At 71.8% G+C, this 55,992-nt stretch carries 50 protein-coding genes, 1 pseudogene and 1 riboswitch (2 of these 52 only partly in view); of the genes and pseudogenes, 13 read left to right on the top strand and 38 right to left on the bottom strand.

The window, feature by feature from the left end:
* Together ACFWPQ_RS30855 and ACFWPQ_RS30860 are read right to left on the bottom strand one after the other, a co-directional pair.
* Positions 1-1,088, bottom strand: the 5' portion of a protein-coding gene (locus tag ACFWPQ_RS30855; RefSeq protein ID WP_384042102.1) for a DUF4037 domain-containing protein. The gene continues 73 nt to the left of window position 1, outside the view; 1,088 of the gene's 1,161 nt are visible here — the first part of the coding sequence; the start codon lies at positions 1,086-1,088; its stop codon lies beyond the left edge, outside the window.
* 158 nt (positions 1,089-1,246) lie between these two features.
* The gene (locus tag ACFWPQ_RS30860) at positions 1,247-2,434 is read right to left on the bottom strand and encodes an MBL fold metallo-hydrolase (protein WP_384041840.1); all 1,188 of its coding nucleotides are present in this window, start codon (positions 2,432-2,434) and stop codon (positions 1,247-1,249) included.
* 141 nt (positions 2,435-2,575) lie between these two features.
* Between ACFWPQ_RS30860 and ACFWPQ_RS30865 the strand changes: the two genes are divergently transcribed.
* On the top strand, positions 2,576-3,754 hold the full coding sequence (locus tag ACFWPQ_RS30865) for a Glu/Leu/Phe/Val dehydrogenase dimerization domain-containing protein (RefSeq protein WP_384041842.1): 1,179 nt from the start codon (positions 2,576-2,578) through the stop codon (positions 3,752-3,754).
* Positions 3,755-3,758: 4 nt separating this feature from the next.
* Here the strand turns inward: ACFWPQ_RS30865 and ACFWPQ_RS30870 are convergent, their stop codons facing one another.
* Together ACFWPQ_RS30870 and ACFWPQ_RS30875 are read right to left on the bottom strand one after the other, a co-directional pair.
* Entirely contained in the window at positions 3,759-4,907 is a 1,149-nt protein-coding gene (locus ACFWPQ_RS30870; protein WP_384041845.1) for an MFS transporter, read from the bottom strand.
* Positions 4,904-5,506 carry a helix-turn-helix domain-containing protein gene (locus ACFWPQ_RS30875; RefSeq protein WP_384041848.1) on the bottom strand — a complete coding sequence of 201 codons (603 nt, stop codon included), beginning with the start codon at positions 5,504-5,506 and terminating at the stop codon, positions 4,904-4,906. Before ACFWPQ_RS30875 ends, ACFWPQ_RS30870 begins: the two co-directional genes overlap by 4 nt.
* Here ACFWPQ_RS30875 and ACFWPQ_RS30880 point away from each other — a divergent pair.
* Both ACFWPQ_RS30880 and ACFWPQ_RS30885 read left to right on the top strand, forming a co-directional pair.
* On the top strand, positions 5,505-6,026 hold the full coding sequence (locus tag ACFWPQ_RS30880; protein WP_384041851.1) for a GNAT family N-acetyltransferase: 522 nt from the start codon (positions 5,505-5,507) through the stop codon (positions 6,024-6,026). The two genes, ACFWPQ_RS30875 and ACFWPQ_RS30880, sit on opposite strands and share 2 nt — an antisense overlap.
* Positions 6,027-6,094: 68 nt before the next feature.
* Positions 6,095-6,697, top strand: coding sequence for a TetR/AcrR family transcriptional regulator (locus tag ACFWPQ_RS30885; protein WP_384041854.1), 603 nt, complete (start codon positions 6,095-6,097; stop codon positions 6,695-6,697).
* A 73-nt stretch (positions 6,698-6,770) separates the two neighbouring features.
* Here the strand turns inward: ACFWPQ_RS30885 and ACFWPQ_RS30890 are convergent, their stop codons facing one another.
* The 3 genes from ACFWPQ_RS30890 to ACFWPQ_RS30900 form a co-directional block, all read right to left on the bottom strand.
* Positions 6,771-7,556, bottom strand: coding sequence for an SGNH/GDSL hydrolase family protein (locus ACFWPQ_RS30890; RefSeq protein WP_361290628.1), 786 nt, complete (start codon positions 7,554-7,556; stop codon positions 6,771-6,773).
* 251 nt (positions 7,557-7,807) lie between these two features.
* The gene (locus ACFWPQ_RS30895; RefSeq protein ID WP_384041857.1) at positions 7,808-8,758 is read right to left on the bottom strand and encodes a peptidoglycan DD-metalloendopeptidase family protein; all 951 of its coding nucleotides are present in this window, start codon (positions 8,756-8,758) and stop codon (positions 7,808-7,810) included.
* Positions 8,759-8,762: 4 nt separating this feature from the next.
* Positions 8,763-8,923, bottom strand: a riboswitch (cyclic di-AMP (ydaO/yuaA leader).
* A 314-nt stretch (positions 8,924-9,237) separates the two neighbouring features.
* Positions 9,238-11,322: an alpha-galactosidase gene (locus ACFWPQ_RS30900; protein WP_384041860.1), complete on the bottom strand. Its 2,085-nt coding sequence runs from the start codon at positions 11,320-11,322 to the stop codon at positions 9,238-9,240.
* A gap of 205 nt (positions 11,323-11,527) precedes the next feature.
* Between ACFWPQ_RS30900 and ACFWPQ_RS30905 the strand changes: the two genes are divergently transcribed.
* Complete coding sequence (locus ACFWPQ_RS30905; protein ID WP_384041863.1) at positions 11,528-12,325, top strand: tyrosine-protein phosphatase; 798 nt, start codon at positions 11,528-11,530, stop codon at positions 12,323-12,325.
* 3 nt (positions 12,326-12,328) lie between these two features.
* On the opposite strand, the gene ACFWPQ_RS30910 is transcribed toward ACFWPQ_RS30905, so the two are convergent.
* The 20 genes from ACFWPQ_RS30910 to ACFWPQ_RS31005 form a co-directional block, all read right to left on the bottom strand.
* Complete coding sequence (locus ACFWPQ_RS30910; RefSeq protein WP_361290616.1) at positions 12,329-12,451, bottom strand: DUF6126 family protein; 123 nt, start codon at positions 12,449-12,451, stop codon at positions 12,329-12,331.
* Positions 12,448-13,071, bottom strand: coding sequence for a helix-turn-helix domain-containing protein (locus tag ACFWPQ_RS30915; protein WP_384041866.1), 624 nt, complete (start codon positions 13,069-13,071; stop codon positions 12,448-12,450). Before ACFWPQ_RS30915 ends, ACFWPQ_RS30910 begins: the two co-directional genes overlap by 4 nt.
* 59 nt (positions 13,072-13,130) lie before the next feature.
* Positions 13,131-14,516 (bottom strand): aspartate aminotransferase family protein, encoded by a 1,386-nt coding sequence (locus ACFWPQ_RS30920; RefSeq protein ID WP_384041869.1) that lies wholly within the window; start codon positions 14,514-14,516, stop codon positions 13,131-13,133.
* Positions 14,513-16,549, bottom strand: coding sequence for a 1-deoxy-D-xylulose-5-phosphate synthase (gene dxs, locus ACFWPQ_RS30925; RefSeq protein ID WP_384041872.1), 2,037 nt, complete (start codon positions 16,547-16,549; stop codon positions 14,513-14,515). Before dxs ends, ACFWPQ_RS30920 begins: the two co-directional genes overlap by 4 nt.
* 27 nt (positions 16,550-16,576) lie before the next feature.
* Complete coding sequence (gene ispG / locus ACFWPQ_RS30930) at positions 16,577-17,734, bottom strand: flavodoxin-dependent (E)-4-hydroxy-3-methylbut-2-enyl-diphosphate synthase (protein WP_384041874.1); 1,158 nt, start codon at positions 17,732-17,734, stop codon at positions 16,577-16,579.
* 4 nt (positions 17,735-17,738) lie between these two features.
* Positions 17,739-18,761: an adenosyl-hopene transferase HpnH gene (gene hpnH, locus ACFWPQ_RS30935; RefSeq protein ID WP_181803030.1), complete on the bottom strand. Its 1,023-nt coding sequence runs from the start codon at positions 18,759-18,761 to the stop codon at positions 17,739-17,741.
* Between the two features lie 5 nt (positions 18,762-18,766).
* Positions 18,767-19,408: a 1-hydroxy-2-methyl-2-butenyl 4-diphosphate reductase gene (locus ACFWPQ_RS30940; RefSeq protein ID WP_089107243.1), complete on the bottom strand. Its 642-nt coding sequence runs from the start codon at positions 19,406-19,408 to the stop codon at positions 18,767-18,769.
* Positions 19,408-21,399: a squalene--hopene cyclase gene (shc, locus tag ACFWPQ_RS30945; RefSeq protein WP_384041877.1), complete on the bottom strand. Its 1,992-nt coding sequence runs from the start codon at positions 21,397-21,399 to the stop codon at positions 19,408-19,410. The genes ACFWPQ_RS30940 and shc overlap by 1 nt, the downstream gene beginning before the upstream one ends.
* Before the next feature lie 117 nt (positions 21,400-21,516).
* The gene (locus tag ACFWPQ_RS30950; RefSeq protein ID WP_361290594.1) at positions 21,517-22,584 is read right to left on the bottom strand and encodes a polyprenyl synthetase family protein; all 1,068 of its coding nucleotides are present in this window, start codon (positions 22,582-22,584) and stop codon (positions 21,517-21,519) included.
* Positions 22,585-22,643: 59 nt separating this feature from the next.
* Positions 22,644-24,065, bottom strand: a complete 1,422-nt coding sequence (gene hpnE / locus ACFWPQ_RS30955) for a hydroxysqualene dehydroxylase HpnE (RefSeq protein WP_361290591.1) — start codon at positions 24,063-24,065, stop codon at positions 22,644-22,646.
* Entirely contained in the window at positions 24,062-24,202 is a 141-nt protein-coding gene (locus ACFWPQ_RS30960; protein ID WP_361290588.1) for a DUF6380 family protein, read from the bottom strand. Before ACFWPQ_RS30960 ends, hpnE begins: the two co-directional genes overlap by 4 nt.
* Positions 24,202-25,155: a presqualene diphosphate synthase HpnD gene (gene hpnD / locus ACFWPQ_RS30965; RefSeq protein ID WP_384041880.1), complete on the bottom strand. Its 954-nt coding sequence runs from the start codon at positions 25,153-25,155 to the stop codon at positions 24,202-24,204. Before hpnD ends, ACFWPQ_RS30960 begins: the two co-directional genes overlap by 1 nt.
* Positions 25,152-26,054 (bottom strand): squalene synthase HpnC, encoded by a 903-nt coding sequence (gene hpnC, locus ACFWPQ_RS30970; RefSeq protein WP_384041883.1) that lies wholly within the window; start codon positions 26,052-26,054, stop codon positions 25,152-25,154. The genes hpnD and hpnC overlap by 4 nt, the downstream gene beginning before the upstream one ends.
* Before the next feature lie 359 nt (positions 26,055-26,413).
* Complete coding sequence (locus ACFWPQ_RS30975; protein ID WP_384041885.1) at positions 26,414-27,208, bottom strand: ABC transporter ATP-binding protein; 795 nt, start codon at positions 27,206-27,208, stop codon at positions 26,414-26,416.
* The gene (locus ACFWPQ_RS30980) at positions 27,201-28,130 is read right to left on the bottom strand and encodes an ABC transporter permease (protein ID WP_384041887.1); all 930 of its coding nucleotides are present in this window, start codon (positions 28,128-28,130) and stop codon (positions 27,201-27,203) included. The genes ACFWPQ_RS30975 and ACFWPQ_RS30980 overlap by 8 nt, the downstream gene beginning before the upstream one ends.
* Positions 28,131-28,294: 164 nt before the next feature.
* Positions 28,295-29,167 carry a glycosyltransferase family 2 protein gene (locus ACFWPQ_RS30985; protein ID WP_384042105.1) on the bottom strand — a complete coding sequence of 291 codons (873 nt, stop codon included), beginning with the start codon at positions 29,165-29,167 and terminating at the stop codon, positions 28,295-28,297.
* 8 nt (positions 29,168-29,175) lie between these two features.
* Entirely contained in the window at positions 29,176-29,919 is a 744-nt protein-coding gene (locus tag ACFWPQ_RS30990) for a CDP-alcohol phosphatidyltransferase family protein (RefSeq protein WP_361290576.1), read from the bottom strand.
* 13 nt (positions 29,920-29,932) lie between these two features.
* Positions 29,933-30,994 carry an iron-containing alcohol dehydrogenase family protein gene (locus ACFWPQ_RS30995; RefSeq protein WP_384041888.1) on the bottom strand — a complete coding sequence of 354 codons (1,062 nt, stop codon included), beginning with the start codon at positions 30,992-30,994 and terminating at the stop codon, positions 29,933-29,935.
* Positions 30,982-31,734, bottom strand: coding sequence for a sugar phosphate nucleotidyltransferase (locus tag ACFWPQ_RS31000; RefSeq protein ID WP_384041891.1), 753 nt, complete (start codon positions 31,732-31,734; stop codon positions 30,982-30,984). Before ACFWPQ_RS31000 ends, ACFWPQ_RS30995 begins: the two co-directional genes overlap by 13 nt.
* Positions 31,731-33,497 (bottom strand): DUF5941 domain-containing protein, encoded by a 1,767-nt coding sequence (locus ACFWPQ_RS31005; protein ID WP_384041894.1) that lies wholly within the window; start codon positions 33,495-33,497, stop codon positions 31,731-31,733. Before ACFWPQ_RS31005 ends, ACFWPQ_RS31000 begins: the two co-directional genes overlap by 4 nt.
* A gap of 425 nt (positions 33,498-33,922) precedes the next feature.
* Between ACFWPQ_RS31005 and ACFWPQ_RS31010 the strand changes: the two genes are divergently transcribed.
* Positions 33,923-34,864 carry a cation diffusion facilitator family transporter gene (locus ACFWPQ_RS31010; RefSeq protein WP_384041896.1) on the top strand — a complete coding sequence of 314 codons (942 nt, stop codon included), beginning with the start codon at positions 33,923-33,925 and terminating at the stop codon, positions 34,862-34,864.
* Positions 34,865-35,080: 216 nt separating this feature from the next.
* Positions 35,081-35,674, top strand: a complete 594-nt coding sequence (gene idi, locus ACFWPQ_RS31015) for an isopentenyl-diphosphate Delta-isomerase (protein ID WP_384041899.1) — start codon at positions 35,081-35,083, stop codon at positions 35,672-35,674.
* A 6-nt stretch (positions 35,675-35,680) separates the two neighbouring features.
* Here idi and ACFWPQ_RS31020 read toward each other — a convergent pair whose 3' ends face one another.
* Positions 35,681-36,175 carry an ATP-binding protein gene (locus tag ACFWPQ_RS31020; RefSeq protein ID WP_361291040.1) on the bottom strand — a complete coding sequence of 165 codons (495 nt, stop codon included), beginning with the start codon at positions 36,173-36,175 and terminating at the stop codon, positions 35,681-35,683.
* A gap of 280 nt (positions 36,176-36,455) precedes the next feature.
* Here ACFWPQ_RS31020 and ACFWPQ_RS31025 point away from each other — a divergent pair, with 280 nt between their 5' ends.
* Positions 36,456-37,211: an enoyl-CoA hydratase/isomerase family protein gene (locus tag ACFWPQ_RS31025; protein ID WP_384041903.1), complete on the top strand. Its 756-nt coding sequence runs from the start codon at positions 36,456-36,458 to the stop codon at positions 37,209-37,211.
* On the opposite strand, the gene ACFWPQ_RS31030 is transcribed toward ACFWPQ_RS31025, so the two are convergent.
* Positions 37,183-37,833: a DJ-1/PfpI family protein gene (locus ACFWPQ_RS31030; RefSeq protein WP_384041906.1), complete on the bottom strand. Its 651-nt coding sequence runs from the start codon at positions 37,831-37,833 to the stop codon at positions 37,183-37,185. The two genes, ACFWPQ_RS31025 and ACFWPQ_RS31030, sit on opposite strands and share 29 nt — an antisense overlap.
* A gap of 7 nt (positions 37,834-37,840) precedes the next feature.
* Positions 37,841-38,809 carry a GlxA family transcriptional regulator gene (locus ACFWPQ_RS31035; protein WP_384041909.1) on the bottom strand — a complete coding sequence of 323 codons (969 nt, stop codon included), beginning with the start codon at positions 38,807-38,809 and terminating at the stop codon, positions 37,841-37,843.
* Positions 38,810-38,944: 135 nt separating this feature from the next.
* Here ACFWPQ_RS31035 and ACFWPQ_RS31040 point away from each other — a divergent pair, with 135 nt between their 5' ends.
* The 3 genes from ACFWPQ_RS31040 to ACFWPQ_RS31050 all read left to right on the top strand — a co-directional run bounded on the left by ACFWPQ_RS31040 (position 38,945) and on the right by ACFWPQ_RS31050 (position 43,360).
* A complete protein-coding gene (locus ACFWPQ_RS31040; protein ID WP_384041912.1) occupies positions 38,945-39,814 on the top strand; it encodes a hypothetical protein in 870 nt (289 codons plus the stop codon).
* A gap of 230 nt (positions 39,815-40,044) precedes the next feature.
* Positions 40,045-42,432 carry a Tex family protein gene (locus ACFWPQ_RS31045; protein ID WP_384041915.1) on the top strand — a complete coding sequence of 796 codons (2,388 nt, stop codon included), beginning with the start codon at positions 40,045-40,047 and terminating at the stop codon, positions 42,430-42,432.
* Positions 42,433-42,676: 244 nt separating this feature from the next.
* Entirely contained in the window at positions 42,677-43,360 is a 684-nt protein-coding gene (locus tag ACFWPQ_RS31050) for a DUF4232 domain-containing protein (RefSeq protein ID WP_384042109.1), read from the top strand.
* Positions 43,361-43,393: 33 nt separating this feature from the next.
* Here ACFWPQ_RS31050 and ACFWPQ_RS31055 read toward each other — a convergent pair whose 3' ends face one another.
* From ACFWPQ_RS31055 to ACFWPQ_RS31070, 4 genes are all read right to left on the bottom strand, one after another.
* Positions 43,394-45,910, bottom strand: coding sequence for a flippase-like domain-containing protein (locus ACFWPQ_RS31055; RefSeq protein ID WP_384041918.1), 2,517 nt, complete (start codon positions 45,908-45,910; stop codon positions 43,394-43,396).
* Between the two features lie 151 nt (positions 45,911-46,061).
* Positions 46,062-46,538, bottom strand: coding sequence for a DUF1003 domain-containing protein (locus ACFWPQ_RS31060; protein ID WP_384041921.1), 477 nt, complete (start codon positions 46,536-46,538; stop codon positions 46,062-46,064).
* Between the two features lie 158 nt (positions 46,539-46,696).
* Complete coding sequence (locus ACFWPQ_RS31065) at positions 46,697-48,337, bottom strand: ABC-F family ATP-binding cassette domain-containing protein (protein ID WP_384041924.1); 1,641 nt, start codon at positions 48,335-48,337, stop codon at positions 46,697-46,699.
* A gap of 54 nt (positions 48,338-48,391) precedes the next feature.
* Positions 48,392-49,414 (bottom strand): oxidoreductase, encoded by a 1,023-nt coding sequence (locus tag ACFWPQ_RS31070; protein WP_384041927.1) that lies wholly within the window; start codon positions 49,412-49,414, stop codon positions 48,392-48,394.
* A 65-nt stretch (positions 49,415-49,479) separates the two neighbouring features.
* Here ACFWPQ_RS31070 and ACFWPQ_RS31075 point away from each other — a divergent pair, with 65 nt between their 5' ends.
* Complete coding sequence (locus ACFWPQ_RS31075; RefSeq protein ID WP_384041930.1) at positions 49,480-50,424, top strand: FAD-dependent oxidoreductase; 945 nt, start codon at positions 49,480-49,482, stop codon at positions 50,422-50,424.
* A gap of 4 nt (positions 50,425-50,428) precedes the next feature.
* Here the strand turns inward: ACFWPQ_RS31075 and ACFWPQ_RS31080 are convergent, their stop codons facing one another.
* Positions 50,429-52,381: a Xaa-Pro dipeptidyl-peptidase gene (locus ACFWPQ_RS31080; protein WP_384041933.1), complete on the bottom strand. Its 1,953-nt coding sequence runs from the start codon at positions 52,379-52,381 to the stop codon at positions 50,429-50,431.
* A gap of 223 nt (positions 52,382-52,604) precedes the next feature.
* On the opposite strand from ACFWPQ_RS31080, the gene ACFWPQ_RS31085 reads away from it, so the two are divergent.
* Entirely contained in the window at positions 52,605-54,074 is a 1,470-nt protein-coding gene (locus ACFWPQ_RS31085) for a M1 family metallopeptidase (protein WP_384041936.1), read from the top strand.
* 103 nt (positions 54,075-54,177) lie between these two features.
* Here the strand turns inward: ACFWPQ_RS31085 and ACFWPQ_RS31090 are convergent, their stop codons facing one another.
* Together ACFWPQ_RS31090 and ACFWPQ_RS31095 are read right to left on the bottom strand one after the other, a co-directional pair.
* Positions 54,178-54,669, bottom strand: coding sequence for a macro domain-containing protein (locus ACFWPQ_RS31090; RefSeq protein WP_384041939.1), 492 nt, complete (start codon positions 54,667-54,669; stop codon positions 54,178-54,180).
* 119 nt (positions 54,670-54,788) lie between these two features.
* Positions 54,789-55,004, bottom strand: a pseudogene (locus ACFWPQ_RS31095) (L-asparagine permease); the annotation flags it as partial.
* 219 nt (positions 55,005-55,223) lie between these two features.
* On the opposite strand from ACFWPQ_RS31095, the gene ACFWPQ_RS31100 reads away from it, so the two are divergent.
* The gene (locus ACFWPQ_RS31100) at positions 55,224-55,943 is read left to right on the top strand and encodes a MerR family transcriptional regulator (RefSeq protein WP_384042112.1); all 720 of its coding nucleotides are present in this window, start codon (positions 55,224-55,226) and stop codon (positions 55,941-55,943) included.
* A 36-nt stretch (positions 55,944-55,979) separates the two neighbouring features.
* On the opposite strand, the gene ACFWPQ_RS31105 is transcribed toward ACFWPQ_RS31100, so the two are convergent.
* A protein-coding gene (locus ACFWPQ_RS31105) for a 3-hydroxyacyl-CoA dehydrogenase NAD-binding domain-containing protein (RefSeq protein WP_384041942.1) crosses the window boundary here: on the bottom strand, positions 55,980-55,992 show its final stretch. 2,183 nt of this gene lie beyond the right edge of the window; only the last 13 of its 2,196 coding nucleotides appear in the window; its start codon lies off the right edge, out of view — the gene reads right to left on this strand; its stop codon occupies positions 55,980-55,982.

A 55,992-nucleotide genomic window follows, 5' to 3' on the forward strand; every position in this document is an offset into this window, starting at 1 on the left:
CCCGTCACCGCGTCGGTCGCGGCCCGGGTCAGGTCCGGGCGACTCAGGACCTCCGTGCTGTCGATGAACTGGTCCACCGCACCGGCCCTGTGCAACGCCCGTATCTCCGGGTCCTTGATGCGGGCGGTGAGGGCCCGGGTGAAGCGGTCGGCGCGCAGCACCCGGAAGGGCCGGGCGTGGTAGGTGCGCGTGGCCGGGTCGACCCGGTCGGTGAGCTCCAGTTCGTTGTGCAGGTGGGCGACGATCTCGTACGCCTGGACCAGATGACGCTCGCGCAGGTGCCAGTCGGTGGCGGCGAGGACGGCGGTGAGTTCGGAGGTGAGCCGCGGGGCCGCGGGGGTGCGGGCGAAGGCGCTGCCGAGCCATTTGCCGTAGGGCGGGTAGCGCCGGTCCATCAGCAGGGAGAGCCGCATGAGGTCGCGGACCAGGCGGGAGGCCTCGACGGCGGAACCCAGTTCGTCGCCGACCTCGCCGCAGCGGCCGACGAAGGCCTCCTCCTGGGCGATGCGCTGCCACTGGCAGGCGAGGACGTGGAGCCACAGGTCGTGGGGGTACCAGCGCAGGGCGGTGCGGGCCGGGGTGAGCGTGTGCAGGCCGTCGTGGAACACGGCGCCGGCGGTGACCTCGGCGAGGAGCTGGGTGGGCAGGGCGAGCCAGTGCGCCGGGGTGACTCCGGAGGCGGGGTCGAAACCGAGGGTGGCACGGAACCAGGAGGAGACGCCGGTCACTTCGACGCGGTGGTGCACCGGCCCGTCGGTGGCCCGCATGACACGGACGTCCCGGTCCCCGGTGGCGGCGAAGTGGGTTGGCCAGCCGTGGAAGGTCTTCGGGAGGTGTTCGGCGAGCACATGTCTGATGCGTCCTGCGTGGCGGCTCACATTGTGGGAGTGGAGGAAGAGCTGGAGCCGGGGCCCCCACTCGTGGTCGGCGGAGCGCTCGGTGTCGTAACCGAGCACTTCGGAGCCCGCGCCGATGCGGGCCGCGGAATGGGGTATGCCGGGAGCGGCCTCCTCCAGCAGCGGGCGTACGGCCTCGGTGTAGAAGCGCCGGGAGAGCTCAAGTCCCGGTAAGAAAGTAGGACTTGGCATATGTGCAGGGCTCATGACGATGCCCCTGCCCAGGTTGTGCAGGGGCATGCACGCCATTTTCACGTCACCGCCACACCGGTGACGGCGTCACAGGCCCTTCGTCACACGTTCCTCGCCGCTCGCGCCCGTCGGCCCGCCGTCACCGGTCGCCCGCGAGGTCACGCCTCGCCGGCGAGGTCGAGATCCCCCTGCCCGGGCGCGCCCTCCGGCTGCTTCTCGCCGCGCCAGGGCCGGGCGATCGGCGCCGAGACCGTACGCCACCACGGGTCCGCGGGCAGCTTGCCGGACGGCTCGAAGGGCTCGCCGGGACGCGGCAGCGCGACCGCCTGGCCCGCCTCGTCGCCGGCGTCCTTGGTCCACTCCCCCGGCTCGGCCCAGGCGTGCGGGGCGAGGTTGAAGGTGCCCCAGTGGATCGGCAGCAGCACACCGTGCGGCTGCCCGCCCTGGAGGTCGAGGTGGGCGCGCATGCCCTCCTGCGGCGTCATGTGTATGTCGGGCCAGAACTCGCTGTACGCGCCGATCTGGATCATCGTCACGTCGAAGGGCCCGTGGTCGGCGCCGATGTCCTTGAAGCCGTCGAAGTAGCCGGTGTCACCGCTGTGGTAGATCCGGTGCTCCTCGCCGGCCACGACCCAGGACGCCCACAGGGTGTGCTGGGTGTTGCGCAGCCCGCGGCCGCAGAAGTGGCGGGCGGGGGTGGCCGTCAGGGTGAGTCCGCCGACCTTGGTCTCCTCGTGCCAGTCCAGCTCCCGCAGCCGGTCCGCGGAGACGCCCCACTGTTCGAGATGGGCACCGACGCCGAGCGGCACCGCGAACAGCGTGTCCGTGCCGGCCAGCGCCTTGATCGTGGGCAGGTCGAGATGGTCGTAGTGGTCGTGCGAGATGACCACCACGTCGACCGGGCCGAGCGCGGCGATCGGCAGCGGCGTCGGGTGCAGCCGCCTGGGACCGGCGAAGGGGAACGGGGAGCAGCGCTCGCCCCACACGGGGTCGAACAGGACGCGGTGCCCGTCGATCTCCGCGAGGACGCTGGAGTGGCCCATCCACGTCACCCGCAGGCCGGTGGCGGCGGGCCGGCCGAGGTCGGCGACGGTGGTGGGGTGCACCGGGACGGTGCCGCGGGGAGCCCTGCGGGCGCGCTGCTCCCTCTCGAAGTAGGTCTTCGCGAACTCCAGCATCGACCCCGAGGGCCGCATCCGGGTGGTACCGCCGGGGTTCTGGAAGACACCGTCCTTGAAGTGCGGGGAGCCCTGGATGCGGGCCAGGCGCTCGCCGCCGGGGTCCGCGCCGAAGGCAGCGGGCCGCAGCGGGCGGAGCCCGGAGCTCAGGGATCGCAAACCGGTCACGGTACCTCCAGTGGTGTAGCTGAGGTCCCCATTATGGTCGGCCCTTGTGACAGTCGGCGTTGACACCGCACCATCCGTCTCCCAATACTGACCCACTGTTCAGTAGCACTGTTTCTTCACACCGCTCCCGAGGAGCCCCCCGTGACCGCTCCCCTGATGTCCCTCGTCTGGACCGACCACGTCACCGGACGCCAGGGTTTCCTGGTCGTCGACCGGCTGGTACGGGGTGTGGCCAGTGGCGGTCTGCGGATGCGGCCGGGCTGCACCCTGGAGGAGGTCACCGGGCTCGCGCGCGGCATGACCATGAAGGAGGCCCTGCACTACAACCCCGAGGGCCGCTACATCCCGCTGGGCGGCGCCAAGGGCGGCATCGACTGCGATCCGCAGGACCCCGGGGCGTACGCCCTGCTGGTCCGCTACCTGCGCGCCATGCGGCCGCACGTGGAGAGCTTCTGGACCACCGGCGAGGATCTGGGGCTCACCCAGGACCTGGTGGACCGGGCGGCGGCCGAGGCGGGGCTGGTCTCCTCGGTCCAGGCCGTGTATCCGCTGCTGGACGACGAGGCCGCGGCCCGGCGGCGGCTCGCGGACGCCTTCGCCGTCGAGGTGGACGGGATCGGTCTCGACGAGCTGGCCGGTGGCTGCGGGGTCGCCGAGTCGGCGCTGACGGCCCTGGACCGGGCCGGGGTGCCGTACGCGGGGACGCGGGTCGCCGTGCAGGGCCTCGGCACGATGGGCGGGGCCACGGCACGGTTCCTCGCCCGCGCCGGGCTCACCGTGGTGGCGGTCGCCGACGTCAAGGGCACGATCGCCAACCCGGCGGGGCTGGACGTCGAGGCGCTGCTGCGCGCGCGGGACGCCTACGGCACCGTCGACCGCGCGGTCCTGCGCCCCGGGGACGGGGAACTGCCGGGTGACGCCTGGCTCTCCACCGACGCGGAGGTGCTGGTGCCGGCGGCGGTGTCGTACGCGATCGACACCGGCAACGAGCACCTGGTCCGCGCCCGCTGGATCGTGGAGGCGGCCAACATGCCCGTGCTGCCCGAGGCGGAGGATCGACTGACCGCGCGCGGGGTGACCGTACTGCCGGACGTGGTGGTGAACTCGGGCACCAACGCCTGGTGGTGGTGGACCCTGTTCGGCGACATCGGCCCCGACGCCGACGAGGCGTTCGCCCACACCCGCCGCTCGATGCGCGCCCTGGTGGAACTGATGCTGGACCGCGCGGAGTCCGACGGTACGACCCCGCGGGCCGCCGCCCACGCCCTGGTGACCGACCGGCTGCCGGTGATCGCGGAGCGGTTCGGCTGGTACCGGTGACGGATCAGCGGCGCCCGGAAGCGGCCGCGAGAAGCAGTGCGCTCAGGGCCGTGAGGGCGGTGCCCTGCCAGCCGAGGGTGTCGAGCAGGGGCGCGGCGACGGCCGTGCCCACGGCGCCGACCGTGAAGTACACCACGAGGTAGACGCTGCTGAGGCTGCCGGAACGGGCGGGGTCGAGGGCGATGACGCGGCTCTGGTTCGCGGCCTGGGCGGCGAAGCAGCCCGCGTCGAAGAGGGCGAGGCCGAGGGCGGTGCGCCAGGGGGTGTCCAGGCCAGTGGCCAGCAGGGCGGTACCGGCCGAGGCGACGGCCATGGAGCCGCCGATCACCGTGCGCGGGCCGTACCGGTCGATGAGGCGGCCGGTGAACGGGAGCGCGGCGAAGCCGAGCACCCCGGCCAGGCTGTAGAGGCCGATGGCGGTCGGGCCGAGGGAGCGCGGCGGCTGGGCCAGGTCCAGGGTGAGGGCGATCCAGACGAGGTTGAAGGCGAAGTACCAGAGCGCTCCGGTGGCCACCGCGCGGCGCAGCCGCGGCTCGTTCAGGAGCAGCGGCGGGAGGGCGGTCAGGATGGCGCGGTAGCCGCGGTCGGCGTGCGGCCGGTGCCGGGGAAGGAGCGTGGCGGCGGCGAGCGCGCCGAGCAGGGCGAGGGCGGCGAAGACGAGGAACATCCGCCGCCAGCCGAGGGCGTCGGTGAGGGCGCCGCCCGCCAGCCGGCTGAGCAGGATGCCGGCCGACATGCCGGCGGCCACCAGGGCGACGCCGGTGCCGCCGCGGCCCGGCCGGGCATGGCGGCCGGCGATGTTACTGGCCTGGGCGGCCACGCTCGCGGCGGCACCGACGAGCAGATAGGCGACCAGGAGCACGAACGCGTCGCGTGCGGTCGCGGCGAGCGCGAGGGCCGCGGCCAGGGTGGTGAGCTGCGCGGTGACCAGGCGGTTGGGGGCGAGGTGGTCGGTGAGCGGCAGCAGCAGGGCGAAGCCGGTCATGCAGCCGGCGAGCGCGGCGGTGGGCACCAGGCCGATCACCGAGAGCGGCACGTCGAGGTCGGTGGCGACCGCGGTGAGCGCGGGCTGCACGGCGTAGTTGTTCGCGATCGCCGTCCCGGCTATGCCGGCCAGCAGGAACGTGCCGCCGCGGGGCAGCGGACGGCTCACGGCCGCGCGTCGCGGGTGAGGACGACGGCGTAACGGCACTCGGCGCCGGTGGTGTTGGCGAAGACGCGCTCGGCGGGCGCGCCGAGTTCGATGGTGTCACCGGCGTCGAGTTCGTGGACCGTGTCGCCGTCGTGGAAGGTCAGCCGGCCGTCGAGGACCCAGACGAGCTGGCGCACGAAGGCGAAGGCCGCGGCCGGATACGGGACGCGGGCGCCGGCGGGCAGCCGGATCTCGGCGATCTCCGCCGGGAAGCGCGGGCCGGTGATCTGGCGGCGCCGGTAGCCGGTGCCGGGGTCGCGCCACTCGGCGGCGTCGGTGCCGCGCCGCACGCCCGGGGTGTCGGCCTCGGGCTCCGGCGCGCCCTCGGCGAGGGCCAGCAGCGAGGCGACGCCGAGCTGGAAGGCGGCGGACAGCTTGCCCAGCACGACCGCGGTGGGGCTGCTCTCGCCGCGCTCGATCCGGCTGATCATCGCCGGGGAGACGCCGGAGGCGTCCGCGAGCTGCGCCAGGGTCCAGCGGCGGCGCTCCCGTTCGGCGCGGACCCGGGCGGCGATCTGCCGTACCAAGGGATCCGCCGCTGGTTCTACTATGTTGGACATGAATCCAATATACGAGAGAAGCAAGGTGACGGTACGCCCGGCCCGTCCCGGTGACGGGGAGGCCGTCCGCGCGATCCGCAATCACGCGATCGAGCACTCGACGGCCCTGTGGACGGAGACCCCGCAGTCCCCCGCCGAGGGCGCGGCCTGGTTCGCCGCGCACCTGGAGCGCGGCTCGGCGCTCGTGGCCGAAGTCGCCGAGGCGCCGGGCGAGGTGGCCGGATTCGCCGTCTACGGCCCGTGGCGGGCGCTGGACGGCTACCGGCACACGGTGGAGAACTCCGTCTACGTCCGCGAGGGCAGCCACGGCCTCGGCATCGGCTCGGCACTGCTGGGCCCGCTCATCACCTCGGCGCGCGCGGCAGGCCACCACGTCATGATCGCCGGCATCGAGGCCCGGAACGCCGCGTCGGTCCGGCTGCACGACCGGTTCGGCTTCGAGCACGTCGGGACGGTCCGGGAGGTGGGCACCAAGTTCGGCCGCTGGCTCGACCTGACGATCATGCGGCTGCCGCTGTGACGGCCACCCGGCTGCCGCCGGCCCGGGACGCCGACGCGGGCGGTGCGACAACCGATTAGGGTGACCGCGTGGCGAGAGTGCGGTTGAGTGTGGCCGAGCGGCGGGAGGAACTGCTGCGGGCCGCCATCGAACAGATCGAGGCGCGGGGCGTGGCGGCGGTACGGATCGCCGATGTCGCCTCGACCCTCGGCGTGAGCAACGCGCTGGTGCTGTACCACTTCTCGACGAAGGAGAAGCTGGTCGCCGCCGCCTTCACCTACGCCGCCGAGGGCGACCTGACGCATCTGCGCAAGCTCCTGGGCCGGCGTACGTCGGCGCTGCGCCGGCTGCGGGCGGCGGTGCGCTGGTACGCGCCGACGGGGCAGGCGAAGGGCTGGCGGCTGTGGATCGAGGGCTGGGCGGTGGCGTTGCGGGAACCCGCGCTGCGGGACGTCACCAAGGGCCTGGACCAGCAGTGGAAGGCGGCGATCGCGGAGGTCATCGCCGAAGGGGTGGCCGCGGGCGAGTTCCGGTGCCCCGACCCGACGGCGGCTGCACTGCGACTGACCGCGCTGCTCGACGGTCTCGCCGTCCAGCTGACGTCGTACCCGGGTGCCGTACCTCGCGCCCGGGCGCAGGAGTGGGTCGACGAGGCCCTGGCGCGCGAACTGGGCCTGCCGGAGGAGAAGTAACCGGAGGAGAGGTAAGGGGGGAGAAGTAAGGGGCGGCCCGCACGGAGGCCACCCCTTACCCGCCGGTGCCGCCTCAAGCCACGGAAGCGATCCGCATCTTGATGTCGTCCGGGGAGAGCGCCCCCTTGGCCGTCACGTGGTCTCCGGAGGACTCGCCGCGCAGTCGGCGCCCGATCCAGGGGACCAGGTACTCGCGGGCCCAGTGCACGTCGTCGCGGCGGACCTCCAGGGTGCCGCGGGGCGGCAGCGGCGGCCACGGCTGGTCAGGGTCGGCCGGTACCTCGACGCCGAGCACCTGGCCGGCGCGCAGTGCCACGCGCGTGTGCCCGTCGGCCGAGAGATGCAGGCGGTCGCCGTCCCAGGCCCGGCGGTCCTGCACGGTCTTCAGGGACCACAGGTCCAGGACCGGGCAGCCGTACCGGTCGGCGATGGCCCGGACGTGCCCGTTGTACGTGGCGATCTTGCCGCGCAGATGCTTGAGGACGGGGACGCCCCGGGTGTCGAACCCGGTGGTCACCAGGACTGTGCCGATGGCCTCGGTCAGCTGGGCCACGGCCCGCTCGAACCGCTCGGCCACCTCGTCGGGGTCGGTGCCGGGGCGGATGATGTCGTTGCCGCCCGCGCAGAAGGAGACCAGATCCGGGGCGAGTGCCAGGGCCTGCGGCACCTGGTCCGCCACGATCTGGTCGAGAAGTTTCCCGCGCACGGCAAGGTTGGTGTACTCGAAGTCGCCTTCGGGCCGTCGGTCCGACAGCAGTACCGCGAACCGGTCGGCCCAGCCGACGAACGCCCCGTCGGGGCCGGGGTCGCCGACGCCCTCGGTGAAGCTGTCCCCCACCGCCGCGTACGACCCGATCACTGATGCATTGTCACTCTTCGAATCGTCTCCCACATCGGACCATGATTCACCTTCGACTGTGACCTACGCGACCGTAATAAGGGGTTGACGTTCGGTGAGATAAGACACTTTTAAATACTTTGCCAAGCTTGGAATAAGGCTCTGATCAGCGGCGTTGACGTGTCGATCACCGGACATGGAAACACCGAAGGCCGGACCCGGGGATCGGGGGTCCGGCCTTCGGAGTGTGTGTCAGACCGGTGCGCGCCGGGTCAGCCGACGGCGAGGCCCTTCGAGCGGAGATAGGCGACCGGGTCCACGTCCGAGCCGTAGTCGGGGGTGGTGCGGATCTCGAAGTGGAGGTGCGGACCGGTGACGTTGCCGGTCGCGCCGGAGAGGCCGATCTGCTGACCCGCGGTCACGGTCTGGCCGACCGAGACGGAGAGGGCGGAGAGGTGGCCGTACTGCGCGTAGTAGCCGTCGGCGAGCCGGACGACGACCTGGTTGCCGTAGGAGCCGCCCCAGCCTGCCGTGACGACCGTGCCCGTGCCGACGGCCTTGACCGGGGTGCCGGTCGGGACGACGAAGTCGACGCCCGTGTGGTAACCGCTGGACCACATGCTGCCGGCGACGTGGTAGCCGGTGCCGACGGTGGCACCGGTGACCGGAAGGGCGAAGCCGGAGGCATTCGTCACCGAGCCGTCCGACGCGGAGGCCGAGGAGGCCGAGGATGAGTTGGACGACGAGGTGGACGACGGCGAGGTGGACGACGGCGAGTTCGAGGGCGCCTCGGAACGGGAGCCGGAGTCCGCGGTGTCCGTCGTCGCGGCGTGCCGGCCGCCGAGCGTGAGCTTGAGGCCCGGGTGGATCAGCGAGGGGTTGTCGCCGACGGCCTCCCGGTTGTCGGCGTAGAGCCGGTGCCAGCCGCCGCGGACGTCGTGCTCGCGGGCGATCTTCGCAAGACAGTCGCCGGGCACCACGGTGTAGACGCGGTGCGCGGAATGCGCGGCGGAATTCTTCGCGGCCGCATTCTTCACCGCGGTCTTCTCGACCGTGGGAAGCGACTGCGTGGCCTTTTCGGAAACGGACTGCGAGGTGGCCGCGTGGGCGCCGGTGGCCCCCATGAGCGGCAGCGCCAGCGCGGCGCCACCGGTTCCGGCGACGGCCATCGAGCGGGTGAGACGCTGGGACTTGGGGCGGCGGTGCTTACCCTTCGCGGGCATGACGCATTCCTCTCCGGCGCCTGCGAGGTGAGCTGTCGGGTTCGGGCTGGAGCTGCCCGGCCACGCGGGAAGACGTGACTACACCCCTAGCCGTCCCGGGAACCGGAACAGGCGGTCGTACCTGGTGGGTCCCCCGCTCCTGCCGGGCACGGGTGAGTGTGTGGGGACTCCGGGCGGCGGCAGGATTCGGCGTTCCGACCGGATGTGTGGCGAACGTAAGCGAGTGAGACGGACGCGGACAAGCGGCCGGTTCCGCCTGTCCGGGTTTCACTTGATCCGTTACCGGAAATCCCCGTCACCCTCCGTGAATTCCGGCCCTTTCGGTTTTCCAACCTTCTTGCAAAGCACCGCAATTACGTGAACATGACGCGCGACGGACGGTCACGAATATGACGCTCCTCACGCACGTCACGCCACGTCACCTTATTCCAGAGCGAGTTGTAATGAAGGCGCCAATTCGGGCAGATGGGTTAGATGTGTCAGATCCGGCGGAGCCGGATGACCGACGCATCCAGGTCGCCCTTCAGCCCGGTGCGCAGCCCGTGATGCAACAGAACGGCACCTCGGTACACTTCGCCCGTTTCGCGGCATTCGTACGACGCCGTGGGGTCGAGGCCCTGCAGTCGCAGCGCCGGCGCCGGCTCGCCGTAGCTCTGGGCCTGCAGCCAGGCGAGGACGACGGTCTCGCCGCCGAGCGTGTACTGCACCGCGCTGAGCCCGCCGGCCGGCGGCCGCAGCCGGAACTGGTCGCCACGCTGCACGAGGGGGCGGATCTCCTTGTAGAGCTCCACCCAGCGCCCGGCCTCGGCCAGCTCCTCCTCGGTCCACCGCGAGAGGTCGCCGCCGACCCCGAGTGCCCCCGCCATCGAGCTGACGAAGCGGAAACGCAGACTGCTGACCCGGCCGTTGAGCTGGTGGTTCGGGCTGTCGGTGACCCAGGCGGACATCACCCGGGCGGGGTGGATCTGGCTGAAGCCGTGCTGGATGGCGAGCCGGTCCAGCGGGTCGGTGTTGTCGGAGGTCCACACCTCGTCGGTGCGGCTCATGATTCCGAGGTCGATCCGTCCGCCACCGCCGGAGCAGGACTCGATGGCGACGTCGGGGTGGGCCGCGCGGATCCGGTCGAGGAGGGCGTACAGCCCGCGGACGTGGTCGACCCACAGGCGCTGCGGATAGGGCTCACCGGGCCAGCCCGCGTCGGTGAAGCAGCGGTTGAAGTCCCATTTGACGTAGTCGATCGGGGCGCTGGACAGCAGGGTGTCGAGCTGCTCCCAGAGGTACTCCTGGACGTCCTCGCGGGCCAGGTTGAGGACGAGCTGGTTGCGCAGTTCTGTCCGCTTTCGCCCCTCCTGGTACTGCACCCAGTCGGGGTGCGCGCGGTACAGGTCGCTGTCCGGGTTCACCATCTCCGGCTCGACCCAGATGCCGAACTGCATGCCGAGGGCGTGCACGTAGTCGGCGAGGGGCTTGAGGCCCTTGGGGAAGCGGTCGAGGTTGGGCGTCCAGTCGCCGAGGCCGGCACGGTCGCTGGTGCGCTTGCCGAACCAGCCGTCGTCCACCACGAACAGCTCGATGCCGATCGCGGCCGCCCGCCGGGCGAGGGTGGCCTGCTGCTCCTCGGAGATGTCGAAGGTCGTGGCCTCCCAGGAGTTGAACAGCACGGGCCGGTCCCGGTCGGCGTCCGGGATGATGTACGCCCGCTGGTAGGCGTGCCAGGCACGGCTCGCCCCACCGAAGCCGCCGTCGGTCCACAGGCCCGCGAAGACCGGGCTGGTGTACGACTCGCCCTCGGCCAGCATCAGCAGGCCCGAGTCGTCGTAGCCGGCGCCGCCGGTGATCTGCACCCGCGCGTCCGGGAGTTGGGCGACGGCGATCCGCCAGGAGCCGGACCAGCCGAGGGCGCAGCCCCAGACCTCGCCGCGCTCCTCGGTGGCGTCGGTGTCGAGGGCGACCCAGGGCAGGTGCTGGTGGCTGGTGTGGCCGCGGCGGCTGCCGATGACCTTCTCGCCGTAGGTGAGCGGGGCGCTGGTGAGACGGGACTCGGCGGCCCAGCGGCCGTGCAGCTGGGAGAGCCGCCAGCCCTCGCGGTCGGGGAGTGTCCAGGCGGCGGGGTCGGCGCGCAGCAGCTCCACGCGCGCGTGCCCCTCGTTGCCGACGGTCACCCAGCGCTCGACGACGTCGCCGCGCATCCGGTAGTGCAGGGTGATCAGGATCCCGTCGTCCCGGAAGCGCAGCCGCAGCTCGTCGCCGTCCGCGCCGGCCTCCGTCTCGTAGGCCTCGAAGGCCCACTCGGTGCCGCGCCGCTCCTCGGTGCGCACGGACAGGGAGGGGCGGACGAACCGCGGCCCGCCCTCGACGGGGTATTCCTCCCGGCCGTCGAGCGGCGACTCGAAGGCCCAGTAGCCGGGCAGCGCCCGGGTGCTGAGCTCCTCGGCGTCCGCGAGCTGGATTCTGGCGCCCCAGTGCAGGTGGAGCAGTTCGTCGGCCTCCGTGAGATGCAGCGCATAGCTGCTGCCGGGGCCCGACAGGAGCCAGGTACGACCGTTTTCGGCGATGTCCACCATCGAGAAACCTCAGACCTCACACAGCTGCCAACAGATCCGCTCAAGCACCAACATCATCAAGGTCCGCGGGCTCCGGAATCAAGGGCCCCGGGCCCTCGACACGATGCCTGTGGACAACTCATTGCCCGTGGAAACCGATGTCGTATGGTCGATCCAGTGCCCGTCGACGAGCAGCGCCGACGGGGCCGACCGGGAGGAGCCCCCCGTGACGCAGCAGGTCCCGTCCACCGAGCCCGAGCTGGCCGGGGTGCGCAACTTCCGTGACGTGGGCGGCCTGCCGACCGTGGACGGGCGGCGGGTGCGGCCGGGCGTGCTGTTCCGCAGCGGGCACCTGGCGCACGCCACGGAGCAGGACGCGGAGTTCCTCGCCTCGCTCGGCCTGCACACGATCTTCGACTTCCGCAACGCGGCCGACCAGAAGCTGGAGGGCCCGGACGTCGAGCTGCCCGGCACGCGGAACGTGAACCTGCCGCTGACCGACCCGGCGCACGGCGCCGAGTTCTGGACGATGGTCCGCGAGGGTGACATCGAGCAGCTGCGCGGGCTCCTGGGGGACGGCAAGGCCGCGGCCCGGATGGTCAACTCCTACCGCACGATCGTCAAGGACCGCACCGACGAGCACTCGCGCGTGCTGCACGCGATCGCCGAGGACAGCGTCCCGGCGCTGATGCACTGCGCGGCCGGGAAGGACCGGGCGGGCATCTCCATAGCCGTGACGCTGCTCGCGGTGGGCGTGGAGCGGGACGCGATCCTCTCCGACTACCTGGAGTCCAACGCCAAGCACCGCCGCTACAAGGTGCGGCGCAGCGGAAGCGGCGAGAGCGTGTACGGCCCCGAGGTGATGGAGCTGCTGAGCCCGCTCTTCGACGCCCGCGCGGAGTACCTCGCGGCGGCCTTCGAGAGCATCGACGAGGCGTGGGGCGACGTCGACATCTACCTGGAGCAGGGCCTGAAGCTGGCTCCGGAGACCCGGGAGCGGCTGCGCGAGCGCCTGCTCGACTGAGGCTCAGCCCTTCGCGCCGAGGGAGAACAGCAGGAAGAGGAACGCTGCCAGGACGTGTCCGAGGGCGATGTAGATGATCAGCCGGACCCACAGGGCCCGGGGGAACTTGTCCTCGATGTCGGTCATGACAGCTCTCCGGTGATCGGGCCCAGGCACAACGCGGCCGTGGGGCTCTGCAGCAGGGTGTGGACGAACAGGAGCTCGACCCCGTCCTGGTCCTCGGCGGCCAGCCGGTGCGGGGTCAGCGAGTCGAAGTGCGCGCTGTCGCCGGGCGCGAGCACATGGGTGGTGTCACCGAGACGCAGCCGGAGCCGGCCGCGCACGACGTGCAGCCACTCCTCGCCGGGATGCACCCGCACGATGTCGCCCTGGGTGCCGTACGGCACCCGGACGCGCAGCGCCTGCATCCCGCGGCCGGAGGCCCCGGCCTGCCAGTACGTCCAGCCGCCGGCGTGGGTCGGTTCCATGTCGCCGGCGCGCACGATCGCGTCCCGGTCGGCGACGGTCTCCCCCAGCAGGTCCGAGACCGTCGTACCGTAGACACGGGCGAGCGCGAGCAGCATCGGCAGCGAGGGCTGCCGCTGCCCGGTCTCCAGCCGGGAGAGGTGGGCGGGCGACAGCCCCGCGTCCCGGGCCGCGGCCTCCAGGGTGAGACCGGCGCGGCGCCGCAGGGAGCGCAGCTGCGGGGCGACGGCCGGCAGGTCGCCCACCGGCTCGCCCGTATGCTCTTTCTCGGAGGAGCTCATGCCTCCATTCAGCCGCAGTTTTGTCTCTGCGGCAATTTTCTTGCCTCAGAGACAAAAAGCTAGCGGTTGGCCACCGCCTGCTTGATCAGCGTCTTGCCGAAGTCCCACATCAGACCGCCGCCGCTGTGGGCGTCGTCCATGACGTCCGTGAAGGCGTCCACGAAGCGGTCCACGTCCGTCTCGTCGACGATCAGCGGCGGGATGAGCTTGATCACCTCCAGGTGGTCGCCGGAGACCTGGGTGAGGATCCGGTGCCGCTGCAGCAGCGGTACGACGACCATCTGGGCGAACAGTCCCTTGCGGGCGGCCTGGAGCATGGTCCAGCGGCTGCGCAGCTTCAGCGAGCTGGGCCGGCCGAACTCGATGCCGATCATCAGGCCCCGGCCGCGCACGTCGGCGAGCAGCTCGTACTTGTCGGTCAGCGCGGCGAGCCGGGACCTGAGCTGCTCCCCCACGGCCCGGGAGTTGGCGACGATCTGGTCGTTCTCCATGACCGAGAGGACGGCGAGCCCGGCCGCCATGGCCTGGGCGTTGGCGCCGAAGCTCGCCGAGTGGACCAGGACGCGGTCCATGGACGAGTAGACCTTCTTGAAGATCCAGTCCTTGCCGAGGGTGGCGCCGACCGGGACGTACCCGCCGGACAGCGCCTTCGCCACGCACACCAGGTCCGGCTCGACGCCCTCCTCGTGCTGGTAGGCGTAGAAGTCGCCGGTGCGGCCGAGGCCGGTCTGCACCTCGTCGGCGATGAGCAGCGCCTTGTGCTTGTGCAGCAGCTCCTGCGCGGCGCGCAGATAGCCGGGCGGTGCCTCGTGCACGCCCTTGCCCTGGATCGGCTCGACGATCAGGGCGGCGACATCGCCCTTCTTCAGTTCGCGGGCGAGCGCGTCGAGGTCGCCGAGGGGTACGGCGGTGTCCGGCAGCAGCGGGGCGAAGCCGTCCCGGAAGCCGGTCTCGCCGTTGACCGACAGGGAGCCGGTGGTCAGGCCGTGGAAGGCGTGGTCGCAGTAGAGGACACGGGGTCTGCCGGTGGCGAAGCGGGCGAACTTCAGGGCCGTCTCGACCGACTCGGTGCCACTGTTGCCGAAGAACACCCGGTCCAGGTGCGGGCTGTGCGCGAGGAGCCGCTCGGCGAGCAGTCCGGGCAGCGGCTGGCAGTCGAAGCGGGTGAGGTCGGCGAGCTGGGCGTCCAGGACGTCGTGCAGGGCCTTGCGGACGACGGGGTGGTGGCGGCCGAGGCCCATCACCCCGAACCCGGCGAGCATGTCCAGGTAGTCGTTGCCGTCCGCGTCCCAGAAGTGGGCACCCTCGGCCCGCTCGTACACCTTGTCGAAGCCGATGGTGTGCAGCATGCGCGGGAGCTGGTGGTTGAGGTACTTGCCATGCAGCTCGTACCGCTCACCACCACGCTCGGCCAGCAGCGCACCGAGGTCGAACTCCGTGCTCATTCTTTCTCCTTGTAAGCGCCATCCATGACAGCGCCCTCGGCTTTCGCGCCCTGAAGGGGCGCGGGACGCATCGATTTGCGGCTGCCGCCGCGGGGCGCGACCAGCCCGGACGGCGCCGCACCCGCCATCTGGCCCCCCGTGGCACCCCGGTCGGCGCCTTCGGCTCCCCGCCCCGCGAGGCTCGCCCCGACGGCACCGGCGATCTCCACCGGCGTCAGCCCGATGTCGGCCAGCACCTCCCCCCGCTTCGCATGCGCCAGAAACTGCTCCGGGATCCCGAACCGCCGCACCGGCACGTCCACTTCGGCGTCGCCCAGCGCCAGCGCCACCGCCGCGCCCACCCCGGCCGCCCGGCTGTTGTCCTCGACGACGGCCACCAGCTCGTGCTGCGCCGCCAGACCGGGCAGCGCGGGATCCACCGGCTTGACCCACCGCGGGTCCACGACCGTGCAGCCGATGCCCCGGGCGGCCAGCAGCTCGGCCGCCTGGAGGCAGACCGGCGCCATGACGCCGACCGCGACCAGCAGCACCCGAGCGTCCTCCCCGCGGTGCAGGACGTCGATCCCTCCGACCCGGTCCACCGCCGGGATCTCCGGCCCCACCGACTCCTTCGGGAAGCGGACCAGCGTGGGCGCGTCGTCCACCGCGACCGCCTCCCGCAGCTGGAGCCGCAGCTGTTCGGCGTCGCGCGGGGCGGCGATCCTGAGGCCGGGTACGACCTGGAGGATCGACATGTCCCACATGCCGTTGTGCGACGCGCCGTCGACTCCGGTCACGCCCGCCCGGTCCAGGACGAACGTCACCCCGCAGCGGTGCAGTGCCACGTCCATCAGCAACTGGTCGAAGGCACGGTTCAGGAACGTGGCGTAGACGGCGACGACCGGGTGCAGTCCGCCGGTCGCGAGGCCGGCCGCCGAGACCGCCGCGTGCTGCTCGGCGATGCCGACGTCCCAGACCCGGTCGGGAAAGCGCTCGGCGAACTTGCCGAGGCCGACCGGGTGGAGCATGGCCGCGGTGATCGCCACGACGTCGTCCCGTTCCTCGCCGATCCGGACGATCTCGTCGCCGAACACCGAGGTCCAGGAAGGGCCGTTGGACGGCGCGAGCGGCTCGCAGGTGAGCGGGTCCATCACGCCGACGGTGTGGAAGTGGTCCTCCTCGTGGGCGAGCGCCGGTTCGTAGCCGCGCCCCTTCTCGGTGAGGCAGTGGACGAGCACCGGTCCGTGGAAGCGTTTCGCGCGCCGCAGCGCCGACTCGACGGCCTTGATGTCGTGGCCGTCGATCGGGCCGACGTACTTGAGGCCCAGGTCCTCGAACATGCCCTGCGGGGCGAAGGCGTCCTTGAAGCCCTTCTTGGCACCGTGCAGGGACTCGTAGATGGTGTTGCCGACCACCGGCGTGCGCAGGAGCACGTCCTTGCCCCAGGCCAGCACCTTCTCGTAGCCGTCGGTGGTGCGCAGCGTCGCCAGGTGGTTGGCGAGGCCGCCGATGGTGGGGGCGTACGACCGCTCGTTGTCGTTGACGACGATGATCAGCGGCCGGTCCTTCGCCGCCGCGATGTTGTTGAGCGCCTCCCAGGCCATCCCGCCGGTCAGCGCGCCGTCGCCGATCACCGCGACGACATGGCCCTTCTCCCCCTGCACCTGGCGGGCCTTGGCGAGGCCGTCGGCCCAGCCGAGCGCGGTGGAGGCGTGGCTGTTCTCGATGACGTCGTGCTCGGACTCCTCGCGCGAGGGGTATCCGGACAGGCCGCCCTTGCCGCGCAGCTTGGAGAAGTCCTGACGGCCCGTCAGCAGCTTGTGCACATAGCTCTGGTGGCCGGTGTCCCAGAGGATGCGGTCGACCGGGGACTCGAAGACCCGGTGCAGCGCGACGGTCAGCTCCACGACGCCCAGGTTGGGCCCGAGGTGGCCGCCCGTCCTGGCGACCGCGAGCACCAGGAACTCCCTTATTTCTTCGGACAGTTCACCGAGTTCCGCCTCGGACAGCGCCTTCAGGTCGCGTGGTCCCCGGATCTTCTCCAGAATGGTCACGCTCGGCCCCCTCTCGGTCCGTGCTGGTCAGCTCACCGTGACGGCGGGTGCTCCGGACCCGGCGCCGTCCTGCTCCATCTGTTCGGCGATCTTCATCGCTTCCTCGATGAGGGTCTCCACGATCTTCGACTCGGGCACGGTCTTGACGACCTCGCCCTTGACGAAGATCTGCCCCTTGCCGTTGCCGGAGGCGACCCCCAGATCGGCCTCCCGTGCCTCGCCGGGGCCGTTGACCACACATCCCATGACGGCGACGCGCAAGGGCACTTCCATGCCCTCCAGCCCTGCCGTCACCTCGTCCGCCAGCTTGTAGACGTCGACCTGGGCGCGCCCGCAGGACGGGCAGGAGACGATCTCAAGACGCCGCTGCCGGAGTCCGAGGGATTCCAGGATCTGGATGCCGACCTTGACCTCCTCGGCCGGCGGCGCGGACAGCGAGACGCGGATCGTGTCACCGATGCCCTGCGAGAGCAACGCCCCGAAGGCGACCGCCGACTTGATGGTTCCCTGGAACGCCGGGCCCGCCTCCGTGACCCCGAGGTGCAGCGGGTAGTCGCACTGGGCGGCCAGCTGGCGGTACGCCTCGATCATCACGACCGGGTCGTTGTGCTTGACGGAGATCTTGATGTCCCGGAAGTCGTGCTCCTCGAAGAGCGAGGCCTCCCAGAGCGCACTCTCCACGAGGGCCTCCGGGGTGGCCTTGCCGTGCTTCTCGAGGAGCCGGCGGTCGAGCGAGCCGGCGTTGACGCCGATCCGGATCGGCGTGCCGTGGTCCTTCGCGACCCGCGCGATCTCCCGCACCTGGTCGTCGAACTTCTTGATGTTGCCGGGGTTCACCCGGACCGCCGCACAGCCGGCCTCGATGGCCGCGAACACGTACTTGGGCTGGAAGTGGATGTCCGCGATCACCGGGATCTGGGACTTCCTCGCGATCGTCGCCAGGGCGTCCGCGTCGTCCTGCGTGGGGCAGGCGACGCGGACGATCTGGCAGCCGGACGCGGTGAGTTCGGCGATCTGCTGAAGGGTGGCGCCGATGTCCGAGGTGCGGGTCGTGGTCATCGACTGCACCGACACCGGGGCGCCGCCGCCGACCGCCACCGGCCCGACATGGATCTGCCGGGACGCGCGGCGCTCGGCGACCGGCCGGGCCGGGACCTCGGGGACGCCCAGGGAGATGGCGGTCATGCCGTCACTCCCGGTTCCCGGAGACCGTCTCGCGCATGGCGCGGAGCGACTCCTTGAGGGATCCCATGGTGGCGAGGACGGCGGTGGGCTCGTAGCCGCAGTGCGCCATGCAGTTGGCGCAGCGCGGGTCCTTGCCGCGGCCGTACTTGTCCCAGTCGGTCTTCTCGATGAGTTCGCGGTACGTCGGGACGTATCCGTCGCTCATCAGGTAGCAGGGGCGCTGCCAGCCGAAGAGCGAGTAGTTCGGGATCGCCCAGGCCGTGCACGGGAAGTCGACCTTGCCCTCCAGGAAGTCCAGGAAGAGCGGGGAGTGGTTGAGCCGCCACTTCTTGCGGTTGCCGCCCGCGAAGGCCTTCTTGAAGAGTTCGCGGGTCTGCTCCACGCCGAGGAAGTGCTCCTGGTCGGGTGCCTTCTCGTAGGCGTAGGCGGGCGAGATCATCATCTCGTCGACCTTGAGGTCGTCGTTGAGGAAGTTGAGCACCTCGATGATGGTCTGCGGGGTGTCCGTGTTGAAGAAGGTCGAGTTGGTGGTCACCCGGAAGCCGCGCCGCTTGGCCTCCTTGATGGCCTCCACCGCCTCGTCGAACACGCCTTCCTTCGCGACGGACTCGTCGTGCCGCTCGCGCAGCCCGTCGATGTGCACCGCGAAGGCGAAGTAGGGCGAGGGCGTGAACTTGTCCATCTTCTTGCGCAGCAGCATCGCGTTGGTGCACAGGAAGACGTACTTCCGCTTCGCCACCAACTGCCGCACGATCTCGTCGATCTGGGGGTGCATCAGGGGTTCGCCGCCCGCGATGGACACCATCGGCGCACCGGACTCCAGCACCGCCCCGACCGCCTGCGCGACCGGCATGCGCTGCTTCAACACCCCCGCCGGGTGCTGGATCTTGCCGCAGCCCTCACATTTCAGGTTGCACGCGAAGAGCGGTTCCAGCTCCACGATCAGCGGGAACTTGTCCCGCTTGCGGAGCTTCTGTTCTGCCAAGTAGGTAGCGACCTTGATCGACTGGCGCAGCGGCATGGCCATCTGGCTCACCTCCGGGGGAGCAGCAAAGAACGGTGCCATTCGAAGAAAGCTGGAAGAACGGATCGAAGAACGCGGAAAGCCGATATTCCACCGCGCACCGTGCCGATCCGGACGAGTTCATGTTCAGGAGCGTCCACGACCACCCTGACGGCCGCAACAGGGCGTTCACCCGCGCGCACGGCGCTCAGGAGCGTGGCTGCCGACTCCATGTCGACCGCGATTGCGCCGGTCGCGAGCAGATCTGATCGCTCGTGACCGCGGACGACGTGATCGGAGCCGGTGACGGGGCCGGTGTGGACGGTGCGGCCGGGCAGGGTCCGCACGAGCTCCTTCACCAGGAGTTCGGTGCCGACGCACGGGACGCTGCCGCGGGGGTCCCGGGTCTCCTCGGCGACGACCAGGTCGCCGGGGTGCATCCCGGGGGCGAGTCCCGCGCAGAAGCCCGTCGCCAGGACCGCGGCGCCGGCCAGCGCGGGATCGGCCAGGACCCGGGTGACGGACCGTTCCGCCGCCTTGGGACCCATGCCGGTGCGCAGCACGGTGACGGGTCCGCCCGCGCCCCCGCGTTCGCCGGCGCGCAGGGCGAGGTGCTCGATGCCGAGTGCGCAGGCGATCAGCAGCGGGGCCGGCGCGGGCGTGGGGTTCATCAGTCCCCCTCGGCCTCGGGGGTGGGCTCGCCGTGCACGTAGCGGCCGAGCGCGGTGAGCGGGAAGACCTGCCGGTAGAGGTGGTAGTTGATGGAGAAGTCCCAGGGGAAGCCGGTGCCGGTGAAGTACGGCTCGTCCCAGGAGCCGTCCTCGCGCTGGGTCTCGGCGAGCCACCGGACGCCCCGCTCGACGGCCTTGGCGTCCTTCTCCCCCGCCGCGAGCAGCGCCATCAGCGCCCACGCGGTCTGGGAGGCGGTGGAGGCACCGCGCCCGCTCCAGTCGTCGGCGTACTTGTAGGAGCGCAGGTCCTCGCCCCACCCTCCGTCCTCGTTCTGGACCTGCTCCAGCCAGGTCACCGCGCGCCGGACGGCCGGGTGCGAGACGGGCAGCCCGGCCGCGGTCAGCGCGGGCACCACCGAGCCGGTGCCGTAGACGTAGTTGACGCCCCAGCGCCCGAACCAGGCGCCGTTCGGCTCCTGTTCGGCGAGCAGCCACTCGATGCCGCGCCGGGTGCGCGGGTCGTGGGACATGCCCTCGAAGGCGAGCATCTCCACGACGTGCGCGGTGACGTCGGCCGACGGCGGGTCGATGACCTCGCCGAAGTCGCAGAACGGCAGCCGGTTGGGGAACGGGCTGGTGTTGTCGACGTCGAAGGCGCCCCAGGCGCCGTTCTTCGACTGCATGCCGAGGTTCCAGCGCACCCCGCGCCCGATGGCCTTCTCCATCCGCTCGGGGTCGTGGTGCCGGACCCGGCGCAGGGCGAGGACGACCTCGGCGGTGTCGTCGATGTCGGGGTAGTTGTCGTTGTGGAACTCGAACGCCCAGCCGCCCGGCGGCAGCTGGGGTCGCTTCACCGCCCAGTCGCCGGGCCGCACGATCTGCTCGCCGAGCATCCAGTCGGCGGCCTTGACGAGTTGCGGGTGGTCGGATGGCAGGCCGGCGTCGGCGAGGGCGATGGTCGCCAGACAGGTGTCCCACACCGGCGACTGGCAGGCCTCGATCATCCGGCCGCCGTCCTCGCGCCAGATGGCGTAACGATCCAGCGACTCGAGTCCCGCGCGCACCACGGGGTGTTCGAGGTCGTAGCCGAGCAGGTACAGGGCGATCACCGAGTACACGGCCGGGGGCTGGATGCCGCCCCAGGCGCCGTCGTTCTCCTGGCGCTCGACGATCCAGCGGCCGGCGGACTTCAGGGCGGAGCCGCGCAGCCGGCCCAGCGCGACCTTGCGGTAGCCGCGGACAACCTTGTCGAGCCGCTGGAAGACGCCCTCCCAGCTCGCCACCGGAGCCAGCGGCCGGGGCGGGTTCGGGTTGGCCGGGTCGGTGTGGAGTTCGTCGAGGGGGAAGGGGGCGGGGCGCACCGGGCGCTTGGCCGAGACCACGGTGAGCGGCACGATGGTCTGCCGGGCCCACTGGCCGAAGTTGTAGATGCTGAGCGGAAACCACTTGGGGAAGTACAGGAGTTCCGGGGGGAGTTCGGGCAGGTCCTCCCATTTCCACCAGCCGAACAGTGCCAGCCAGATCCGGGTGAAGACCCGGGCGGCGGCGATCCCGCCGCGCTCGCGGATCCAGGCCGACGCCTTCGCCATGTGGGGCGCGTCCGGCGCGTCCCCGGCCAGCCGCAGGGCGACGTACGCCTCGATGGTGGTGGAGAGTTCGCCGGGGCCGCCGTAGAAGGTGGCCCAGGTGCCGTCCTCGCGCTGCTCGCCGCGGATGAAGAGCGCGGCGGCTGCGGTCGTGGACTCGTCGCGGATGCCCAGGAACTGACGGAGCAGCAGGTCCTCGGCGTCCATGGTGACGTTGGTCTCCAGGTCGCCCTTCCACCAGCCCTGCGCGTCCTGCTGGGCGAGCAGATGGTCGGTGGCGCGTCGGACGGCGCGTTCGGCGACCTCTTGTACCCCGGCCGCCACGGGGGTGGTGAGTTCGGTGCTGGCCGAGTCGGCCCGGGGCGGCAGGGTGGCCCCGGTGCTTCCGTCGGTCGTCGCTGTCATGGCTTCCCCTTCGTGCAGTCGTGCGAAATCGTTCTGCTGTGGGTCCGCCGTCGGCCGGTGCTGGCTGCGCGCTCGCACCGGCCGGCGACTACGCGAGGGCTATTCGACCGATAATGATCATCTCTTTCGTACGACGACGAAGTCCGCGAGCGCCGTGAAACGTGCCCGTACCCGGTCGGGCATGTCGATGGCGTGCAGGGCCTCGATGGCGATGGTGTGCTGGCGGCGCGCCTCCTCGGCGGTCCACTCGCGGCCGCCGGCCTCCTCGATGAGGGCGGCACGGGCGGCGAACTCCTCCTCGGAGAAGTTCTCGAAGTCGCTGCTCTTGGCGTCGGCGGCGAGGATCTCGCCGAGCCGCTCGGAGGCGGGCCCGCCCGCTGCGAGCGCGGCGACGACCGGCAGGGACTTCTTGCGCTGGCGCAGGTCGCTCCAGGTCTGCTTGCCGGTGGCGTCCGGGTCGCCCCAGATGCCGAGCAGGTCGTCGACGGCCTGGAAGGCGAGGCCGAGGTGGTAGCCGTACTTCTCCAGGGTGTCGGCGGTGCGGTCGTCGGCGCCGCCGAGCACCGCGCCGATGGAGCTGGAGGCGGCGAGCAGGGCGCCGGTCTTGTTGCCCTCCATCTCCAGGCACTCCTCGACGCTGACCCGGTCGCGGTGCTCGTAGGAGATGTCCTGGGCCTGCCCGTCGATCAGGGCGCGGGTGGCGGTGGTGAGCCGGCGGGTGGCGCGGCCGGCCTCGACGGTGCCGAGTTCGAGGAGGACCTCGTTGGCGAGGGCGAACAGGGCGTCGCCGACCAGGATCGCCTGGGCGGGGCCGTGCACCTTCCAGACGGTGTCACGGTGGCGGCGCTGTTCGTCGCCGTCCATCAGGTCGTCGTGCAGCAGGGAGAAGTTGTGGACGAGTTCGACGGCGACGGCTCCGGGGATGCCGACCTCGGGGGCGGCGCCGGTGACCTCGGCGGAGAGCACGGCGAGCGCGGGCCGTACGGCCTTTCCGCCGTCGCCGTCGGCGGGGTTGCCCTCGGCGTCGATCCAGCCGAAGTGGTAGGCGGCCACGGTGTCCATGGGGGAGGCCAGGCGGTCGACGGCCGCCCGCAGTACCGGTGTGGCAAGGGTCCGGCCGCGCTCCAGGAGCGCGGTCACGTCCACCGCGTCGGCAGCCGTCTCGGCCGGGGGCACAGTGGGCACAGTTTCTCCTCTTGTTGCGGTACCGGGGGTGCGGGGGCCTGCCGCCTGCTGATCGAGCGTCACGCCGCCTCCTCGAACGCGAAGAGGTGACGGGGGCGGGGCCGGCCCAGGGTGCCCAACGCGGCGTCGGCCGCGTTCACACCGCTGCGGACCGCACTCTCCATGGTCGCGGGCCACCCGGTGGCGGTCCACGCTCCGGCCAGGTAGAGGCCGGGTGCCTTGGTGCGGGCGCCGGGCCGCAGCCGCCCGACGCCGGGGGTGGGGGCGAACGTCGCGGTGCGCTCCCGGGTCACGAAGAAGTCCTGCACCCCGGCGCCGCGCGCACCGGGCAACAGCCGTTCCAGCTCGGGCAGATAGCGCTCGCGCAGGTCGGCCACGGGGGTGTCGATCTCGTCCTGGGCCGCCGACTGCGACAGTGCCAGGTACTGGCCCTCGCGCAGCCCGGAGGCGTGGGTGCGGTCGAACACCCACTGGACCGGGGTGCCGAGGGCCGCGAAGAACGGCTTGGTGAGCACCGTGCGGTCGTAGACCACATGGACGTTGAGGATGGGAGCGGTGCCGATCTCCAGCAGGTTCTCCGGGGCGTCGAGGGCACCGGCGGGCAGCAGGTCGTGCGCCTCGCGCGGGGCGACGGCGAGCACGACGGCGTCGGCGGTGAGCGTCTCGCCGGGAACCTGAACGCTCCAGGTTCCGTTCTCGTTAGTGGAGACGGAGGTGACGCGTGTACGGACCTCGGTACGCACGCCCGCGGAGTCGAGCGCCTTGCGGGCCAGCCGGTCGTGCAGTTCGCCCAGCGGCACATGGGCCCAGCCGATGTCGGCCGCGCCCGGGTCGGACAGCAGACCGGTCTTGAACACCATCGCGGCGAGCCCCAGTGAGGCGTCGCCCGCGACCGCGTTGAGGGTGGCGACCCCGACCAGGTCCCACAGGGCCTCGACGGCACGCGCCGACTGGCCGTGGGCGGCCAGCCAGCTGCCGAAGTCCTGTGCGTCCAGGCTCGGATCGGCGAGGTCGAGCCCCTTGAGCGCGAGCGCGGCACGCCCGACCCTGGCCCGCTCGGCGAGCGAGAGGTGCGGATAGGCGGCCAGGCTGCGCCCCAGATGCAGGGGCACCGGCAGCGGGTCGCGCCGCAGCCTGCCCAGGCGCCGCCCCTCCGGCTTGGCGAGGTCGAGGACGGGCACGTCGAGGCGGTCCTGCAGCGGTGCCAGCGCCGTGCCCTCGATGCGGTCGAGGAACCAGCGGTAGGCGGTGCAGCAACGCAGGTACACGTGCTGGCCGTTGTCCACGGTCAGGTCGCCGCGCTGGAAGGAGAAGGCGAGCCCGCCGAGCCTCGGCCTGCCTTCGAGAAGGGTGACGCGCACCCCTGCGTCGGCCAGCGCGAGCGCGGCCGTGATGCCCGCGAGACCGCCGCCGATCACGACGGCGGTGCGCCCGGACGGAATGTCGTCCTGCGTCCGCTCGGATCGCGAGCCGTCGGTCATCGTGCCGCCTCTCCTGGCCGTCCGCCGTGCCGGTGGAACGGGGCAGGGCGGGCCGTCGCAGTCAGGGACGCCACGCCGCGCCGGAGGGTTGCCTGCCGTTTTCCTCCGGTGGAGTCACCTTGGCCCACTTTGTCCATCAGGCGCGCCTCCTGACGGTCAGACGGGAGGTGTGGCGCCGGGTGTCGAGCCCGGACAGGCCACGCACGGCGACGTACGCCTTCTCGCGTCCGGGCAGCGAGACCCGGCCGCGCAGCACCGCCTCCGGTTCGCGCTCGATGCGGTCGAGCAGGCGGCGGTAGATGCCGGCCATGGCGGCGACACAGGCGCCGCTGCGCCGGTCGAGCATGGGCAGCAGCCGGTAGCCCTCGGCGAAAAGGGCCCGGGCGCGCCGTACTTCGAAGTGCACGAGACCCGCGAAGTCGGAGCCCTCCGGCGGGGTCGGCCCGTGGAACCCGGCCGAGCAGCCGAACTTGGCGAGGTCGTCGGCGGGCAGATAGGTACGGCCGTTGCCGTCGTCCTCGCGGATGTCCCTGAGGATGTTGGTCAACTGGAGCGCGAGCCCGAGCGTGTCGGCATACTCCGGCGCGCGCTCGGCACCGCGCGCCCCCGGTTCCGTGCCGAACACGCCGAGCGAGAGCCGGCCGATGGCGCCGGCCACGCAGCGGCAGTAGACCTTGAGGTCGTCCCAGGTCTCGTAGTGCTCGCCGCGTACGTCCATCAGGACGCCGTCGATCAGCTCGTCCAGGCCGCCGAGCGGGATCGGGAAGGCCTGGGCGGCGTGCGCGAGGGCGACCGCGACCGGGTCGGTGTCGTCCTCGGCGACCGCGCCGTCCTGGACCCGGGCGAGCAGTGCCCGGGTGTCCTCGAGCCGGGCCGCCTTCACGTCGTCCGCCAGCTCGCCGTCGCCGATGTCGTCGACGCGCCGGGAGAAGGCGTAGAGCGCCGACATGGCGCGCCGCTTCGGCGCCGGGAGCAGCCTGATGCCGTAGGCGAAGTTCCGTGCCTGCTGTCCGGTGACGGTCTCGCAGTAGCTGTAGGCGGCGAGTACCGGTGCGGACACATGTGTGGGAGAGTCCACGGTCCGGATCACCCCTCTCCTCGCAGAGTCACGCCCACCTCACGCAGCAACCGGCCCTTGCCGGGCTTGGGCGGGCCTGGAAGTACGTCGTATTCGGCGGCGGCGATCGCGTGGACCGCCGCCCTTCCCCCCGCCACGAACCCCGCGAGCAGCAGCTTCAACCTGCCGTGGACGCTACCCACAAGGGGGGCGCCTTCATTCAGGAGATCGCGGGCGCGTTGTGCTTCGTATGCAACCAGTGCACGCACCGATGCGCCTGCGGTTTTCCTGGCGAGATCCGCCTCCTGGACGTGAAAGCGCTTCATGTCCTCGGCGGGCAGATAGATCCGGTCGCGGCCGAGGTCCTCGGCCACGTCCTGGAGGTGTTCGACGATCTGGAGTGCGGTGCAGATCGCGTCGGAGAGCCGGATCCGCTCGGGGGTCGAGGTGCCGGTGACGGCGAGGACCAGGCGGCCGACGGGGTTGGCGGACAGCTCGCAGTAGGCGAGGAGGTCGTCGTAGGTCTCGTACCGCTTGACGAGCTGGTCCTGGCGGTTGGCGGCGACCAGGCCGAGGAACGGCTCGGGGGTGAGGGAACGGCGGCGGACCGTCACCTGGAGGCGGCGCAGCAGGGGGTGGTGCGGAGTGGCGTCGAAGACGCGGCGCAGGTCGGCCTCGAAGGCGTCGAGCAGGACCAGGCGGTCCTCGGCCTGCTCCGGGGAGACCCCGAGGAGGCGGGCGTCGGCGCCGCCGGGGGCCAGGTCGCCGTCGCCGATGTCGTCGACGAGGCGGGCGAATCCGTACACCGCCATCAGGTCGTCGCGCCAGGCTTTCGGCAGGAAAAAGGGGGCCACGGGGAAGTTCTCGTCCGCGGCCTTGGCCAGGGTGCCGCGCTCCGGGTCTCCGGTGCGCACCGGGCCGGCTGCCGTCACCGTTCGCTGCCCGGGGCGAGGACGGCGCGGCCTGCGTTGAGCTGGGGAGTTTCCGTAGCCATTGCCGTCACATCTCCCGTTCTACACTGCCGACCCAATACACACTATTTCGGACACGCCGCCCAGCAGTCCGCGGGGCGGCCCGGCGGAGGGTGTCGTGCATTATCGCCCCACTTGCCGCTTTCCGGGACCGGTACAGCTTACGTTGTACAACGCATCGAGGTTCGTCGGGGTGTCCCGCAGATCACAACAACACACCGATTGGCGTCAAGATTCCTAAGGCGAGCCGGAGTTGACGTTTCCTTTGCAGACGCCGGGCCCCACCGGAAAGGTTCCGGCGGGGCCCGGGGCGTGGCGGGCTACTTGCCCGTGAACTTCTCGTACTCCTGGAGCACCTCTTCGGTCGGGCCGTCCATGCGCAGCTCACCGCGCTCCAGCCACAGGACGCGGTCGCAGGTGTCGCGGATCGACTTGTTGTTGTGACTGACCAGAAACACCGTTCCGGCGTGCTCGCGGAGTTCGCGGATCCGGTCCTCGGAGCGCTTGCGGAAGGCCGCGTCACCGGTGGCCAGCGCCTCGTCGATCATGAGGACGTCGTGGTCCTTGGCGGCGGCGATGGAGAAGCGGAGCCGGGCCGCCATGCCGGAGGAGTAGGTCCGCATGGGCAGCGTGATGAAGTCGCCCTTGTCGTTGATGCCGGAGAACTCGACGATCTCCTGGTAGCGGTCCTTGATCTCCTCGCGGGACATGCCCATCGCGAGGCCGCCCAGGATGACGTTGCGCTCACCCGTGAGGTCGTTCATCAGGGCCGCGTTGACGCCGAGCAGCGAGGGCTGGCCGTTGGTGTAGACCCGGCCCTTCTCGGCGGGCAGCAGGCCGGCGATGGCGCGCAGCAGGGTGGACTTCCCGGAGCCGTTGGAGCCGATCAGGCCGATGGCCTCGCCGCGGTAGGCGACGAAGGAGACCCCGCGGACCGCGTGCACCTTGCGCACCCCCCGGTCGTCGCCGCGCTTGAAGATGCGGCTGAGCGCGGCCGTCGCGCTGCCCTTGCCGGTCTTGGCGCCGTTGACCCGGTAGACGATGTGCACGTCCTCCGCGATCACGGTGGGGATCCGCTCCCCCTGGTCCTGCTCCACGTCGTTGAGGTCAGCCACGGCCGTACCGCTCCTCCGCCTTCCAGAAGTACACGAAACCGCCGGCGAACACGACCACGGCCCAGGACAGCGCGACGGCCCAGACGTGCGGCGGCAGGTTCGAGGCGCCGTAGCCGTCGATGAGGGCGAAGCGCATCAGGTCCATGTAGACGGTGGCGGGGTTCACCTGGAGGAGCGTGCGCGCCCACTCCGGCCGGCCCTCCATCATCTTGGTGATCGAGAACATCACACCGGACATGTACATCCAGGTGCGCAGGACGAACGGCAGCAGCTGGGCGAGGTCCGGGGTCTTGGCTCCCAGCCGGGCCACGATCAGGGCCAGTCCCGTGTTGAAGAGGAAGAGCAGGAACAGGATCGGGACGACCAGCACCCAGGACAGGCCCGGGCGGCTGCCGAACCCGACCACCACGGCGACCATGACGATCATCGAGAAGAGCAGCTGCTGGAGCTGCTGGAGCGCGAAGGAGATCGGCAGCGAGGCGCGCGGGAAGTGCAGCGCCCGGACCAGGCCGAGGTTGCCGGCGATCGCCCGCACGCCCGTCATGATCGAGCTCTGGGTGAACGTGAAGGTGAACACGCCGGTGACCAGGAACGGGATGTAGATGTCCTGCGACATGCCACGGCTGGCGTGCAGGATGACGCCGAAGATGAAGTAGTACACGGCCGCGTTCAGCAGCGGCGTGGCCACCTGCCAGAGCTGGCCGAGCTTGGCCTGGCTGTACTGGGCGGTGAGCTTGGCCTGTGAGAAGGCCAGGATGAAGTGGCGCCGTCCCCAGAGCTGGCGTACGTACTCGACGAGCGAGGGGCGTGCGCCGCTCACCGCGAGTCCGTACCTGGCGGCGAGCTGCGCCGCCGTGAGGCCTTCGTCGGGCGACGGCACCGCGCTCACCGCGATCCCGCCGTCATGCGTTGTCTCACTCAAGGGTGGAAGCCTTCGTCTCCGGATCCGTCCGCGGATGCGCCGTCGGATTCGTCTTACGTTCGTCTTACGCAATTGTGCTATTGGACGCGACACGTCTCCGCCATCGGAGACGCCTTCAGGGGGGTGTCCGCGCACCGTCGCGCGGACCCGCACCTTCGAGCTTGTCAGATCACCGGGGGACGGCCCAGTCGCGTGAGCTTCCACACGGTCCGCCAGCGCATCGGTCGGCGGGGGCCGCACGGGGTGGTCCAGCCCTCCCGGAAGCCGGCGAACCAGGCGTGCAGGGCCGGGCGGGAGGGGCGGCGCACCAGGGTCAGCAGCAGCCACACCCCGAGGTAGACCGGGACCAGGGGGGCGGGCAGGTTGCGGCGGGCCAGCCAGACCCGGTTGCGTGCGACCATCCGGTGGTAGACCGCGTGCCGGGAGGGAGCGGTGGTGGGGTGGTTGAGGACCATGTCGGACCGGTAGTCGATCATCCAGCCGGCGTCCAGGGCCCGCCAGGCCAGGTCGGTCTCCTCGTGGGCGTAGAAGAACTCGTCCGGCAGGCCGCCGACCTCGGCGAGGACCTGGGTGCGGACGGCGTTGGCGCCGCCCAGGAAGGTGGTGACCCGGGAGGAGCGCATCGGGTCGGAGGCCCGCAGCCGCGGCACGTGCCGGCGCTGGGTCTGCCCGGTGTCCGGGTCGGCGATGCGGAAGCTGATGATGCCGAGCCGCTGGTCGGCGGCGAAGGCCTGGCGGCACAGCTCGGCGGTGTCGTGCTCGGCGAGCAGTCCGTCGTCGTCCAGGAAGAGCAGTATGTCGACGTCACGGCCGCTGGGGCCGAAGGCCTCTATGCCGACGTTGCGCCCGCCCGGGATCCCGAGGTTCTCGGGCAGCTCCAGGGTACGGACGCCGTCCGGGACGTCCGGGACGGGCGAGCCGTTGCCGACGACGACCACCTCGACCCGCTCGCCGTCCTGCTTGGCGACCGAGTCGAGGAGGGCGCGCAGTTCGTCCGGGCGGTTGCCCATGGTGATGACGACCGCGCCGACCTTCAGCCCGGCGCTCACCGCAGCCTGCTCGACGCGAGGACCGAGACCAGGTGCAGCAGGGTCTGGAGCAGCGCGATGCCGGCGAGCACGGCGGTGCCGAGCCGGGTGAAGAAGAGGTCGCCGCGGACCTGGTCGACGATCGCGAGGACCAGGATCAGCAGGGACGCCTCGATGCCGAGGATCAGCCGGTGGAACCGGAGCAGGGCGGCGGCCCGGCGGGCCAGCGCCATCCCGGAGGAGCGCATCTCGGCGGCGGCCTCCTTGACCACCGGCAGGCCGGCCTGGTGGCGGGCGACGCCGACCAGGTCGGTCTCGGCCTTGATCAGGATCGCGCCGAGCGCGGCCAGGGTGCCGAGGAAGGCCCACAGCCAGTCGATACGGCCGCTGCCGAACAGGTCGGCGGCGCGCAGCCCGAGGCCCACGAGGACGGCGGCGTCGGTGAGGTAGGCGCCCACCCGGTCGAGGTAGACCCCGCCCAGCGAGTACTGCTGCTTCCAGCGGGCGACCTCGCCGTCGACGCAGTCGAGCAGCAGGTACATCTGGACGCACACCACACCGAGGACGGCGCCCGTGATCCCGGGCACCAGCAGGGCCGGGGCCGCGAGCACGCCGAAGACGGTCATCAGGTACGTGAGCTGGTTGGGCGTGACCCTGGTGTTCACCAGGTAGCGGTCCACCCGCAGGGACACCTCGCGCATGTAGAGGCGTCCCATCCAGTGCTCACCGCTGCGCCGGTCCTTGACCCCAGCGGGGTGCACGACCGGACGGAGTTCAGCTACCGATGGCCTTGACATAGTCGACGTAGATGTCCTTGATCTGGTGGGTCTTGAGGTCGAGGTGTTCGAGGATGGTGTAGCGGCCGGGCCGGGTCTCCGGAGCGAACTCCACGACCCGGACGAACTCGTCCACGGTGAAGCCGATCTCCTCCGGCAGCACCGGCAGTCCGTGCCGGCGCAGCACACCGGCCATGTACACGGACTCCTCGTGGGCTCCGCGCAGGTACATCGCGAAGGCCGCGCCGAGCCCGCACTGCTCGCCGTGGCTGGCGGCACGCCTCGGGAACAGCAGGTCGAAGGCGTGGTTGATCTCGTGGCAGGCGCCGGAGGACGGGCGGGAGTCGCCCGACACCGACATGGCGATACCGCTGAGCACCAGCGCCTCGGCGAGGACCTGGAGGAAGTCGTTCTCGCCGATGCCGCCGGGGTGGCGCAGCACCGCCTCGCCGGCCTGCCGGGCCATGGCGGCCGCCAGACCGTCGATCTTCTCGCCATTGACGCGGTGGGACAGCTCCCAGTCCGCGATCGCCGAGATGTTGGAGACGGCGTCGCCGATGCCCGAGCGCACGAAGCGCGCCGGGGCCTCCCGGATGACGTCGAGATCGATGACGACCGCGATCGGGTTCGGCACGCCGTAGGAGCCGCGGCCCGCGTCGTTGTCGAGGGTGGCGACCGGCGAGCAGAGTCCGTCGTGCGCGAGGTTCGTCGGCACCGCGACCAGCGGCAGGCCCACCCGGGCCGCGGCGAACTTGGCGCAGTCGATGATCTTGCCGCCGCCGAGGCCGACGACCGCGTCGTAGTGGCCGGCCTTGATCTCGCCGGCCAGCCGGATCGCGTCGTCGAGGGTGCCGCCGCCGACCTCGTACCAGGTGGCGCCGGGCAGGCTCGGCGCGACGCGCTCGCGCAGCTTCGAGCCGGAGCCGCCGCTGACGGCGACCGCGAGCCGCCCGGAGTGCGAGATGCGTTCGTCGGCGAGCACGCCCGCAAGGTCGTCGAGGGCACCCGGGCGGATGTCCACGACGACCGGCGAGGGGATCAGCCGGGTCAGTACTGGCACGCGATCTCCCGTCCCCTGGCGAGATCGTCGTGGTTGTCGATCTCGACCCACCGGACGTCGCCGATCGGCGCCACGTCGATCCGGAAGCCGCGGTTGACCAGCTCCTGGTAGCCGTGCTCGTAGAACTGCTGCGGGTCGGTCTCCCAGACCGCCTTCAGCGCGTCGGCGAGCTCGGGGGCCGCGTCGCCCTCGATGAGGGTGACGCCGATGTACTCGCCGGTGGCCTCGGCGGGATCCATCAGCTTGGTGATCTTCGTCATGCCCTTGTCGGCGCCGACGACGACCTTCATCTCCTCGTCGGCGAGGTCCTTGACCGTGTCCAGCGCGAGGATGATCTTCTTGCCGTCGCCGCGGGAGGCGAGCAGCGTCCGCTCGACGGAGACCGGGTGCACGGTGTCGCCGTTGGCGAGGATCACGCCGTCCTTGAGGGCGTCACGGCCGCACCACAGGGAGTAGGCGTTGTTCCACTCCTCGGCCTTGTCGTTGTCGATGAGGGTGAGCTTGAGGCCGTACTTCGCCTCCAGAGCCGCCTTGCGCTCGTAGACGGCCTCCTTGCGGTAGCCGACGATGATCGCGACCTCGGTCAGGCCGATCTCGGCGAAGTTGCCGAGGGTCAGGTCGAGCACCGTGATCGAGTCCTCTATCCCGGCAGGCCCCACCGGCACCAGCGCCTTGGGCAGGCTGTCGGTGTAGGGGCGCAGACGCCGTCCGGCGCCGGCCGCCAGCACGAGGCCGATCATGCGGGTTCTCCTTCGTCGTGTACGGCGGGCGCCCCTGCGGACACCCAGAAGCGGATGCTCTCGACGAGCACCAGCCCGGCCACGATCACGGCGAGGACCGTGAGCGCGACCTTGAACTGCGCGCCGGTGAGCACCGCGGCCAGGACGGTGACCAGCAGCACTCGCCCTTCCTGTCCCCCGATGGCGCGGACCAGCCAGGCCGGTGGCGCCCCGGCGTTCCCGCGGATGCGGTACACCGTGTCGTAGTGATGGTAGGCGACGGCGGCCACCAGGCCGAAAGCCGCAGGAAGGGCTCCGTTTACCCCAGCTTTACCTGCGAGGACGAGCACGGTGCCGTACTCGGCGGCGCGGAAGAGGGGCGGGACCAGCCAGTCGAGGGCGCCCTTGAGGGGGCGGGCCAGGGCCTGGCCGGAGGCGAGGGCGTAGACGACGGCTCCCGCGACCGGGGCCCAGGTCACACCGGAGAAGAGGGAGACGGTGAGAACCGCCACGCCGGCGAGGGCCACCAGGAACGGGGATCCGAGCGGGGCGCGCAGGGCGCGGGACACGAACCCGGCGAGCGGACCGTTGTCCGCCAGGTCCGCCAGCGCCTGTGCCGCCCGGTCGGTCCGCTTCGCCTTCCGGGTCAGCGATCGCAGCACCCGCCCGGCCGTGGTGTAGGTCGCCGCGAAGGCGCAGCCGACCAGCAGGACGTAGAAGGTGATCCGCGGGGTCGTCGTCGCCGTGAGGACGGCTATCAGTGCCCATCGTTCGCCGATGGGCAGGACTATCATCCGGCGCACCCAGACCGTCCAGCCGACGCTGTCGAGGCGCCCGGAGAGGGCCGCGGTGGGGCTGGTGTTGGCGGTGGCGTCGTGGTTGGCCTCGTTGAAGGAGAAGTCGACCACGTGCCGGCAGGTCTGCAGGACCATGGCGCCGAGGGCGAGGGCCCACACGTCGTCGCCGCCGCGGGCGGCGCCCAGCGCGAGGCCCGCGTAGTAGGCGTACTCCTTGGCCCGGTCGAAGGTGGCGTCCAGCCAGGCGCCGAGCGTGGAGTACTGCAGGGAGTAGCGGGCGAGCTGGCCGTCGGTGCAGTCCAGGACGAAGGAGGCGATGAGCAGCACGCCCGCCGCGACGAATCCGATGCGGGTGCCGGTGGCCGCGCAGCTCGCCGCGATCAGGGCGGTGAGCAGGGAGGCGGTGGTGACCTGGTTGGGGGTCAGGCCGCGGCGGGCGCACCAGCGGGCGATGTAGCGGGAGTACGGGCTGATGAAGAAGGTGGTGAAGAAGCCGTCGCGGGACTTCACGGCCGACTTCAGGCGTACGGCCTCGTCGTCGACGGCGGCGACGGCCTGCCGTGCCTCGTTGCGGGCCTGCGGATCGGCGGGGACGGCCGCGACCAGGCTGCCCAGCTCGGGATGGTGGACGTCGGCGTCGAGGGCGGTGACGAGACCGTCGACGGCGAGGGCGGTGCCGCCGCCCGCGGCGGCTTCCCCGGCCAGCGCGCGGCTCAGGGCCTGACGGCCGGCCGGCCGGGCGGTGACGGCGCCGGGGATCGCGGCGAGCGGGAAGCGGGGGTCGGTGAGGCCGAGCCGCAGGGCGTGCACATGGCCGACGAAGCGGGAGTCGACGACGGCGACGCGCCGGTCGGCGGGTACGGCGGCGAGCAGGGCCTCGGTCTCGACGGTGTCCGACGCCGTCCGCACCTCGAAGCCGAGCGCCCGCAGATCGCTCTCCAGTGACGATCCGGGGACCGGCGGACCGGTGACGATGGCGGTCGACAACCGAACTCACTCCCTGGGTGCCGGCGAACGGACGCCGGTCTGCTGCATGGTCGGGCGGGGTGTACCTGGCGGCCCCCGGGCGGCATTCGGCAGAGGTTATCGGATGGTGAGGACTGCTTGTTCACCGGCCGTTCACGGCACGGTCCACCCACTCTGCCCCGGCCTTTGCCGAGATCATCATCCGCGATCCGGGCCCCGGCCCACAAACCGCGCTCACAGAACGGACATTGAAGACACCCGCCCACGGCTCCGCGACCGTCCGTCCGCACCACCCAGCCCTTCACGGAAGGTAACTGAGGCTGCCCTGACCTGGTCTTTGTTTTCGCAGGTCAGGGCAGATGACAACGGTCTTCAGTGCCGCGTTGCCGGATACCCCCCACCCGTAGTTCACTGTGATCCCGGGCGGAACACAGGAGGCGTATCCCATGGGGGCAGGGCACGACCACGGTCACGGCCACAGTCACGCGCCGGCCACCGGCACGGCCGCGGCGGCGTACCGGGGACGGCTCCGGGTGGCGCTCGCCATCACCCTCGGGGTGATGGTGGTCGAGATCGCCGGCGGCCTGGTGGCCGACTCGCTCGCGCTGATCGCGGACGCGGCCCACATGGCGACCGACGCGCTGGGCCTCGGCATGGCCCTGCTGGCGATCCACTTCGCCAACCGCCCGCCGAGCACCAACCGCACCTTCGGCCTCGCCCGCGCCGAGATCCTCGCCGCCCTGGCGAACTGTCTGCTGCTGCTCGTGGTCGGCGGCTATGTGCTGTACGAGGCGGTCCAGCGGTTCCTCACGCCGGCGGACACCCACGGCGGCCAGATGATCGTGTTCGGCCTCATCGGCCTGGTCGCCAACATGATCTCGCTCACGCTGCTGGTGCGCGGCCGGCAGGAGAGCCTGAACGTGCGCGGGGCGTTCCTGGAGGTGGCCGCCGACGCGCTGGGCTCGCTGGCGGTGCTGATCTCGGCCGTGGTGATCCTGACCACCGGCCGGCAGGCGGCTGACCCGATCGCCTCGCTGGTCATCGGCCTGATGATCGTGCCGAGGACGCTGAAACTGCTGCGCGAGACCCTGGACGTCCTGCTGGAGGCGGCGCCGCGGGGCGTCGACATGACGGAGGTACGGACGCACATCCTGGCCCTTGACGGCGTGGCGGACGTCCACGACCTGCACGCCTGGACGATCACCTCGGGGATGCCGGTGCTGTCGGCGCACGTGGTGGTCCGCTCGGACGTGCTCAGCGCCATCGGCCACGAGAAGCTGCTGCACGAGCTGCAGGGCTGCCTGGGCCACCACTTCGACGTGGAGCACTGCACCTTCCAGCTGGAACCGGTCGGGCACGCGGAGCACGAGGCCCGGCTCTGCCACTGACCCCGGCACGGCCGGACACTGCGGCCGGATACCGGAACGCAGCGCTCCGCGCTCCCCCGGCGTCCTTGTGTTCGAGACCCCCGGACGGTTCCCTCGGGCACCCGTAGGGCACGATCAACTACCGGGTCCCTCTTCCGGCGTGCCCGTGCCGGGAAGTGCCGGGAGTGTCGGATTCGTACGGCAGACTTGGTGCGAGGACCGAGGCGAAGGATGGGTATGCCGATCACACCTGCCACCGCGACGCACAGCACGTCGGAAGGGACCGCAGACGCGATTTTCCTTGAACTCGTCGACGAGAAGGGTGTGACCATCGGCACCGCGGAGAAGCTGGCCGCGCACCAGCCGCCCGGGCAGCTGCACCGGGCGTTCTCCGTCTTCCTCTTCGACGAGCACGGCAGGCTGCTGCTCCAGCAGCGGGCACTGGGCAAGTACCACTCCCCCGGCGTGTGGTCCAACACCTGCTGCGGCCACCCCTACCCCGGAGAGGCCCCCTTCGCGGCGGCCGCCCGGCGGACCTTCGAGGAGCTGGGGGTCTCCCCGTCGCTGCTCGCCGAGGCGGGCACGGTCCGCTACAACCACCCGGACCCGGCCTCCGGCCTGGTCGAGCAGGAGTTCAACCACCTGTTCGTCGGCATGGTCCAGGCGCCGCTCGCGCCGGACCCGGAGGAGGTCGAGGCGACCGTCTTCGTGACGGCCGCCGAGCTGACCGAGCGGCACGCCCAGGCCCCCTTCTCGTCCTGGTTCATGACCGTGCTGGACGCGGCCCGCCCGGCGATCAGGGAGCTGACGGGCCCGTCCGCCGGCTGGTGAACCCCCTCAGGGCAGTGTCGCGGGTTTGAGCGGCAGGGCGGCCCAGATCACCTTGCCGCCGTTCGACGTGTGCTCCACGTCCACGACTCCGCCGGCCTCCCGGGCCACCTCCCGGACCAGCAGCAGCCCCCGGCCGCCGAGCTGGCCATGGTCGGCCTCCAGGGCGGTCGGGCGGTAGGGGTGGTTGTCCTCCACCGACACCCGCACCCACTCGGCGCCGACGGCGACCTCCACGGCGAGCATCGGCGACAGCAGCGCCGCGTGCTTGACCGCGTTGGTGACCAGCTCGGAGACGATCAGCAACAGCCCGTACACCAGGTCCTCCGAGACCGGGACGCCCTGGCGCTGGAGCAGGTCCCGTACGGCGCGCCGCGCCTGCGGGACCGAGGCGTCCACAGCGGCGGCGGTGAACCGCCAGACTCCTTCGTACGGCAGCGGATCCGGCGGCGGAGCGCCGCCTCCCTCTGGACGCGGGTCGTGCCCGCGCCCGTGGTTCTCCATCGTCCGGTCGCCACCCTCGCGCTCGATTGTCACCACACGTCGAGTGTTGGTAACGACCCGCTCCGCTCCGGATGACTGAACACAAGTCAGCAACTATCGAGCGGATCCGACCGTTGGCGTATGACAAGGTCAGTTGTGGGACGACTCTTGCCCTCTTGAATGCCGACTTCGCGAACTATTCGGGTTGTACGGGTATGAGAACTTTCCCGGGAGACGGGATGCGGCTCCCCTGTCACCACCGGAATTCCACTCCTCCCGGGCGCGGATACCATCCCGCACTATGGAGCCCCGCCTCGACCACCAGGTCGGAAACGCCGTTGCCACGGTCGTCATCGGCAACCCTGCCAAACGCAACGCGATGACCGCGGAGATGTGGCGCGCCCTCCCGCCCCTTCTCGACGCCCTCGCGGCGGACCCCGCCGTGCGGGCTCTCGTCCTCACCGGCGAGGGGGGCACCTTCTGTGCCGGCGCCGACATCTCCACCCTCCGGGGCTCCTCCGCCGAGGCACAGACACTCGCCGTCGCCGCCGAGGAGGCCCTCGCCGCGTTCCCCAAGCCGACCCTCGCCGCGGTGCGCGGCCACTGCGTCGGCGGCGGCTCGCAGCTCGCCGCCGCCTGCGATCTGCGGTTCGCCGAGGAGGGCGCGCTGTTCGGGGTGACACCGGCCAAGCTCGGCATCGTCTACCCGGCCGCCTCCACCCGCCGCCTGGTGTCCCTCGTCGGCCCGGCCACCACCAAGTACCTCCTCTTCTCCGGCGAGCTGATCGACGCGGACCGGGCGCTGCGCACCGGTCTGGTCGACGAGGTGCTGCCGGAGGGCGAACTGGACAAGCGGGTGGCCGAGTTCACCCGGACCCTGGGCGCCCGCTCGCAGCTGACGCAGGCCGCCGCGAAGGAGTTCGCGGACGGCCGCACGGACCGGGACGCGCACTGGGCGGAGCAGGCACGCGGCAGCGGCGACACCGCCGAGGGCGTCGCCGCGTTCCTGGAGCGCCGTCAGCCGCGGTTCACGTGGGCAGTTCCGCGCCGAGGATGAACCGGCTCATCGAGCGGAGCAGGGCGACGACCTCGGCGGGCGCCTTCTGCGGGGAGCCCGCGTCGTAGGGCGGCTGCGGGTCGTACTCGATCCCGAGCTGTACGGCCTGGGCGACATCGTCCCCGGAGATCCGGCCGAGGAGGGCGAGGCCCATGTCGATGCCGGCGGAGACACCGGCCGCGGTCACGTACTTTCCGTCGGTGACGACCCGCTCCCCCGTCGGCTCGGCGCCGAACTTCCGCAGCTCGTCCAGGGCCAGCCAGTGCGAGGTGGCCCGGCGGCCTTCGAGGAGGCCCGCGGCGGCGAGCAGCAGGGAACCGGTGCACACGGACGTCGTCCAGGTGCTGGTGGCGTCGGCGGTGCGGATCCAGTCGAGGAGGGCCTGGTTCGTCATCTGCGGGGTCTGGCCGGGGCCGCCGGGGACGACCACGACATCGGGGTGCGGCACCTCGGCGAGGGGCCGGTCGGCGGTCAGGGCGAGATACCCGTTGTCGGTGCGGACGGGGCCGGCCTCCTCGGCGACGAAGACGACCTCGGAGTCCGGGAGCCGCCCCAGGGTCTCGTACGGCCCCACGGCGTCGAGGGCGGTGAATCGGTCGTAGAGCACGATCGCGAACTGCATGGCTCTCCTAACGGGTCGGGTCGGCGGGGGCCGGGCTGAACCTGCGCCGGTATTCGGCGGGAGTGGTGCCGAGGGCCTTGAGGAAGGCACGGCGCATCGCTTCGGGCGTGCCGTAGCCGCTGGCCCGGGAGACCTCCCCGACGCCGTCGCCGGTGTCCTCCAGGAGCCGGCGGGCGTGTTCCAGCCGGACCCGGTCGACGTAGCGGCCGGGCGTCGTCCCGGTCTCGGCCTGGAAGGCGCGGGCGAAGTGGCGGGGCGAGAGCGCGGCGCGGGCGGCCAGCGCCTCGACGCTCAGGTCGTCGTCCGGGTGCTCGGTGATCCACTGCTGGACCTCCCGCAGTGGTGCGCGCTGTGCGGTCTGGGCGGCGAGCTGGGCGCTGAACTGGGCCTGGTTGCCGGGTCTGCGCAGGAACACCACCAGGTGCCGGGCGACGGCGAGCGCGACGGCCCGGCCGAGGTCCTCCTCGACGAGCGCGAGGGCGAGGTCGATGCCGGAGGTGACACCGGCCGAGGTGGCGACGCGGCCGTCCCGGACGTAGATCGGGTCGGGGTCGACGCAGACGGCGGGATGGTCGCGGGCCAGCGTCTCGCAGTACGCCCAGTGGGTGGTCGCCCGGTGGCCGTCCAGGAGCCCGGCGGCGGCGAGCAGGACGGCACCGGTGCAGACGGAGACGAGCCGCTCGGCGAGCGGCCCGTGCGCCCGCAGCCACGCCACCAGCTCCGGGTCGGACCGCCGGGTGCCCTGGCCACCGGGGACGAGGAGGGTGTGCGGGTCGGGCGCGTCGGCCAGGGCCCCGTCCGGTACGACGGTCAGCCCGCTGGAGGTGCGCACGGGAGCGCCGTCCAGGGAGGCGGTGCGGACACGGTAGCTGCCCGGGGTGTGGGTCTCGGCGCCCGTGAACACCTCCACGGGGCCGGTGACGTCGAGGCTCTGGACGCCGTCGAAGAGGACGACGAGAACGGTTCGCTGCGCCATGTCATCGATTGTTGGCCCGTCCGGTGATGGCTGCAATGACGAGTAGCCCACCTTTCCTGCCATCCCGGACGGAGTCCCGGGCCCGCATCGCCCCGGACACTGGAGTCCGTACCAACCAGTCAGTAGCGTGCGCCCATGACAACCGCCGCACTGGAGCCGCGCGCCGGCCGCCGCTGCCACACCCTGCTCAACTCCCTGCACGCGACCCACTTCTTCAGCCCCGAGCTGGCCGAGGAACTGGCCGCGCTCGGGGTCACCCATCCGCGGGCCGTCAACTTCGCGGTGCGGGCGGCCGCGTTGGGGGCGGTCGGGGCCGGCACGGTGACGGCGACGTTCTACAACTACAAGCACGAGCTGGTGGCCCGGCATGTGCCGGCCGTCTGGGAGACCGCCGCCCCGAAGGACGTCCTCGCCGCACGCGTGCGTGCCGTCGACGCGTCGATGCGGCGGCTGCTCGGTGCGGACACGGTGGTCTCCGACGGGATGGCCGAGGCCGCGAGGCTCGCGCTGCGCGCCACCGAGGCCTGCTCGCGCTCCGGCCGCCCGCTGTACGCCGCCCACGCGGACCTGCCGGTTCCCCAGGAGCCCCATCTCGCCTACTGGTACGCGAGCACGCTGCTGCGCGAGCACCGCGGCGACGGGCACCTCGCGGCACTGCTGGCGGCCGGTCTCGACGGGCTGGAGGCGGTGGTGACGCACACGGCGACCGGCAAGGGCATGACTCCGAAGTGGGTGTTCGCCACGCGCGGCTGGAGCCAGGACGACTGGGACGCGGCGGTGGCACGGCTGCGGGAGCGCGGGCTGCTCGACGCGGAGGGCGAGCTGACCGGGGCGGGGGTGGCCCTGCGGGCGGAGATCGAGGCGGAGACGGACCGGCTGGACCGAGCCCCGTACGAGCACCTGGGGTCCGCCGGGGTGGCACGGCTGACGGAGCTCGCGGCGGGGTTCGCGAGGGCGGCGGTGGCCGCGGGGGCATTTCCGGCGGACCTTGTCGGCAAGGGGTGACGAGAGGCGAGGCCCTGGGCGGGCGGTCTGGAGGGGTGGTCGAACGCGGGGGCGAGCGGTGGTCTCTTCGTCTGACGGGGGCCGGATTCGTGCGGGTGTTTGATCGAGTCCCCGGGTGGGCGACGGATTCGTGGAGAGTCCGTGTCGTGGAAAGGCGCCCTGGGGCCCGGTTGTCGGTGTCACCTGCCACAATTGCGGCGCAACCTCAGTGGAGAAGGCGGTACGGGATCGTGACGACACCCGGGTCCCTGGTTCCAGGGTCCATCGAAGGCAGGATCGCCGAGGAGCTCGGCGTACGGGAGCGGCAGGTCAAGGCTGCCGTGGAGCTGCTCGACGGCGGTTCGACGGTGCCCTTCATCGCCCGCTACCGCAAGGAAGCGACCGAGATGCTCGACGACGCGCAGCTGCGCACGCTCGAGGAGCGGCTGCGCTACCTGCGGGAGCTGGAAGAGCGGCGGACGGCGATCCTGGAGTCGGTGCGGGAGCAGGGCAAGCTCACCGACGAACTGGAGGCGCAGATCCGGGGCGCCGAGACCAAGGCGCGGCTGGAGGACATCTACCTGCCGTACAAGCCGAAGCGGCGGACCAAGGCGCAGATCGCGCGGGAGGCCGGCCTGGAGCCGCTGGCCGAGGGGCTGCTCGGGGACCCCGGGGTGGAGCCGCTGGCGGCCGCCGCCGCCTTCGTCGACGCCGACAAGGGCGTCGCCGATCCGCAGGCCGCCCTGGAGGGTGCCCGCGCGATCCTCACCGAGCGGTTCTCGGAGGACGCGGACCTCGTCGGCGAGCTGCGCGAGCGCATGTGGGTACGTGGCCGGCTCGCCGCGAAGGTGCGGGACGGCAAGGAGGAGGCGGGCGCGAAGTTCGCCGACTACTTCGAGTTCGCCGAGCCGTTCACCGACCTGCCCTCGCACCGCATCCTGGCGATGCTGCGCGGCGAGAAGGAGGAGGTCCTCGACCTCGTCCTGGAGCCGGAGGAGCCGACCGAGGGCCCGTCCTCGTTCGAGGGGATCGTCGCCCACAGGTTCGGGATCGCCGACCGCGGCCGGCCGGCCGACAAGTGGCTGTCGGACACGGTCCGCTGGGCCTGGCGCACCCGCCTCCTCGTCCACCTCGGCATCGACCTGCGGCTGCGCCTGCGCACGGCCGCCGAGGACGAGGCGGTCGACGTCTTCGCGGCGAACCTGCGCGACCTGCTGCTCGCCGCCCCGGCCGGCACCCGCGCGACGCTGGGCCTGGACCCCGGTTTCCGGACCGGCGTGAAGGTCGCCGTCGTCGACGCCACCGGCAAGGTGGTCGCCACCGACGTCATCTACCCGCACGTCCCGGCCAACAAGTGGGACGAGGCGATCGCCAAGCTGGCCCGGCTCGCCAAGGAGCACGCGGTCGACCTCATCGCGATCGGCAACGGCACGGCGTCCCGCGAGACCGACAAGCTCGCCGGTGAGCTCATCACCAGGCACCCGGAGCTGACGCTCACCAAGGTGATGGTGTCCGAGGCCGGCGCGTCCGTGTACTCGGCCTCCGCCTTCGCGTCCCAGGAACTGCCCGACATGGACGTGTCGCTGCGCGGCGCCGTCTCCATCGCCCGCCGGCTCCAGGACCCGCTGGCCGAGCTGGTGAAGATCGACCCCAAGTCGATCGGCGTCGGCCAGTACCAGCACGACCTGTCCGAGGTGAAGCTGTCGCGCTCGCTGGACGCGGTGGTCGAGGACTGTGTGAACGGCGTGGGCGTGGACGTCAACACGGCGTCGGCGCCGCTGCTCGCCCGCGTCTCGGGCATCACGTCCGGGCTCGCCGAGAACATCGTCGCCCACCGCGACACCAACGGCCCGTTCACCTCCCGCGGCCAGCTGAAGAACGTGGCCCGGCTCGGCCCGAAGGCGTACGAGCAGTGCGCGGGCTTCCTGCGCATCCGCGGCGGCGACGACCCGCTGGACGCGTCGAGCGTCCACCCGGAGGCGTATCCCGTCGTCCGGCGCATGGTGAAGACGTCGGGCCAGGAGGTGGCCGCGCTCATCGGCAACACGGGTGCGCTGCGCTCGCTGCGGCCGACGGACTTCGTGGACGAGACGTTCGGTCTGCCGACCATCACCGACATCCTCAAGGAGCTGGAGAAGCCGGGGCGCGACCCGCGTCCGGCCTTCAAGACGGCCACCTTCAAGGAGGGCGTCGAGAAGATCTCCGACCTGTCCTCCGGGATGGTCCTGGAGGGCGTGGTGACGAACGTGGCGGCGTTCGGCGCGTTCATCGACGTCGGTGTCCACCAGGACGGTCTGGCGCATGTCTCCGCGCTGTCCAAGACCTTCGTCAAGGACCCGCGGGACGTGGTGAAGCCGGGTGACATCGTCAAGGTGAAGGTCCTCGACGTGGACATCCCGCGCAAGCGGATCTCGCTGACGCTGCGGCTGGACGACGAGGCCGCTCCGCAGCAGGGCGGCCGACAGGGCGACGGCGGCGAACGGCGCCAGCGGGGCGGGCGTCCGCCGCAGCAGCGGCAGCAACAGCAGCGTCAGGGGGGCGGTGCTCGTCAGGCGTCGGCACCGCCGCCGGCGAACAGCGCGATGGCCGATGCGCTGCGCCGGGCCGGGCTGCTGGGCGGGAAGGACGGCAAGCGCTGACGGATGCCTCGCGGAGGTGTCGGGGAGCGGCCGGTCCGTCGTGGCCGGTCGCGCCCACGCGGCGGAGCCGCCTGTCGATACGGCCCCGCGCCCCCAGGGGCACGCGTCTCGCTGCCGTCGGTGAACACGAGGCGAAAGGGGCATGTCAACTCGCTGCCCTGTCTGTGCGCGCCCCGTGATCGTGCATAGCGTTCACGTCATGCATATGCGGGGTGGGAGGCAGTTGTTGCTGGCCGGGCTACTGATGGCCGCAACAGCGGCCTGTGATTCGGGAGTTCACTATTCCGTTCCCGATACGCAGGCCGGCCGCGAGGCGACGGCGCGGACCACTGCGGCCACCACCCCGGCCGCTCCCGCCCGACACCCCGCCAAGGCCACCGAAACAGCCGGGGCCCCGGCTCCCAGCCGGACAGCCGCTCCTGCGGACACCCGGTCCGGTACCGCCACGACTCCGGCTGCCCGCACCTGCACGACGCGGGACCTCGCGGCCTCCGAGGGGCGGACCAGTCCGCAGGTGGGTGGCGGACGCCCGGGGTACGCCGCGGAGATCGTGCTGCGCAACCGCTCGGGCTCGACGTGCCGGCTGAGTGGCTGGCCCGGTCTCACCTTCTTCGGTGACGGCGTCCTGCACGTCTGCACGACGGCCGACCCCCCGGACTGCGAGAGCGGGCCGGTGAGCACCTCGGGCATCCGCCCGTTCAAGGTCAGCCGGTCCGCGGCGGCCGTCCCGCCCACCGTGCTGCTCGCCCCGGGGCACACGACGTCGTTCGTGCTGCACACGGACGACGCGTGTCCGGGGGTGGACGCCCCCTACGGCGTGGACATCCGCCTGCCCGGCGGCTCCCGACCGCTGACCCTGGTGCCCGGTCCCAACCTCTCCCCGTGCGACGGGAAGCTCGACGTCACCGCTTTCGGCTCCGCCGCCTGACCCCCGCCGCGCCCCGGCGCCGGACCCTGCCGGTCAGACGTACCCGCGCCGCTGCACGAACCCCAACGCGGCCGCCCCCAGCGGGACGTTGAGCCAGAACGTGAGCAGCCGGTAGACCAGGACCGCCGAGGTGGCCGGGCCGGCCGGCACGCCGAGGGCGGTCAGGCCCGCGATGAGGCCCGCTTCGAGCGCGCCGAGGCCGCCGGGGACCGGAGCCGCGTTGGCGAGCAGGCGGGCCGCCATGTAGGCGGCACCGAGCTGGACGAAGGGGAGGTCGCCGCCGAGCGCGTGGAGGCTGAGGGCGAGTCCGACGATCTGGATGACGGGCAGGCCCAGCATGCCGACCACCCCGAGGGCCAGCTTGGTGGGGTCGGCGGCGATCCCGGTGAGCGTCGTGCCCGCCGCACGCAGGAACGGCCACACCTTCTCGCGCAGGAAGCGCCGGCCGGGCGGGGTCAGGCCGAGCAGCCCTCCGGCTGCCAGCACGAGGACGATCGCGGGCAGGGTGTACCTGCCCACGGGCAGGTCCAGGTGGACGCCACCATGGTGCTGTCCGGCCGCGGTGAAGAAGACGGTGGCGACCACCACGTTCGAGACCGCGCCGGCCAGGCTCTGCAGCCCGACGGAGGCCGTCGCGGCACCGGTCTCGATCCCCGTCTTCTGCAGATAGCGCAGGTTGAGCGCCATGCCGCCGACGTTGCCGGGGGTGATGCGGTTCAGGAAGGAGCTGGCGAACTGCACCTGGTAGGTGGCCCGGAAGGGCAGGCGCCCGGGGATGGTGCCCAGTTGCAGACAGGTCGAGAAGCCCTGCGAGACGAAGGTGACGGGCACGACCGCGAGCAGCCACCACCAGTTGGCGTCGCGCAGCGCACGGAGTGCGGCCGGGGCGTTGGCGAGCTGCGGCAGCACGAGGTGGAGCACCAAGAACGCACCGGCCAGGCCCAGGACGCTCTTCCAGGTGAACCGGGCGAGCGGGGCCGGTTTGGCGGCCGGGACCTCGCAGGCGCCGCGTACTTCCTCGGCGAGGTCGTGCATCAGGTTCGGCCGGCCGCCGGGGCGCAGCGTGCGGCGCCGGGCGCCGGCCGTGGCCTCCCGGGCGCGGGCCTGGTCGTAGCGGGCCACCTCGCGGCGGGCGGGGCCGAGCAGGGCGAGCGGTTGCAGGTACGGCAGGGCACTCGCGAGCCGTTCGGGGCCGAGGCCGGCCAGGGCGCAGGCGGTGGCGCGGGCCGGCCCGACGCGTACGGCGGTGGTCGCGAGCAGCTCGGCGAGGTCACTGCCGAGCGTCTCGGGCGGCGCGTTCAGCTGGGCCCGGGCGAACGCGGTGAGCCTGGGGCCGCCGTCCGGCGCGACGAGGATGTGCTCGGGGCGCAACGACCGGTGCGCGAGGCGGTGTTCCTGGATGCGGGCCACGGCCGCCCAGGCCTCGCGGAGCAGGGTGTCGGTCAGCTCCTCGTCGGCGAGCGCGGACAGCGGACGGGCATCCGCCCCGACCGTCACCACCACCGCGGCGTCCCCGGCCACCGGGTAGGCGATGACGGGGTCGGCGACCCGGGCGCCGGTGCGGGCGGCGAAGACCAGCATGAGCAGTTCGTGCTCGGCGGCGGCGAGCGGTGTCTGCTCCCCGGGGTCCGCCGGGTGGCGCAGCAGGACGCGCCGGGCGAGCCGGTGGAACAGGTCGCGGCCCCGGTCCTCGGCGGCGAGGGCGCGTACGGTCAGCTGCGCGCCCTCGGCGGTCTCGGCGCCGTAGAGGACGCCCTCGCCGGGGAGTTGGCGGTCCGCCGGCAGTTCGCGGAGGGCGGCGAGGGGGATCCCGCAGGCGACGAGGGCGTCGGCGACGGCCTGGGCCGGCGGACGGTCGGGCGGGCCGCCGGCCATGAGCAGGACGGCCGATCCGGCGGTGCCGCCGACGACGAGGGCCCCGAACGCGTCCAGCGGGACCAGCGAGGCGGCCAGTGCGCCGAGCGCGGCGCACCCGACGGTCAGCGCCCACAGCGCCCGTCGCCACGGCCGTGTCAGCCAGGGGCCGGCGGCGACGACCGCGGACGCGCAGGCCGCCAGGTACACCGCCGACGGCCAGCCCGCGTGCACCAGTCCGCCACGGCCGACGAGCACCTCCGGCCACCGTTCGGGCCTGCTCTCGGCCAGCGCGAGCCGGGTGAGCAGCCAGCCGACGGCCGCGCCCAGGGCCGCGGCGGGCAGCACCCTCGACACCGCGTCGAAGCGGCGCCGTACGACGAGGACGACCAGGGCGGCCAGCGGTGCGAGCATCGCGACCGCCTGCACCGTGCCGAGCAGTGCGTCGCGCAGGCCCGGCGGCAGCGCGGTGGCCGCGGAGAGCAGGCCCTGCTGCGCTCTGCGGGCGAAGTCCCGGGTGGCGACCGCCACCAGGACCGTCAGCGCGAGGGCGGCCAGGGAGACCAGCAGTCGCAGCAGGTCGGCCGCGCGCCGCACGTCCCGGGGCGGCGGGGCGTCGACGGTGGGCGCCGCCCCGCCTGCTCCGGCGTCGCCCACGAGGTCGGCGGAGAGCAGCATGCCGTGCCGGTCGGTCATGTCCCGCTCCCGACGGGGCTGCGAGGACGGCCCATGCGCGCGCTCCTTCGGGCACAGGTCCGGCTCGCCCGGACGTCGGCCCATGGTTCCACGCGGCCGGTGTCCCGCGCCTCGGTCGAATGACTGTGGGCAGACGCAGTCGGCCGACGGATCATGTCTGCTTCGGAGGCTGGCTGGTGCCGTTCATCCGGGCGCGATTCTCCGCGAGCAGTTCCTGGACGCGCTTCTCGACCTCCACGGGGTCGACGCCGAGGGCACGGCCCATGTGGATGGACCACACCTCCGAGCGCACGTTGGTCTCGAAGTCCAGGTCGGCGCGGACGTTCTCGCGGGAGGCCTGCCGGTTCTGGCTCACCATCACGAACGTGGACAGGAAGATCGCCTCCAGGCTGACGATCATGGTGAGCAGTCCGAAGGGGAACGGGTCCCAGATCGCGCCTTCGCCGAACACGCCCTCGTTGAACACGATCCAGACCGTGAACCACAGGGCGTGCAGGTACACGAACATCATGGTTCCGGCGAATGCGGTGATCGCGTCCGCGATGCGGTCCTGGGTGCCGCGCAGCTGCGCGAGGACGTCCTGTTCGTTGACGATCCGTAGGGCCGGTCGCTTCGGCGATGTGCTCATGGCCATTCTCCTGCCAGGTGTCCGACGATGATCGCAGCGTACGGGGGCCGATGGCGCCATTGGGGGTGCCGCGAAAGGTCGTGCGGCGGCTGCGGGTGTGTGGGGGCTGGTCGCGCAGTTCCCCGCGCCCCAAAAGGGGCGCCTGCAGCTGGGGAGTTCTAGCGTTCGGTCACCTTGCCCGCCGCTACCTCCAGGCGGCGGGTGACTCGGACCGCGTCCAGCATGCGGCGGTCGTGGGTGACCAGGAGAAGGGTGCCCTCGTAGGCGTCGAGGGCCGATTCCAGCTGCTCGATCGCCGGGAGGTCGAGGTGGTTCGTCGGCTCGTCCAGGACGAGGAGGTTGACGCCACGTCCCTGGAGCAGGGCCAGGGCGGCGCGGGTCCGCTCGCCCGGTGACAGCGTGGCCGCGGAGCGCAGCACATGGTCCTGCTTGAGGCCGAACTTGGCGAGCAGGGTGCGCACTTCGACCGGTTCGGTGTCCGGTACGGCCGCGCCGAAGGCGTCCAGCAGGGACTCCGTGCCGTGGAAGAGCTTGCGGGCCTGGTCCACCTCGCCGACCAGGACGCCCGGGCCGAGGGCCGCGTGCCCGGCGTCCAGCTCCACCCTGCCCAGCAGCGCGGCGAGCAGCGTCGACTTGCCCGCGCCGTTCGCGCCGGTCACCGCGACCCGGTCCGCCCAGTCGATCTGGAGGGACACCGGTCCGAAGGTGAAGTCGCCGCGCCGTACCTCCGCGTCCCGCAGCGTGGCGACGACGGCGCCGGAGCGCGGGGCCGCCGCGATCTCCATGCGCAGTTCCCACTCCTTGCGGGGCTCCTCGACGACGTCCAGGCGTTCGATCATGCGCTGGGTCTGGCGGGCCTTGGCGGCCTGCTTCTCGCTGGCCTCGCTGCGGAACTTGCGGCCGATCTTGTCGTTGTCGTTGGACGCCTTGCGCCGGGCGTTCTTGACGCCCTTGTCCATCCAGCCGCGCTGCATCTGGGCGCGGTCCTGGAGGGCGGCCTTCTTGTCGGCGTACTCGTCGTAGTCCTCGCGGGCGTGCCGGCGGGCCACGTCGCGTTCCTCCAGGTAGGCGTCGTAGCCGCCGCCGTAGAGGTTGATCTGGTTCTGGGCCAGGTCGAGTTCGAGGACCTTGGTGACGGTGCGGGTGAGGAACTCGCGGTCGTGGCTGACGACGACCGTGCCGGCGCGCAGGCCGGTCACGAAGCGTTCGAGGCGTTCCAGGCCGTCGAGGTCGAGGTCGTTGGTGGGCTCGTCGAGGAGGAAGACGTCGTAGCGGGAAAGGAGGAGGGAGGCGAGGCCCGCGCGGGCGGCCTGGCCGCCGGAGAGGGACGTCATCGGCTGGTCGAGGTCGACGGCCAGGCCGAGGGTGTCGGCGACCTCCTCGGCCCGCTCCTCCAGGTCGGCGCCGCCGAGGTCGAGCCAGCGTTCCAGGGCGGTGGCGTAGGCGTCGTCGGCGCCCGGCGCCCCGTCGACCAGGGCCTGGGTCGCCTCGTCCATCACGCGCTGGGCCTCGGCGACCCCGGTGCGCCGGGCGAGGAAGTCGCGCACGGTCTCGCCCGGCCGCCGCTCCGGCTCCTGGGGCAGGTGGCCGACGGTCGCGGTCGGCGGGGAGAGCCGCAGTTCGCCCTGTTCGGGGGCGGTGAGCCCGGCGAGCAGCCGCAGCAGGGTGGACTTGCCCGCGCCGTTGGCACCGACAAGACCGATCACGTCACCGGGCGCGACGACGAGGTCGAGCCCGGAGAAGAGCGAGCGGTCGCCGTGCCCGGCGGCGAGGTTCTTGGCGACGAGGGTGGCAGTCATCAGAACGCCGATCCTAATGGCCGGGCGGCCCGGGCTCGGCCCTGTCCTCCCCGGTCAGCGCTCGGGCGCCGCCACCAGCACGCTCCCGGCGGTGCGGGCCACCACGAAGGACCCGCCCCTGACCGCCTTGCCGTCCAGGGGGATGCGGTGGCGGCCGGGTTCCAGGACGCCGTCGAAGAGTTCGTGGGTGCGGGGGCGGGAGAGGCGGTCCAGGCGGTACGACGTGAGCCGCACCCGGCAGGGCGAGGTGACCTCGATGCCGGCGGTGCCGTCGGAGGCGACCAGCCGGGCCAGCCGGCGCTGCGGGAGCGGGCTGCGGTCGAGGGCGTGTTCGATCTGGGCGACGAGGAGCGGGACGATCGGGGCGAGCCCGTCGACGTAGGCCACCTCCACGCCCGCCCGCTCGAACGCCTGACGTACGGCGGTCCGCTCGGCCTCGGCGACCGCGGGGCCGAAGGCGACGGCCGCGTAGCCGCGGAGTTCCTCGGCGGGGACGCCGTCGGCGTCGTGGGTGATGTCGGCGCCGATGCCGATGGTGCGCAGGGCGGCGGCCAGCTTGGCGAGGAGGGCGACGCGGGCGCCGATCAGCAGCACCCGGCGGCCGGGCGGCGGGCCGGAGTCCTCGAGGAGGGCGCCGAGGGCCTCGCGGTACTCGGGGCCGTGGAAGCGGAACGGGCCGATGCCGTGGTAGCCGTTGCGCTCCAGGTCGGCGTGTTCGGAGGTCTGCCAGGCGAAGTCCCGCCAGATGTAGTCGTCGCCGTCGTGCTCGATGACCGCGGTGACCGCACCGCAGGCCAGGTCCTCGCACTCGGGACAGCCGTAGACGACGTACCGGCCGTCGGGCAGCGGGGCCTCGGACTCCAGTAAGAGGCTGCGGACCTGGGCGGTGAAGATCGCGGGCGGCACGTCGGAGGCGAGCGGGGAGACGGCGTCCAGGTCGGAGAGCTGGAACAGCAGCGGGTGACCGTCGACGACGAAGTCCACGAAGTCCCGGTGGAGCTGGTACCCGCCGTCGGCGAGGACAGCGCCGGCGCGCATCGCCGGGGCCAGGCCGAAGGTCGCGTATGCGGCAGACATGCTGTGAGTATCCCCAGAGCGGGACGATCTGAGCGCGGCATGACATATTCCGCTAACGTCACGGTGTGCCGTCTGAGCTGAGTGACGAAGTGATCGTGGTCGGTGGCGGGGTCGTCGGACTGACCACGGCGGTGGTGCTGGCCGAGGGCGGGCGCCGGGTGCGGGTGTGGGCCCGGGAGACCGGCGGGCGTACGACCTCGGCGGTCGCGGGCGCGCTGTGGTGGCCGTACCGCATCGAGCCGGAGGCGCTGGTCGGGGAATGGGCGCTCGCCTCCCTTGTCGTGTACGAGGCGCTGGCGGCGCGGCCGGAGGAGACGGGCGTACGCCTGGTCGAGGGCGTACACGACGGCCTGCGGCTGGACGGGCTCGGTGCGTGGGCGGCCAAGGTGCCGGGGCTGGCGGAGACCGCCGAAGGTCTGGCGGCCCGGCTGCCGTTGATCGACATGCCGGTCCATCTGGAGTGGCTGCGGCGGCGGTTGGAGCGGGCCGGCGGGACGGTCGAGGAGCGGGTGGTGGAGTCGCTGGACGAGGTGCCCGCGCCGGTCGTGGTCAACTGCACCGGGCTCGGGGCCCGTTCGCTCGTACCGGACCCGGCAGTGCGTCCGGTGCGCGGGCAGCTGGTCGTGGTGGAGAACCCCGGGATCACCACCTGGTACACGTCCGACGAGGTGGCAGGGGGCGCGTCCGCCTACTTCTTCCCGCAGCCCGGCGGGCTGCTGCTCGGGGGTACGGCGGAGGAGGACGCCTGGTCGCTGGAGCCGGATCCGGAGGTGGCGGCCGGCATCGTGGCGCGCTGTGCGGCGGTCCGGCCGGAGATCGCCGGGGCGCGGGTGCTGGCGCACCGGGTGGGACTGCGGCCGTACCGGTCGACGGTCCGGCTGGAGCACGAACTACGGCCGGGCGGCCGGGTGCTGGTCCACAACTACGGGCACGGCGGGGCCGGGATCACGGTCGCCTGGGGATGTGCGCGGGAGGCGGCCGGGCTGGTGGACACCGGCCCGGCCGCCTGACCGGTCAGCTCGCGGGGACGCGCTGGACGGTGCGCGGGGCACGCACGCCGTTCAGGGCGGTCTTCTCGGGAGCGGTCCACCGTGCGGCGGTGGCGAGGGCGAACGCGTCCGCGCCGCCGACCAGCGGGACCCTGGCCGTCGTCCGGGACAGGTCCACCGTGAGCGTGGGCGTGGTGGACGGCGGGTCGATGAGGTCCTTGTCCGTGCCCGCGACGATCAGCGCCAGGCGGTGGCCCTTGGGTACGACGTGGTCGGTGGCCGCCAGGTCGAGGGTGATCGTGTAGGCCTTGCCCGGGGTGAGCGGGACGCCCTTGCCGGGGTCGGCGTAGGTACCGAGGTCGGCCCAGCCACGGCTGAAGACGGTGTAGTCGACGGCCTTGGTCTTGGCCTCGGTCTTCTTGAAGCAGGCGCTGTCACCGGCCGTGCTCTCGCCCCAGCAGGTGCGGTCGGTGAGGGTGGTGATGCCCTCGTGGGAGTCGGCGTAGTCGCGGATGGTGTCCGGGCCGAGGTCGACGAGGACGGCGGTCAGGTGGGCCGTCGAGGTGGTCGGGGTGGCGGTGACGGTCACCTTCGACGAGCCGGACAGCCGCAGGTCCCGGGTGAGCGGCGCGGTGAGGAAACCGGCCTTGTCGGAGGTGGGGGTGGCGAGCTGGGCCGCCCAGTCGGTCTCGCTCTGCTGCGGGTCGTCCGTGAACGTCTCGGTGCCGGATCCCTTGTGCAGGCCGAGGGTGCCGACGCCCGGCTGGGTGCCGGTGGCGGGGCGCAGGGTGGTGGTCCGCGTGCCGCTCGGCGGCCAGACCGACGAGGTCACCCACTGGTCGGGGTGGCGCTCGACGTCGGCCATCGGCTCGCGGTCGATGCCGTTGTCGTAGCCGAGCAGTTCGTGGTCGAACCAGCGGTGCAGGGTGTCGACCCAGGCGCCGCGCCGGTAGTCGAAGGGGTCGACGTGCCCGGTCTGGGAGAGCCAGATCTTGCGCTCGACGCCGTTCTTGGCGAGGGCGTCCCACCACTGGCCGAAGTGCTTGGTGCGGACGTTGAGGTCCTGCATGCCGTGCACGAGGAAGACGCTGGCCCTCACCTTGGAGGCGTCCTTGACGTAGTCGCGCTCGGTCCACAGGTCGGTCCAGTCTCCGCTGCGCGGGGCACCGTCGATCAGCTTCTGCTGAACGGCACCGCACTTGGCGTAGGCGTCGTCGCTCTCCACCGCTCCGGCCAGCCAGTCGGGACCCGAGTCGTACAGCGGGGCGCCCTGGGCGAAGTAGTAGTCGTACCAGGAGGAGATGGCGCTGATCGGGACGATCGTCCTGAGGCCCTTGACGCCGGTGGCGGCCACGCCGTTGGCGATGGTGCCGTCCCAGCTCTTGCCGATCATGCCGGTCTTCCCGTTGGTCCAGCTCGCCTTGACGGTGGTGGTGCCGGTGCGGCTGCTGTACGCCTTGGCGCGGCCGCCCAGCCAGTCGATGACGGCCTTCGCGGACTGGATGTCGGAGCGGCCGCCGATGTCGATGCAGCCGTCGGAGCGGTTGGTGCCGGCCAGGTCGACGCCGACGAAGGCGTAGCCGCGGGGCACGAAGTAGTTGTCGTAGAAGAGCGGCATCTGGACGACGTTCCCGTTGGCGTCGTACGTCTTGAGCTGGCTCTCGTTGCCGCGTCCGCAGCAGGAGTAGTAGGGGCTGGCGTCCATGATGACCGGTACCTTGCGGCCCTGCGCGGCGGGTTCGGAGGGCCGGACGATGTCGGCGGCGACCCGGTCGGTCCTCCCGTCGCCGTCGGAGTCGAGGCCGGTGTCCACCCAGACGGCCTCGCGGATGGCGTTCGCGTACGAGTAGACGGGTCGGCTCTCGCGAGGGGCGCCGGAAGCCTGGGCCGCGGCCGGGGTGAGGAAGGCGGCGATCAGGGCTGCGACGGCCGTGACGGCGAACGGTCTCCAGATCGTGAAGCGCGTGCGTTTCGGCATGGGGCGGACGCTACCCGGGTCAACTCCCGTGCAGAAGGGGGCATCTGGGGGACCGTCAGGGCGGATTGCGGCCGAATGGCGATCGTGTGACAGCAGGTGCCATGGACAGGCCAGGGGCCACAGGGACTGAATAGGCTCCGAACAGTTTCGTGCTCCATCGACTTGGCGCTGCCCGCCGCGGTGTGGCGGGTGCGCCTCGGCCCCCTACCGACCTGGAGTTCTCTTGCACCGCAGAATCCTCGCGCCGGGCGCCCTCGCGGCGGCCTCCCTGCTGCTGGCGATCCCGGCATCGGCCGCGAGCTACAGCCCCGGCGCACCGGGCATCGGCGACCCCTACTACCCGTACTACGGCAACGGCGGTTACGACGTCGCCCACTACGACCTGCGGCTGCAGTACCAGCCGGCCACCGACGAACTGGCCGGTACGGCGACGATCCTGGCGCGCACCACGCAGGACCTGTCCAGCTTCGACCTGGACTTCCTGCTGGACGTCAGCGAGGTACGGGTCAACGGGGTGAAGGCGGACTTCGCCACGTCCGGTCAGCACGAACTGGTCGTGACCCCCAGGTCGCCGCTGGCGAAGGGCACACAGGTCACCGTCGTCGTCCGCTACAGCGGGGTGCCGTCGGCAAAGAGCGCGTACGGCTTCACCACCTGGCACCGCACCCCGGACGGGGCGGTCGCGGCGGACGAGCCCGAGTCCGCCTGGTGGTGGTTCCCGAGCAACGACCACCCGCTGGACAAGGCGACCTACGACGTGTCGGTGGCCGTTCCCGACGGCACCCAGGTCATCTCCAACGGCCTGCTCCAGTCGACGAGTTCGAAACTCGGCTGGACCCGGTACAACTGGCGGCAGAACAAGCCGCAGGCGACGTATCTGGCCACTTTGGCGGTCGGGAAGTTCGACATCACCACCAGTACGTCGGAGGGTGGCGTACCGGTCGTCAACGCCTACAGCAAGGACCTCGGCGACAACGACGGGGCGGCCCGGGCGAGCGTGGAGCGCACCGGGGAGCTCGTCGACTGGCTCTCCGGCTACTTCGGGCCTTATCCCTTCAGCTCGGCCGGCGGATACGTCCCCAACACCACCACCGGGTACGCGCTGGAGACGCAGACCCGCGTGTACTACAGCCCGAAGCAGTTCGCGAACGGTTCCAACACGTCGGTGGTCGTGCATGAGCTGGCCCACCAGTGGTACGGCGACGACGTCTCCCTCAAGGGCTGGAAGGACATCTGGCTCAACGAGGGGTTCGCGCGGTACGCGCAGTGGCTGTGGTCGGAGCACGAGGGCGAGGGCACGACGCAGGAGCTCGCCGACTACGTGTACGCGTCGCATCCGGCCGACGACGCGTTCTGGACGGTGAAGCCGGGGGATCCGGGCCCCGACGACCAGTTCGACATCGCCGTCTACGACCGGGGGGCGCTGGCCGTGCAGGCGCTGCGGAACGCGGTCGGTGACGTCGCGTTCTTCGCGATTCTGAAGGGGTGGCCGAAGGAGCACGCGTACGGGAACGCTTCGGTGGGCGACTTCGAGGAGTACGCGGAGAAGGTGTCGGGGAAGTCGCTGTCGAGGTTGTTCGATGCGTGGCTGTTCGAGCCGACGAGGCCGGCGGTGCCGGCAGTGAAGGCCGTGGGGGCGGTTGCGCAGCCGAAGTCGTGGAAGCGGATCGAGGCTACGAACGACGTGCACTGAGGGGGTGCCGGGTTCGGTGGGTGGGGGCTGCGGGCCGGTTGTGGCTGGTCGCGCAGTTCCCCGCGCCCCTGACGGGGCGCCTGAGCGCCGCGTCTCCGGAAAGCTAAAGGGGCGCTTCGTCGCCGTAGTCGTACACGGTGACCGGGATGTGTCGGGCCACCAGCCGCTCCTTTATCAACGGCTCGACGCGGGACCACTTGCCGCCCGCCAGGCCGCAGCCTATGCGGGGCATGTGCACGGACGCGGCTAGTTCGGTCGCCTTGTCGGCGAGACCGGCCAGCGCCGTGTCTATCGCCTCGTACCGGACCGGTGCGCCCTTGCTCCCGGTCTTCGTCCCCCGTTGGCCGATCATGTTGGCCACCCAGATGTACCGGTCGACGCGGACCAGTTGGACCGCGCCCAGGCCGAAGTCGTTGTTCGCGCGGTCTCGGTGCCAGGCGCGGTAAGCCTTCTCCGGCTCCGGCCAGCGGCGGGAGAGGGCCAGCACGAAGCCCTTTCCCCAACCCCCCAGGTCGTTGCAGACGTGGGCGATCACCTTGACGCCCTTGCCGGAAGGCACGGTGGCGTCACCCCGGATGTATGTGATCTCCGACATGACGCCACCGTAGGCGATGCCACTGACAATCGCGCTGACCTGCTACTTCGTGAGCTGGGACAGCTCCTCGTCGGCCGCTCGGGAGACCCGGCGGCGGACGCCGAACCAGCCGGCCACCAGCAGACCAGGTAGGCGAGGGCGAGGGCCGGGCCGGCGTTGTGGAGGCGGCCGCCGGCGCCGAGGAAGAGGCCGGTGCCGATCGCGCCGCCGATGGCGATCATGTTGACGTGGCGGGCCTTGAGGTCCTTGCTGTAGCCGGCGTCGCCCGCGTCCGCGGGCGCCTGGGCCGCGTCGGTCCGGGTGGCGGCAGCCTGCGCCGTGTCCACGGAGCGGATCGCGCTCGGGTGTCCGGACGTACTCGGTCGGTGCGCTCGGTGGTGGGCACGGACCGAGGCGCCACCTTCCCCCGGGCGCCGACGCTCATGCGATGGCACAGGTCACAGAGCGGCCCTTCTCACAAGGTCACGATCATGACATCCAGGTGGCCATCGGCCGAACGCGTCCCATGCGTCGCCCGGTGTCACAGTGCCGGTGTGACAGCGATACTGCTGCACATGACGACCGACACCGCCGGTGGCTCCGGGGACCCGGCGCTCACCATCGACGAACTGGCCGCGCGGGCCGGCACCACGGTCCGCACGGTCCGCTTCTACGGCACCAAGGGGCTGCTGCCACCGCCGGTGATCGGTCCGCGCCGGGTGGGTCACTACGGGCGCGATCACCTGGCCCGGCTGGCGCTGATCGAGGAGTTGCAGCACCAGGGCATGACGCTGGCGGCGATCGAGCGCTATCTGCGGCGGCTGCCGCCCGGGCTGAGCCACCACGACCTGGCCATCCACCGGGCCGTGGTGGCCTCCTGGGCCCCGGACACCGAGGAGACCGTGACGGCCGCGGAGCTGCGGCGGCGGGCCGGACGGCCGCTCGACGAGGAGGACGTCGACCGGCTCGTCGCCATGGACGTCGTACGGCCCGACGGGGACGCCTACCGGATCGACCCCGGCCTGCTCCGGCTCGCCGTCCAGCTCCTCGACGTGCCGCTGTCCGAGAAGGCGATCGTGGCCGCGCGCACGGTCCTGACCGAGCACTCGCGGGCGGCCGCGCGCGAGCTGTCCCTGCTGTTCCGGGCCGAGGTGGCGGAGCGGACCGAGGCGGACGTGAAGTCCCTGTCCGCGCACATGCAGCCGCTGGTGGTCCAGGCGCTGCTGACCGCGTTCCAGCGGTCGCTCAGCGCGGAGGTGCACCAGTGGCTCGACGGCTCCGGAGACGGTTCCTGAGAAGGAGCCGCTCCGCGCACCCGGCTCGGCGTCGGCTCAGCGGCCGTCG

Source organism: Streptomyces sp. NPDC058464 (assembly GCF_042721035.1).
Taxonomy (GTDB): domain Bacteria; phylum Actinomycetota; class Actinomycetes; order Streptomycetales; family Streptomycetaceae; genus Streptomyces.

What these genes read in the sequence shown, in the direction of transcription:
- ispG (WP_384041874.1), bottom strand. Translation starts at nt 17,734, where the DNA reads ATGACCGCCATCTCCCTGGGCGTCCCCGAGGTCCCGGCCCGGCCGGTC.
- ACFWPQ_RS31065 (WP_384041924.1), bottom strand. Translation starts at nt 48,337, where the DNA reads ATGACTGCCACCCTCGTCGCCAAGAACCTCGCCGCCGGGCACGGCGAC.
- ACFWPQ_RS30895 (WP_384041857.1), bottom strand. Translation starts at nt 8,758, where the DNA reads ATGCCCGCGAAGGGTAAGCACCGCCGCCCCAAGTCCCAGCGTCTCACC.
- ACFWPQ_RS31070 (WP_384041927.1), bottom strand. Translation starts at nt 49,414, where the DNA reads ATGTCTGCCGCATACGCGACCTTCGGCCTGGCCCCGGCGATGCGCGCC.
- idi (WP_384041899.1), top strand. Translation starts at nt 35,081, where the DNA reads ATGCCGATCACACCTGCCACCGCGACGCACAGCACGTCGGAAGGGACC.
- ACFWPQ_RS30915 (WP_384041866.1), bottom strand. Translation starts at nt 13,071, where the DNA reads ATGAGCTCCTCCGAGAAAGAGCATACGGGCGAGCCGGTGGGCGACCTG.
- ACFWPQ_RS31035 (WP_384041909.1), bottom strand. Translation starts at nt 38,809, where the DNA reads ATGGCGCAGCGAACCGTTCTCGTCGTCCTCTTCGACGGCGTCCAGAGC.
- ACFWPQ_RS31010 (WP_384041896.1), top strand. Translation starts at nt 33,923, where the DNA reads ATGGGGGCAGGGCACGACCACGGTCACGGCCACAGTCACGCGCCGGCC.
- hpnE (WP_361290591.1), bottom strand. Translation starts at nt 24,065, where the DNA reads ATGACCGACGGCTCGCGATCCGAGCGGACGCAGGACGACATTCCGTCC.
- hpnH (WP_181803030.1), bottom strand. Translation starts at nt 18,761, where the DNA reads ATGGCCATGCCGCTGCGCCAGTCGATCAAGGTCGCTACCTACTTGGCA.
- ACFWPQ_RS30920 (WP_384041869.1), bottom strand. Translation starts at nt 14,516, where the DNA reads ATGAGCACGGAGTTCGACCTCGGTGCGCTGCTGGCCGAGCGTGGTGGT.
- ACFWPQ_RS31100 (WP_384042112.1), top strand. Translation starts at nt 55,224, where the DNA reads ATGACGACCGACACCGCCGGTGGCTCCGGGGACCCGGCGCTCACCATC.
- ACFWPQ_RS31025 (WP_384041903.1), top strand. Translation starts at nt 36,456, where the DNA reads ATGGAGCCCCGCCTCGACCACCAGGTCGGAAACGCCGTTGCCACGGTC.
- ACFWPQ_RS31000 (WP_384041891.1), bottom strand. Translation starts at nt 31,734, where the DNA reads ATGATCGGCCTCGTGCTGGCGGCCGGCGCCGGACGGCGTCTGCGCCCC.
- ACFWPQ_RS31060 (WP_384041921.1), bottom strand. Translation starts at nt 46,538, where the DNA reads ATGAGCACATCGCCGAAGCGACCGGCCCTACGGATCGTCAACGAACAG.
- ACFWPQ_RS31030 (WP_384041906.1), bottom strand. Translation starts at nt 37,833, where the DNA reads ATGCAGTTCGCGATCGTGCTCTACGACCGATTCACCGCCCTCGACGCC.
- ACFWPQ_RS31055 (WP_384041918.1), bottom strand. Translation starts at nt 45,910, where the DNA reads ATGACCGACCGGCACGGCATGCTGCTCTCCGCCGACCTCGTGGGCGAC.
- shc (WP_384041877.1), bottom strand. Translation starts at nt 21,399, where the DNA reads ATGACAGCGACGACCGACGGAAGCACCGGGGCCACCCTGCCGCCCCGG.
- ACFWPQ_RS30880 (WP_384041851.1), top strand. Translation starts at nt 5,505, where the DNA reads ATGAATCCAATATACGAGAGAAGCAAGGTGACGGTACGCCCGGCCCGT.
- ACFWPQ_RS30900 (WP_384041860.1), bottom strand. Translation starts at nt 11,322, where the DNA reads ATGGTGGACATCGCCGAAAACGGTCGTACCTGGCTCCTGTCGGGCCCC.
- ACFWPQ_RS31020 (WP_361291040.1), bottom strand. Translation starts at nt 36,175, where the DNA reads ATGGAGAACCACGGGCGCGGGCACGACCCGCGTCCAGAGGGAGGCGGC.
- ACFWPQ_RS31050 (WP_384042109.1), top strand. Translation starts at nt 42,677, where the DNA reads ATGGCCGCAACAGCGGCCTGTGATTCGGGAGTTCACTATTCCGTTCCC.
- ACFWPQ_RS31080 (WP_384041933.1), bottom strand. Translation starts at nt 52,381, where the DNA reads ATGCCGAAACGCACGCGCTTCACGATCTGGAGACCGTTCGCCGTCACG.
- ACFWPQ_RS30960 (WP_361290588.1), bottom strand. Translation starts at nt 24,202, where the DNA reads ATGGACAAAGTGGGCCAAGGTGACTCCACCGGAGGAAAACGGCAGGCA.
- ACFWPQ_RS30875 (WP_384041848.1), bottom strand. Translation starts at nt 5,506, where the DNA reads ATGTCCAACATAGTAGAACCAGCGGCGGATCCCTTGGTACGGCAGATC.
- ACFWPQ_RS31040 (WP_384041912.1), top strand. Translation starts at nt 38,945, where the DNA reads ATGACAACCGCCGCACTGGAGCCGCGCGCCGGCCGCCGCTGCCACACC.
- ACFWPQ_RS30940 (WP_089107243.1), bottom strand. Translation starts at nt 19,408, where the DNA reads ATGAACCCCACGCCCGCGCCGGCCCCGCTGCTGATCGCCTGCGCACTC.
- ACFWPQ_RS30910 (WP_361290616.1), bottom strand. Translation starts at nt 12,451, where the DNA reads ATGACCGACATCGAGGACAAGTTCCCCCGGGCCCTGTGGGTCCGGCTG.
- ACFWPQ_RS31090 (WP_384041939.1), bottom strand. Translation starts at nt 54,669, where the DNA reads ATGTCGGAGATCACATACATCCGGGGTGACGCCACCGTGCCTTCCGGC.